The sequence below is a fragment of the Sphingopyxis sp. GW821-FHT12C06 genome (assembly GCF_058807415.1).
Window position 1 is genome coordinate 951,461 of sequence record NZ_JBXAQR010000001.1, and the last position, 57,671, is coordinate 1,009,131.

General features: G+C 63.5%; 47 protein-coding genes and 1 pseudogene. 18 read left to right on the top strand and 30 right to left on the bottom strand.

Annotation, left to right across the window (positions count from 1 at the left end; translation table 11 throughout):
- Positions 1–486, bottom strand: a 486-nt coding sequence (locus tag AC1RRJ_RS04315; protein ID WP_493120475.1) for an isochorismatase family protein, incomplete at its 3' end; no start/stop codon positions are given.
- Between the two features lie 483 nt (positions 487–969).
- On the opposite strand from AC1RRJ_RS04315, the gene ppk2 reads away from it, so the two are divergent.
- The gene (gene ppk2 / locus AC1RRJ_RS04320) at positions 970–1,881 is read left to right on the top strand and encodes a polyphosphate kinase 2 (protein ID WP_493120476.1); all 912 of its coding nucleotides are present in this window, start codon (positions 970–972) and stop codon (positions 1,879–1,881) included.
- On the opposite strand, the gene AC1RRJ_RS04325 is transcribed toward ppk2, so the two are convergent.
- The 7 genes from AC1RRJ_RS04325 to AC1RRJ_RS04355 form a co-directional block, all read right to left on the bottom strand.
- Positions 1,878–2,825 carry a CorA family divalent cation transporter gene (locus AC1RRJ_RS04325; RefSeq protein ID WP_493120708.1) on the bottom strand — a complete coding sequence of 316 codons (948 nt, stop codon included), beginning with the start codon at positions 2,823–2,825 and terminating at the stop codon, positions 1,878–1,880. The two genes, ppk2 and AC1RRJ_RS04325, sit on opposite strands and share 4 nt — an antisense overlap.
- Before the next feature lie 60 nt (positions 2,826–2,885).
- On the bottom strand, positions 2,886–4,505 hold the full coding sequence (locus AC1RRJ_RS04330; RefSeq protein ID WP_493120477.1) for an inorganic phosphate transporter: 1,620 nt from the start codon (positions 4,503–4,505) through the stop codon (positions 2,886–2,888).
- 83 nt (positions 4,506–4,588) lie between these two features.
- The gene (locus AC1RRJ_RS04335; RefSeq protein ID WP_493120478.1) at positions 4,589–6,016 is read right to left on the bottom strand and encodes an esterase-like activity of phytase family protein; all 1,428 of its coding nucleotides are present in this window, start codon (positions 6,014–6,016) and stop codon (positions 4,589–4,591) included.
- A 28-nt stretch (positions 6,017–6,044) separates the two neighbouring features.
- Complete coding sequence (locus AC1RRJ_RS04340) at positions 6,045–8,345, bottom strand: TonB-dependent receptor (RefSeq protein WP_493120479.1); 2,301 nt, start codon at positions 8,343–8,345, stop codon at positions 6,045–6,047.
- A gap of 277 nt (positions 8,346–8,622) precedes the next feature.
- A complete protein-coding gene (locus AC1RRJ_RS04345; RefSeq protein WP_493120480.1) occupies positions 8,623–9,831 on the bottom strand; it encodes a Ca2+-dependent phosphoinositide-specific phospholipase C in 1,209 nt (402 codons plus the stop codon).
- Positions 9,832–9,853: 22 nt separating this feature from the next.
- Complete coding sequence (locus AC1RRJ_RS04350) at positions 9,854–12,139, bottom strand: TonB-dependent receptor (RefSeq protein ID WP_493120481.1); 2,286 nt, start codon at positions 12,137–12,139, stop codon at positions 9,854–9,856.
- Positions 12,140–12,240: 101 nt separating this feature from the next.
- Positions 12,241–13,434: a TetR family transcriptional regulator gene (locus AC1RRJ_RS04355; protein ID WP_493120482.1), complete on the bottom strand. Its 1,194-nt coding sequence runs from the start codon at positions 13,432–13,434 to the stop codon at positions 12,241–12,243.
- A 139-nt stretch (positions 13,435–13,573) separates the two neighbouring features.
- Here AC1RRJ_RS04355 and AC1RRJ_RS04360 point away from each other — a divergent pair.
- Positions 13,574–14,668 (top strand): annotated as a pseudogene (locus AC1RRJ_RS04360) (MFS transporter); the annotation flags it as partial.
- On the opposite strand, the gene AC1RRJ_RS04365 reads toward AC1RRJ_RS04360, so the two are convergent.
- The 3 genes from AC1RRJ_RS04365 to AC1RRJ_RS04375 form a co-directional block, all read right to left on the bottom strand.
- Positions 14,600–14,953, bottom strand: a complete 354-nt coding sequence (locus tag AC1RRJ_RS04365) for a hypothetical protein (RefSeq protein WP_493120709.1) — start codon at positions 14,951–14,953, stop codon at positions 14,600–14,602. The pseudogene AC1RRJ_RS04360 and the gene AC1RRJ_RS04365 sit on opposite strands and share 69 nt — an antisense overlap.
- Before the next feature lie 134 nt (positions 14,954–15,087).
- Entirely contained in the window at positions 15,088–17,355 is a 2,268-nt protein-coding gene (locus AC1RRJ_RS04370) for a TonB-dependent receptor (protein ID WP_493120483.1), read from the bottom strand.
- Between the two features lie 395 nt (positions 17,356–17,750).
- Positions 17,751–18,659, bottom strand: a complete 909-nt coding sequence (locus tag AC1RRJ_RS04375) for a LysR family transcriptional regulator (protein WP_493120484.1) — start codon at positions 18,657–18,659, stop codon at positions 17,751–17,753.
- A gap of 116 nt (positions 18,660–18,775) precedes the next feature.
- Between AC1RRJ_RS04375 and AC1RRJ_RS04380 the strand changes: the two genes are divergently transcribed.
- The 4 genes from AC1RRJ_RS04380 to AC1RRJ_RS04395 are packed head-to-tail and all read left to right on the top strand — an operon-like array spanning position 18,776 to position 21,190.
- Positions 18,776–19,702, top strand: a complete 927-nt coding sequence (locus tag AC1RRJ_RS04380) for an alpha/beta fold hydrolase (protein ID WP_493120485.1) — start codon at positions 18,776–18,778, stop codon at positions 19,700–19,702.
- Positions 19,699–20,175 carry a cupin domain-containing protein gene (locus tag AC1RRJ_RS04385; protein WP_493120486.1) on the top strand — a complete coding sequence of 159 codons (477 nt, stop codon included), beginning with the start codon at positions 19,699–19,701 and terminating at the stop codon, positions 20,173–20,175. Before AC1RRJ_RS04380 ends, AC1RRJ_RS04385 begins: the two co-directional genes overlap by 4 nt.
- Positions 20,176–20,202: 27 nt before the next feature.
- Positions 20,203–20,916 (top strand): SDR family oxidoreductase, encoded by a 714-nt coding sequence (bdcA, locus tag AC1RRJ_RS04390; protein WP_493120487.1) that lies wholly within the window; start codon positions 20,203–20,205, stop codon positions 20,914–20,916.
- A gap of 46 nt (positions 20,917–20,962) precedes the next feature.
- Positions 20,963–21,190, top strand: a complete 228-nt coding sequence (locus AC1RRJ_RS04395; protein ID WP_493120488.1) for an SDR family oxidoreductase — start codon at positions 20,963–20,965, stop codon at positions 21,188–21,190.
- A 55-nt stretch (positions 21,191–21,245) separates the two neighbouring features.
- Here AC1RRJ_RS04395 and AC1RRJ_RS04400 read toward each other — a convergent pair whose 3' ends face one another.
- From AC1RRJ_RS04400 to AC1RRJ_RS04435, 8 genes are all read right to left on the bottom strand, one after another.
- Entirely contained in the window at positions 21,246–22,199 is a 954-nt protein-coding gene (locus AC1RRJ_RS04400) for a zinc-binding dehydrogenase (RefSeq protein ID WP_493120489.1), read from the bottom strand.
- A gap of 25 nt (positions 22,200–22,224) precedes the next feature.
- Positions 22,225–22,728, bottom strand: a complete 504-nt coding sequence (locus tag AC1RRJ_RS04405; protein WP_493120490.1) for an ester cyclase — start codon at positions 22,726–22,728, stop codon at positions 22,225–22,227.
- Positions 22,729–22,741: 13 nt separating this feature from the next.
- Entirely contained in the window at positions 22,742–23,197 is a 456-nt protein-coding gene (locus tag AC1RRJ_RS04410; protein WP_493120491.1) for an ester cyclase, read from the bottom strand.
- Between the two features lie 89 nt (positions 23,198–23,286).
- Complete coding sequence (wrbA, locus tag AC1RRJ_RS04415; RefSeq protein WP_493120492.1) at positions 23,287–23,886, bottom strand: NAD(P)H:quinone oxidoreductase; 600 nt, start codon at positions 23,884–23,886, stop codon at positions 23,287–23,289.
- A gap of 142 nt (positions 23,887–24,028) precedes the next feature.
- On the bottom strand, positions 24,029–24,478 hold the full coding sequence (locus tag AC1RRJ_RS04420) for a CBS domain-containing protein (RefSeq protein WP_493120493.1): 450 nt from the start codon (positions 24,476–24,478) through the stop codon (positions 24,029–24,031).
- Positions 24,479–24,506: 28 nt separating this feature from the next.
- Positions 24,507–25,103, bottom strand: a complete 597-nt coding sequence (locus tag AC1RRJ_RS04425; RefSeq protein ID WP_493120494.1) for an NADPH-dependent F420 reductase — start codon at positions 25,101–25,103, stop codon at positions 24,507–24,509.
- Positions 25,104–25,144: 41 nt separating this feature from the next.
- Positions 25,145–26,050, bottom strand: a complete 906-nt coding sequence (locus AC1RRJ_RS04430) for a pirin family protein (RefSeq protein WP_493120495.1) — start codon at positions 26,048–26,050, stop codon at positions 25,145–25,147.
- Positions 26,051–26,069: 19 nt separating this feature from the next.
- A complete protein-coding gene (locus tag AC1RRJ_RS04435; RefSeq protein WP_493120496.1) occupies positions 26,070–26,378 on the bottom strand; it encodes a hypothetical protein in 309 nt (102 codons plus the stop codon).
- A 100-nt stretch (positions 26,379–26,478) separates the two neighbouring features.
- Here AC1RRJ_RS04435 and AC1RRJ_RS04440 point away from each other — a divergent pair, with 100 nt between their 5' ends.
- Positions 26,479–27,390, top strand: a complete 912-nt coding sequence (locus AC1RRJ_RS04440; RefSeq protein WP_493120711.1) for a LysR family transcriptional regulator — start codon at positions 26,479–26,481, stop codon at positions 27,388–27,390.
- Positions 27,391–27,418: 28 nt separating this feature from the next.
- Here AC1RRJ_RS04440 and AC1RRJ_RS04445 read toward each other — a convergent pair whose 3' ends face one another.
- The 7 genes from AC1RRJ_RS04445 to AC1RRJ_RS04475 all read right to left on the bottom strand — a co-directional run bounded on the left by AC1RRJ_RS04445 (position 27,419) and on the right by AC1RRJ_RS04475 (position 34,678).
- On the bottom strand, positions 27,419–27,574 hold the full coding sequence (locus AC1RRJ_RS04445; protein ID WP_493120497.1) for a hypothetical protein: 156 nt from the start codon (positions 27,572–27,574) through the stop codon (positions 27,419–27,421).
- The gene (locus AC1RRJ_RS04450; protein ID WP_493120498.1) at positions 27,571–27,840 is read right to left on the bottom strand and encodes a hypothetical protein; all 270 of its coding nucleotides are present in this window, start codon (positions 27,838–27,840) and stop codon (positions 27,571–27,573) included. The genes AC1RRJ_RS04445 and AC1RRJ_RS04450 overlap by 4 nt, the downstream gene beginning before the upstream one ends.
- A 78-nt stretch (positions 27,841–27,918) precedes the next feature.
- On the bottom strand, positions 27,919–28,356 hold the full coding sequence (locus tag AC1RRJ_RS04455) for a DoxX family protein (protein ID WP_493120499.1): 438 nt from the start codon (positions 28,354–28,356) through the stop codon (positions 27,919–27,921).
- Between the two features lie 166 nt (positions 28,357–28,522).
- Positions 28,523–30,061: an AMP-binding protein gene (locus AC1RRJ_RS04460; protein ID WP_493120500.1), complete on the bottom strand. Its 1,539-nt coding sequence runs from the start codon at positions 30,059–30,061 to the stop codon at positions 28,523–28,525.
- Positions 30,061–31,182 carry a DUF5938 domain-containing protein gene (locus tag AC1RRJ_RS04465; protein ID WP_493120501.1) on the bottom strand — a complete coding sequence of 374 codons (1,122 nt, stop codon included), beginning with the start codon at positions 31,180–31,182 and terminating at the stop codon, positions 30,061–30,063. The genes AC1RRJ_RS04460 and AC1RRJ_RS04465 overlap by 1 nt, the downstream gene beginning before the upstream one ends.
- Positions 31,183–31,216: 34 nt before the next feature.
- A complete protein-coding gene (locus tag AC1RRJ_RS04470) occupies positions 31,217–31,987 on the bottom strand; it encodes a glucose 1-dehydrogenase (protein ID WP_493120503.1) in 771 nt (256 codons plus the stop codon).
- Positions 31,988–32,074: 87 nt separating this feature from the next.
- Positions 32,075–34,678: a TonB-dependent receptor gene (locus AC1RRJ_RS04475; protein ID WP_493120504.1), complete on the bottom strand. Its 2,604-nt coding sequence runs from the start codon at positions 34,676–34,678 to the stop codon at positions 32,075–32,077.
- A 178-nt stretch (positions 34,679–34,856) separates the two neighbouring features.
- Between AC1RRJ_RS04475 and AC1RRJ_RS04480 the strand changes: the two genes are divergently transcribed.
- The gene (locus AC1RRJ_RS04480; RefSeq protein ID WP_493120505.1) at positions 34,857–37,520 is read left to right on the top strand and encodes a LuxR C-terminal-related transcriptional regulator; all 2,664 of its coding nucleotides are present in this window, start codon (positions 34,857–34,859) and stop codon (positions 37,518–37,520) included.
- 24 nt (positions 37,521–37,544) lie between these two features.
- Here AC1RRJ_RS04480 and AC1RRJ_RS04485 read toward each other — a convergent pair whose 3' ends face one another.
- Positions 37,545–38,522, bottom strand: coding sequence for a winged helix-turn-helix transcriptional regulator (locus AC1RRJ_RS04485; protein WP_493120507.1), 978 nt, complete (start codon positions 38,520–38,522; stop codon positions 37,545–37,547).
- A 102-nt stretch (positions 38,523–38,624) separates the two neighbouring features.
- Complete coding sequence (locus tag AC1RRJ_RS04490) at positions 38,625–40,910, bottom strand: TonB-dependent receptor (protein WP_493120508.1); 2,286 nt, start codon at positions 40,908–40,910, stop codon at positions 38,625–38,627.
- Positions 40,911–41,026: 116 nt separating this feature from the next.
- Here AC1RRJ_RS04490 and AC1RRJ_RS04495 point away from each other — a divergent pair, with 116 nt between their 5' ends.
- From AC1RRJ_RS04495 to AC1RRJ_RS04515, 5 genes are read left to right on the top strand one after another with little or no spacing between them, the layout of a single operon-like run.
- Entirely contained in the window at positions 41,027–41,998 is a 972-nt protein-coding gene (locus AC1RRJ_RS04495) for an NAD(P)H-dependent flavin oxidoreductase (protein WP_493120509.1), read from the top strand.
- Positions 41,995–43,491 (top strand): carotenoid oxygenase family protein, encoded by a 1,497-nt coding sequence (locus tag AC1RRJ_RS04500; RefSeq protein ID WP_493120510.1) that lies wholly within the window; start codon positions 41,995–41,997, stop codon positions 43,489–43,491. Before AC1RRJ_RS04495 ends, AC1RRJ_RS04500 begins: the two co-directional genes overlap by 4 nt.
- A gap of 2 nt (positions 43,492–43,493) precedes the next feature.
- On the top strand, positions 43,494–45,188 hold the full coding sequence (locus tag AC1RRJ_RS04505; RefSeq protein WP_493120511.1) for a class I adenylate-forming enzyme family protein: 1,695 nt from the start codon (positions 43,494–43,496) through the stop codon (positions 45,186–45,188).
- Position 45,189: 1 nt separating this feature from the next.
- Complete coding sequence (locus AC1RRJ_RS04510; RefSeq protein ID WP_493120512.1) at positions 45,190–46,419, top strand: acetyl-CoA acetyltransferase; 1,230 nt, start codon at positions 45,190–45,192, stop codon at positions 46,417–46,419.
- A 4-nt stretch (positions 46,420–46,423) separates the two neighbouring features.
- Positions 46,424–47,680, top strand: a complete 1,257-nt coding sequence (locus AC1RRJ_RS04515) for an acetyl-CoA C-acyltransferase (protein WP_493120513.1) — start codon at positions 46,424–46,426, stop codon at positions 47,678–47,680.
- Between the two features lie 27 nt (positions 47,681–47,707).
- Here the strand turns inward: AC1RRJ_RS04515 and AC1RRJ_RS04520 are convergent, their stop codons facing one another.
- A complete protein-coding gene (locus AC1RRJ_RS04520; RefSeq protein WP_493120514.1) occupies positions 47,708–49,849 on the bottom strand; it encodes a TonB-dependent siderophore receptor in 2,142 nt (713 codons plus the stop codon).
- 194 nt (positions 49,850–50,043) lie between these two features.
- Between AC1RRJ_RS04520 and AC1RRJ_RS04525 the strand changes: the two genes are divergently transcribed.
- The 4 genes from AC1RRJ_RS04525 to AC1RRJ_RS04540 all read left to right on the top strand — a co-directional run bounded on the left by AC1RRJ_RS04525 (position 50,044) and on the right by AC1RRJ_RS04540 (position 55,217).
- A complete protein-coding gene (locus tag AC1RRJ_RS04525; RefSeq protein WP_493120515.1) occupies positions 50,044–50,349 on the top strand; it encodes an iron transporter in 306 nt (101 codons plus the stop codon).
- Entirely contained in the window at positions 50,346–51,872 is a 1,527-nt protein-coding gene (locus AC1RRJ_RS04530) for a PepSY-associated TM helix domain-containing protein (RefSeq protein ID WP_493120517.1), read from the top strand. The genes AC1RRJ_RS04525 and AC1RRJ_RS04530 overlap by 4 nt, the downstream gene beginning before the upstream one ends.
- A complete protein-coding gene (locus AC1RRJ_RS04535) occupies positions 51,869–52,195 on the top strand; it encodes a DUF3325 domain-containing protein (RefSeq protein ID WP_493120518.1) in 327 nt (108 codons plus the stop codon). The genes AC1RRJ_RS04530 and AC1RRJ_RS04535 overlap by 4 nt, the downstream gene beginning before the upstream one ends.
- Before the next feature lie 718 nt (positions 52,196–52,913).
- Complete coding sequence (locus AC1RRJ_RS04540) at positions 52,914–55,217, top strand: serine/threonine-protein kinase (protein ID WP_493120519.1); 2,304 nt, start codon at positions 52,914–52,916, stop codon at positions 55,215–55,217.
- Position 55,218: 1 nt separating this feature from the next.
- Here the strand turns inward: AC1RRJ_RS04540 and AC1RRJ_RS04545 are convergent, their stop codons facing one another.
- A complete protein-coding gene (locus AC1RRJ_RS04545) occupies positions 55,219–55,728 on the bottom strand; it encodes an ECF-type sigma factor (protein ID WP_493120520.1) in 510 nt (169 codons plus the stop codon).
- Between the two features lie 222 nt (positions 55,729–55,950).
- Between AC1RRJ_RS04545 and AC1RRJ_RS04550 the strand changes: the two genes are divergently transcribed.
- Positions 55,951–57,483 (top strand): YadA-like family protein, encoded by a 1,533-nt coding sequence (locus tag AC1RRJ_RS04550; RefSeq protein ID WP_493120521.1) that lies wholly within the window; start codon positions 55,951–55,953, stop codon positions 57,481–57,483.
- Positions 57,484–57,671 lie beyond the last annotated feature (188 nt).

The window sequence follows — 57,671 nt, forward strand, 5'->3', positions numbered from 1 at the left end:
CTGGATCATGCGTTGGACCGCGCGTTCATGCGCTTCGGTCGAAATGTCACCGCTCGCGTCGGTGATGACATAGACTTCATAACCCTGTTCGAGCGCCGAAAGCGCCGGGCCGACGATGCAGACCGAGGTCCAGAGGCCCGCGAAGACCAGGCGTTCCTTGCCGATGCGGTTGACCTCGTCGATCACGGCGGCATCTTCCCATGTGTTCATGCTCGTGCGGTCGAGCAGTGCCTGACCGGGGAAGGCGTCGGTGATCTCGCTGAACATCGGACCCGAAAAACTCTTCTCGGCGACAGTTGTGAGGATGGTCGGGACGTTGAAGCCCGCGGCGCCGTTCGCAATCAGTGCGGCATTGTTGCGCAGCAATTCGGCGGCAATCGACTTGGTCGCAAAGGCCATCTGCGACTGGAAATCGATGAGGATAAGGGCATGATTATTGGGATCAAGCAGGCCCTTGGCGGGCGTAGGTGTGGCTTTGATCGACATGGCTGACGCTCCTTTGGAAAAATCCGTGCTCCCAATCCGTTCGGGATGAGAGAGGTCCAGACCGGAGTTTTTGTGCGAAACAGGATGATAAAATTATCTGTTATGTTCCAAATTGTTGAAAAGTCAGAATGGGGAAACCTGGCTTGGCCTGCCCGTGCAATCTTCGGCTGATGTCAGGGGGCCAGGTTGTGGGATTCTTTGCCGGAGCGCCGAATGGCACACGCGCCTCCTCGTCCGATCGAAAGGAACGCTTCTTTACGCAAATGCCCAGTCTGGTGCACATATTGCTTTCCCGCCAACGATTCCGGGCGGTCGTTTTTGGCCCAAAAGAGACGGAAAAGAGACTGTCAGCTTGTGACCATGTGCCCCCGACTCTCTGGCCTGTGGGCCCCGTGGGACTAGAGCTGCGACTTTGAAGCCGTGTCACAGCTTGGCAATCTTGCGGTCATAGCGATGCATGAAGGCAGCAAGGAGCCCTCTGCAATGGACGACAGCCTTTCCAGTCTCGACCGTATCAAGGAAGAAATCGCGGACAGCTTTGACGAGGAGCTGGAGATGGAGATGGACGAAAGTCGGCTGGAGACGCTCCTTGCCGACATGTCGGACCATCCGGATCGCGAAGCGATCGACCGGCGGATCTACTTTCGCGAATTGTTCCGGTTGCAGCACGAGCTCGTCGTTCTGCAGGAGTGGGTTGTCCAGCAAGGACTAAAGGTCGCCGTGCTGTTCGAGGGGCGCGATTCCGCGGGTAAGGGCGGTGCGATCAAGCGCATAACGCAAAGGCTGAATCCACGCGTTTGCCGCGTTGTCGCGCTGCCCGCGCCGAGCGAGCGCGAGCGCTCGCAATGGTATTTCCAGCGCTATGTGCCACACTTGCCTGCGGCGGGCGAGATCGTGCTGTTCGACCGGAGCTGGTACAACCGCGCCGGGGTCGAGCGGGTGATGGGATTTTGCACCGAGGACGAATGTGAGGAGTTCTTCCGGTCCGTCCCCGAGTTCGAACGGATGCTGGTCCGGTCGGGAATTATCCTCCTCAAATACTGGTTCTCGATCACCGATGACGAACAGCAATTCCGCTTCCAGATGCGAATCCACGACCCGCTCAAGCAATGGAAGCTGTCGCCGATGGACGTCGAATCGCGGCGGCGCTGGGAAGACTATACGCGCGCAAAGGAGGATATGCTGCAGCGCACGCATATCGACGAGGCGCCCTGGTGGCTGGTCGAGGCGGTCGACAAGAAAAAGGCGCGGCTGAACTGCATCAGCCATCTGCTTGAGCAGATACCCTATCGCGAGGTCGAGAAACCGGCGGTCGTCCTGCCCGAACGCCTGCGGCACGACGACTATGCGCGGCACGAAATCCCGTCGGAAATGTATGTGCCCGAGCGATATTAGGGACGGCGTCTGAGCAGCCACCAGGTCGCGGCGGACGCGGCGACCGCGGCCATCGCGGCGACGAAGGTCCCGGCGCCGGTGTGGGCGAAGGGGAGGCCCCCGGTGTTCATCCCGAAAAATCCCGTTACCAGCGTGGCGGGAAGCAGCAGCGCACTGATCACCGACAGGAAATAGAGATTCTGGTTGGTTTTCTGCGCCGCCTGAAGGTCGAGTTCGTCGCGCAGCTGGCGAAGCTGGGCCTGCGTACTGGCGACGTCGGCGTCGAGAGCCTGGAGCCGCTGGACGTGGCGTTCGGCAACAGGAGCGAGGACAGCCGGGAGGTCCGGGTCTTTCTCCAGCCGGTTCATGGTCGCGCGCATTCCCGCGACGAGGCGGTGCAGCCGGGCACCGCGTCGACGCACGGCGACCAGGTCGCGCGTCGCGGGATTCATCCGTTCGTTGAGGAACTCGTCCTCGGCGGTCTGGATGTCGAGTGCGAGGCCGTGGACGTGCTGGCCGAGGCCATCGATCATCGTCCCCACGACCAGATTGAGCGCGGCGGCGCCGTCGTGCACGTCGAAACCGGCGGCGATCCGTTGGCGGATGATGTCTGCCGACCGGATCGGATGATACCGGCCGGTGAGCATCAGGGCGGGCGTGATCACGATATGGAGCGCGCCGATCTGCATCGTCTCCGCAGCATCGAAGTCGCGCTCGAAATCCTGCAGGACGAGGCCGACCGCCCCCTCTTCGACGATCGCCTGCTGGTGCGTCTCGCGCGCCAGCATGAGGTCGTGGATAGGAGCGGGTAGCTTCGTCGTGCGGTCGAGCCAGCGCAAGGTGCGTTCGTCGGCGAGGTTGAGGTGGAGCCAGCGGAAGCTCGCATCTCCGCCGGCGTCGCATTCATCGATCAGCCGCGTGCCCTCGTGCGTGCGAGCGCAGCCCCAGACGAGGCCCGGCTGCATCACGATCGACCCGAAGTCCGGGGCGGGGATCTGGTCTTCGCTAGCCGTGACGACCGTCCTTTAGAAGATCGCGCTCAGCAGCGCGTAGAGCCCGCCTGCCAGCAGGATCGAGACCGGCAGCGTCAGGACCCAGGCCATGAGCAGATTGCGGATTGTCGACATCTGCAGCCCGGACCGGTTCGCAGCCATCGTCCCCGCCACGCCGGAGGACAGGACGTGGGTGGTCGACACGGGCAGGCCGAGCATGTCGGCCGCGCCGATCGTCCCCATCGCGACGAGTTCGGCGGAGGCGCCCTGCGCATAGGTGAGGTGCGACTTGCCGATCTTCTCGCCGACGGTGACGACGATGCGCTTCCAGCCGATCATCGTGCCCAGCCCGAGCGCAAAGGCGACCGCGATCTTTACCCACGTCGGGATGAAGCGCGTCGCACTGTCGAGCGAACCTTTATATTCGGTCAGGGTTTCGCTCTGTGCGTCGGTGAAGGTGACACTCTTTTCCTTGCCGAGGCGTTTGATCGCCTCGGAGGTGAGATACATGTCGTTGCGCATATTCTCGGTCGCGGCAGCCGGGACCTTCGCGAGCGAGCCATAGCCGCTGACCTGCGTTTCGATCTGGTCGACCAGCGAGCCGAGCGCCGGGATGGTTTCGGGTTTGAGCTGCTTGTCGGCGATATAGGCGGTCACCGCTTTGCGTGCATCGGTCGGCGGGGTCGCGCCGCCAGCCTGTGCGGCCAGCACACGCTCTGCGGCGTTGGAATGGACGACGAACTCCTGGACATATTTTTCGGGCACCGCGCGATTGAGCGCATAGGCGGTGGGCACGGTGCCGATCAGGATCAGCATGATCAGGCCCATGCCCTTCTGACCGTCGTTGGAACCGTGTGCGAAGCTGACGCCGGTGCAGGTGAAGATGAGCAGGCCGCGGATCCACAGCGGCGGCGGCGTGTTGCCCTTTGGCGCTTCATAGAGCGTTTTGTTGCGCACCAGCACTTTCATCGCGAGGAACAGCAGCGCCGCAACGGTGAAGCCAAGCAGCGGCGATAGAAGGAGCGCATAGCCGATCTCGGTCGCCTTGCCCCAGTCGACCCCGGCGGTACCGCTCTTGCCGTGGAGCATCGCGTTGGCGATGCCGACGCCGATGATCGAACCGATCAGCGTGTGCGAACTCGACGACGGGATACCGAAATACCAGGTCGCGAGATTCCAGACGATCGCGGCGATGAGCAGCGCGAAGACCATCGCGAAGCCGGCGTTCGATCCGACTTGCAGGATCAGCTCGACGGGAAGCAGAGACACGATGCCGAAGGCGACCGCGCCGGTCGACAGCAGCACGCCGAGAAAGTTGAAGAAACCCGACCAGACCACCGCATAATTGGCGGGCATCGAATTGGTGTAGATTACGGTCGCGACGGCATTCGCCGTGTCGTGAAAGCCGTTCACAAACTCGAACCCGAGCGCGATGAGCAGCGCCAGGAAGAGCAGGGCAAAAGGAAGGAAGGCTGTCGCGTGAACTCCGGCCGCGGCCGCGTCGGCATAGACGCTGTAGCCGACATAGGCGAGCGCGACGATAATCGCGGCGACAAAGCCGAGCTTGCCGGCGGCGCCCAATCCCTTGTCGAGATCGGGGCGTTCGAATTCGGCATTGTCGAGCGGTACGGCGTCGGCGGTCGTGGCGTTCATAAGGGACCTCCCCGGAGTCGGATGCCGTGCCGGGCTATGCCCCGCCGATGACATTGATGTGACGGATGAAGAGAGGTGCCGCGTTACCGCAAGGGTTCCGGAAGGCTCACGCGATAGACCAGAAGCCGATTGTCATTGTCGACGTCGGAGTTGCAGGATTGGCCCGACATCAGGCAATTACGCGCGGCGAAATCATTGTCGTTGCCGACGAGCAGGAAATAATCGGCAGGCCGATCCGGCTCCAGCACGGATATAAGGTCCATCGCTTCCCATTTCTCGGACAGCGCATCGACGCTGAGGCCGAAGCGCGCGAGTTGTCCGGGGTTGAGCATGTTCACCAGCTCGACCCTCTTTGCGGGCGTAATGTCCGGCCGCAATGTCGCGCTGGCCCGATCTTGCAGCAGGGATATGGTGCCGGTCTCATATCCGGTCCCGGCAAGGTTCGTGGCGCCGGTCAGGTCGACCAGCAGAATACTTTTGTAAATAATAGGCTTTTTGCCCGACGCCCCCTGGCCTGCGCCATCGCGCGCGAGCATCAGGAACCGGTGATCGTCGAGCGCGAGTATCTCGCTTTGCGCGGCGGTTCGATCGGGTGCGCCGCCTTGGCCATCGGCGCTATAGGCTGGCAACTGGACGACATGATGCGCCTTCGGCTGCGCCGGGGTCGGGGTGCGGCTCACATCATAGACCAGCACACGGGTGTTGATGCGCCCCGCGGCGTTGCCGCTGGCGCTGTCCTGCATCAACGCGCTTTGCATCATGACGAAGAGAGTACGACCATCGGGCGACAGCGACATGCCTTCGGCGCCCTGGTTGTTGCGGCGGCCGGTCTCCGGGGATTGCAGCGAACCGAAATGCGGTCGTCCGTCGTGGTTCGGCACGATGGCTGCCGGTGGCCGTATGACCCCGCGCAACCGGCCGCGGCGATCGAAGTAATAGATGTTCGCGGTATATTCGTCGCCGACATAGAAGCTGCCGTTGCGGGCGAACTGCAGCGACTCCGCATCGAGCGAGACTTTGCCGCTGCCGACGCCGCTGGCGGGTGCTGGCAATATAATATCCCGATGAGTCAGCGTGCCCGCGCCGGGATCTGCGCCGGTGAAGGGGCGGCCACGAAAGTCGCTGAGCTTTATTCCGCCGTCGGGAATGAGGGCGACCCGGCCATCGGCCGGGGTGAAGCGGATGCGGAAGCGATGCAGCCGCGCCGGATAGTCGAAGAAGAGGTTCGCATCGGGATCGTTGCGGCCGCGGTCGGGTAGCGTCCACAGGACGCCCTCATAGCCCGCGCCGACACGCTTCCAGCTTCCAGGCGCAATCTTCAGCGAGGAAAAGGAGCCCAGTGTGTCGCCAAGAAAATCCACCGTGCCTGCGGGAAGCGCACCAGTGCCGACCAGCCCTTCGCTCACATAGGTCCGGCCACGCAGCGCGACGCTGCGCGCATCAACCGACCTTTCGAGGTTCGGTCGGGTGACGGGCTCCTCCCCGGGGGTCATGCCGGGGAGGAGGGCCATCAGGATGAGCGCGGTAGCGCGTGCCCGCCTAGAAGCCAAAGCTGAGCGACCCGAAGACCTGGCGCGGCGCCGAGGCGTGGAATACCACCAGATTGCCCGGCGCATCGTCCGGCGCGAACACACTGCTGTCGAAGTTCGCAGCATAGCGCTTGTTGGTCAGGTTGGTGATGTTCAGCGCCAGCTTCGCTCCCTTGACCGGGCCCATATCGCCGAACTTGTAGCCGAAGCCCAGATCGAACGTCGCATAGCCCTTGAAACTCTGGTCGTTGGTGTAGGTGTAATAGCGCCGACCGGTATATTTGCCCATCAGCGACGCCGAAAAACCGCCTTCGGTCAGGGTCAGCACGCTGGCGAACATCTCCTTCGGCGTATCCACCTGCTGCTTGCCCTTCGTCGGCTTCACGACGCAGGTCGCACCCGTGCACCAGTCGAGGTTTTCGTCATAGGTCGACTTGTTGTACGACGCCGAATTATACCAGTTCAGCCACGGCGCCGGCTTCCATAGCACGCCGAGCTCCAAGCCGCGGCTGGTGATGCCGCCGGCATTGTGAAAGCTGTTGCCGCAACCGGGGTTCTGCTGCTGGTTGGTCGGGCAGGGATTATATTGCAGCAGCCGCTCGTCGAAGTTTGTATTATAGGCGGCCAGCGAGACCTGCAGCGGACCACTGACATAGCGGTATCCGCCTTCGAAGCTCTTCGACGTTTCGGGTTTCAGATATTTGCCCTGCAGATCCCAGACGGCTTGCGACACCGACTGCGGCCCCAGTTTGAAGCCGCCCTGGAACATCGCCATATTCTCGGCATAGCTTGCATAGAGTTCGTGTCCGGGCGCGATGTCCCAGTGAACGCCGACTTCCGGCAGGAAATTATCCTTGGCGACCAGCGTGCCGCTCGCGAACTGGGTGGAGGCCGGCGGTGCGACCTTGGCTATGCCGGGGATCGCGCGGGCGTCGGACTTGGAATAAGTGCTCTTGAAACCGAAATCGATCGTCAGCGCGTCGTCGAGCAATTTCATCGTGTCCTGGACGTAGAATTGCCACGTCTTCCAGTGCGTTTCCTGCACCCATTGTGCGGTGTCCGGTTGGCCTTTCAGATATTGTGCGAGGCTGAAGGGGCCTTTGACGTTGGTCCAGATGTAGCGCGCGGCGCTGCTCGTGTTGTCCTCGAACCACATGCCGGCCTGCAGGTGGTTGAAGCCGGCCTCCCAATTCAGGCTCGCCAGCACGCCGCTGCGATCGATCGTATAGCGCGTGTCGCGGATCTGGACGGGCACATCGTCCGACGTGTCTGCGGTGCCCTGCTTCGACCAGCCCATGATCCAGTTGTTGCCGGCGCCCTTGTTCTTGTGATGATAGCCTTGGACGCGCAGGCCGAGCGACCGGGTGATGTCGAACTCACCTGTGAGATAATAGAGATTGTCGTTGCGCAGGATCTGGCCGTTGGTGAAGGTCACGTCCGAACGCTTTTCGGGCGAGACGGAATCTTTGCATTTGGTCGGCGCCGTGGGGCCGGTGACGGCACAAAAAGCGCGGTCGAGATAGGCCTGCCAGTTGGGAGCATAGCCGCCCTGATCCCAGCCGAGGCGGTTCAGCATGTCCTTCGAAATATAGGCGTCGCTGGCCTGATTGGTGCGCGAGATATCGGCAAAGGCCGTGATCTTTCCGCCATCGAATTCATAGACCAGCTTGCCGTTGAACTGCCGGCCGGTCGACTTGTTGTAAGCGGCCTGATCGACGAACAGGTCATATTCATGGATCTGGCCTGAGACATAGGCCGAAAAACCGCCATGCTCGCCGGTGTCGAAGCGCAGGAAGCCACGCTTGGCGCGTTCGCTGCCGACGCTTCCGTTGAATGTGATACCCATATCCTTGCGCGGATCGCTGGAGAAATAAGTCACCGCGCCGCCGAGGTTGCTGGTCGAAGGGATGGCGAGGCCGGCGATACCTGTTGCAAGTTCGGCGCGGCCGAGATTTTCGGAAATCAGCGCGCGGCTGATGCTGAGGCCGTTGTAATTGTTATACGCACCGTCGCCCAGCGGCATCCCGTCGAGCGAATAGCCGAGGTGGGTGGTGTTGAAACCGCGCACCTGAAGCGTCATCGACTTTTCATTGACCCCCAGCGCATCGATTGACTGCGCGCTGACGCCGGGCAGAAAATTCAGCGCTTTTTGTGCGCTGGCGCCCGGCGGCAGTACTTCAAGGTTGGACGGCAGCAGGGTCGAAACCGAACGGGTCTGGCCGCTGCCGATAACAACGATTTCCCCGACGTCGGCGCCTTCCGCGTCGACCGGCGCGGCCTCCTGCGCGTTCGCGTGCGTTGCGCAGCTCAAACAGGCAATCGCCAACGCGAAAACGGACACAGACTTCTGTAACATTCATACCCCCGAAATTAACAAAACGCCGCGAGATCATGTGTTCGCGACGCCGACTGTCGTCAGGGGCGGGCCTATTTCATGCGTTGATGACGCTTTCGCTACTGGAGGTAACCTTGGCGAAAAATGATATCGCGACGTAACAGGACGGCGTTTTGGGCGTAAGCGTGTGGTCAGCCGCCCGGGCAGCTTCCGGACACGCATCGTCAGTCGAGCCACGGGGTTTCGAGCGAGGTTACCGGGGTGGTAGGCAGCGGGCCGCCAGCGGATTGCACCGCCACCCTTCGGGAAAGGGCGCCAGGTGATACGCATTTGCATAGACATTGGGGGTGGTCAGATAGTCGGTCGAGATGATCTGGGCTCCGCTTGCCAGCGCAGCATCCCTGCGGCTGCCGTCATTCTTGCGGGCATCGGCCGTGTCGATGTCGGCGCGCGTCCGGACCAGATAGCCCTTCTGGACGGCACTGCGGATTTCTGCGTTGCGTGTCAGCGCATTGTCGAACAGCATGAAGGCCGTGTGGGCCATGCCGGGTTTGCCTTGCACGAACGCCATCCGCCCCTGCAGCGACGGACGCCCGTCGAGATAGGGGGCAAAGGCGGGAAGGTTCATACCCGGTACAAGATACAGAAACAGGAACTTGCCCCGCGCCTGTGCCACCGTTGGCCAATGCTTCGCGAGGGCCGCCGCCTCCAGCGTCGGCATGTTGCCGCGAAGATCGTCGGGGGTGAAGACCTTGTCGCGGCCCAATATGCTGCGGATGCTGTCGTCAATCTCGTCGAACGCGTCCTTGTCGAAGGGCGGGACGGCGGTCGCGCCGGGGATAGCCCGCTCGAGGCCGGACATTTTGGGCTCCAGCAATATGAAGACCGGGCTGTGGCCGGGCGCTGAATCCGACCATTGTCTGAGCAAGGTCAGGCACGATCGCAGGGTCGGGCACTGGCTGCGGAAATCGAGGTCGGCGACATGGAAGACCTTCATGCCGGGCCTCGTCAGTTCGTCGCGGTAGATCGGCGCGAGGTCGGCGGCCCCTTGTTCGCGCAGCTGGCGATAGGGCAGCGGATCGGCGTAGATGCCGCCTTTGGGGTCGGGCTGCAGGTCGATTTCCAGACTGCGCACGCCACTGCGGAGCTGCGCCTGAAGCGGCATTTGCACATAGTCCAGCGTCTGGGCCATGTCGGTCAGCCCGCCCGGATGTTCGTCCTGCATGGCCGCGGCCTGTTCGGGCGACATCATCTTGACCATGGACTGCATCAATGCGGCCAGCCGTGGCGCCATCAGCGCCATGACGCGGGGGTCGGCCGGCAGCGCATAGCTGTTGTGGGTGCCGACCACCTGGATCTGGTTGATCTGCAGCGAGTCTGCGGCCGGGGCCGGTTCCCGCGCGGTTGCCGCGCCCGCGATCAATGCGGCCGCCGCCAGACCGCCGATGAGGTGATTTCTCATGTCGCTATCTCCAGTCCGGCAATCAGAAGTTGACGTTGACGAAGGCGCCAACGGTGCGCCGCGCGTTGGGTGACGTGTAGTGAAGCAGACCGAGCGCCCCGTAGACCTGCCAGCCGGTCGAGAAATATTTGTCGAACAGGTTGCGGCCATAGACGCCGAACTCGACCTTCTTGTTCGGAAGCGAGAAGGTCAGGCGGCCATTGACGAGGCCGTAGCCCGGGACGTTGGAATAGTCGGGCTGCCCCACGACGGTCCAATATTCGCTGCGATAGGCATAGTCGGCATGGGCGCGCACGCCAAAGCCCGACCCGAACTCGGTTTCATAGTCGATCGCTGCGGTGCCCGCCCATTCGGGTGAGTTGGTCAGGCGCGTGTCGGTATAATCGGTGGTGGCGTTATAGACATAATCGGTGAATTTGGCGTCAGTGTAGGTGAGCGCACCCGACAGGGTGAGCCCGCGCACCGGCTGCACCGCGACATTGCCCTCGACACCTTGGGTACGCAGGCCGCCGGCATTGCCGATGACGGTAGCATTGAGGAAGCCGCCCGCACCGTCGGGGATTTTGGTCAGGATGGTCGCCTGAAAATCCTTGAAGTCCGAGCGGAAAATATCGACGTTCACGCGCAGGCGGCGGTCGAACCATTCGGACTTGATGCCCGCTTCCCAGGCCTTCACCGTCTCGTCGCGATAGGGCGCATATTTGTTGCCGACGAAGGCGATGCCCGCCGGTTTGTAGCCGGTCGAATAGCTCGCATAGAGCATCACATTGTTGGTGACCTGATATTGCGGGGCGATGCGGTACGAGAAATTGTCGCCCGAGACCTTGCCATAGTTGATTGCCGGCGCGGCGCTCGACCCGACGAAGGTCGGCGTATAGCCTGCGACGCGCACCGGATCGACGGTGACGAAGTCCAGCCGCTGCGAAACATTGTCATGCGTATAGCGGCCGCCCAGCGTCAGGCTGAGCTGCGGGGTGAAGTTGAACTTGATCTGGCCGAATGCCGCCATCGTCTCGTTCCGTGCGTCGAAGAGCGACGCATTAGCGTTGACGCCGATCGCACCGGTCAGCGCAACGAGCGTCGGGCGCGGTACGCCATTCGCATCATAGAGCGGCGCGCCCAGCGTCGCCCATTGCAGCTGCGTCTGCCGCGCGTTCAGATTGTTGTAAAAACCGCCGATCAGCCATTCGACGAAGCTGCCGGTCGGCGAAGCGAGGTGAATTTCCTGGCTGACCTTGTCGGTGTCGAGATAGCCGAGGTTGAAGGGGATATACGCATATTGGTCGACCGGCGTCAGGTTGGCGGGGGTCGAATTGTCGTAACGTGTGCGGCGATAGGCGCTGATCGACGTCAGGTCGAGCTCACCGAGCTTCGCATTGATGCGTAGCGATGCCCCCCATTCTTCGGTGGTGATTTCGCCGAACGAGGAGTCGGCGGTGTCGGCGCTCTTCGGGCCGGGGAAGACGCCGAGTTTGTTGAGGATCGCGGTGACGTTGGCGGGCTGGCCCGACACCGGGGTGCGGACGCTGCTGTCCCAATGATAGGCATAATCGCCCGACAGGCTCAAGTTGAAGCTGTCCGACGGTTCCAGATAAAGCTTGGCCCGCCCGCCATATTCATGCTGCGATCCGACCTTGCGGTTCAGCGTCACATTGCGGCCGAACCCGTCGAACGCCTGATCGAAACCCGACACGCGCAGCGCAGCGATCGGGCCAAGCGGAATATTGACCGTGGCGTTGAGAATGCGTTCGTCATGATCGCCGAAGCTGGCGCTGGCGCGCACCGACGTGTCGCCGATCCGGGGCTTGCCCGTCGTCACTGCGATCACGCCCGATGTCGCATTCTTGCCGAACAATGTGCCTTGCGGCCCCATCAGCACGTCGACACGCTCGATGTCGACCAGACCGGTCAGGCCGTTGGCGCGCTGGCCGTCCATGACGACATCGTCGACGACGACGCTGACTGACTTGGCGTTGGAAAAATCGAAAGAGGTGCTGCCGACGCCGCGGATCTGGAATGCCGCGCCCTGGGTCGGGTCATATTGCACCCCGGGCATGGTATATTGGAGGTCGGTGATCGAGGTATAGCCGGTCTTCGCCAGTGTTTCGCCGCTGATCGACTGGATTGCGAGCGGTACTTTCTGGCTGCTTTCGGCGCGTCTTTCCGCAGTGACGACAATTTCTGACAGCCCATCCGCTTCGGCCGCTGCTTCCTGCGCATGGACGGCACTTGCGAACAAGGGGGCGACCCCGGACATCAGCATCGCCGAAACCAGGCGGATACCGTGCTTTCCTTTAAAAACTGACATGGTGATTGCTCCGTCCCGTTGAACCATGGGGAGGCGCACTAGTCGTCATCGATGACGGATTTAAGACGATGGTTCGGTAAATTTATGCTGCAATATTTACATTACAAAACATATGTACGGCTACTGGTTAGCATCTCGATGGCGTCCGGAGCAGGCGGAGGCGTCTCTCTTGCGGCCAGCATGCGCAGGCCGTTGCCCATCAGGGCCATGACGATGGCCTGAACGCGCGGGCGATCGGAATTGGGGGGTATGCCCAGTCTTTCCGCGATCTGGATGTGGACATTTTCGGCCCTGCGCCGCCGCATATCGATCGCAAAGGGAAGGAAGGCCGGATTCCAGATGGCCGTGAGCGCGCTTTCATGCGTGAGGCGGATGACTTCGCCGCCGCCGGGCGCCGTCCCGCCCGACGCCTGTATGTTCGCGCGCATTCGCCGATAGATCGCCTCCACCCCGGCAAACAGGATATCGCGCTGGGTGGGATAGTGATGCGCGACGCTGGATGCCGCCATTGTGGAGGCTTCGGCAACGACGCGGTGCGAAAGGGCGCCGACGCCCTCTGCAATGATGACGTCGGCGATATGTTCGGCGATCATGGCCTTGGCCCCCTCGGGTATGCTCGCGGCCTTGTCGAGCGCGGCGGCGGCCGGGGCGGCCAGCCTCTCCACCAGCAACATGTGCCAGTTGCTCCAATCCTTGTTGGCCAATCCGCTATCGTCGCGAAGCAGGCCGCGCACGGTCGATTGCCGCAAGAGCCGGTAATCGGCGTTGGTCGACAGCAGCAGGGAAAAGGGTTGTTCGTCGATGCAGTAGCTGGCGATTCGCCTGGCCAGGATTGCACCGCCCGGCGTGGCGCCGAGCAGGTCGCGCCAGAAGGTCTCGCCGGCGTCGAACAGCGTTGCCACTTTGGGCAGCGCTTGCGGATCCCGGCTTGCCAGAAGGGCGAGTTCGCACCCGACGATCGCCGAGGTCCGGCGTTCGCCAAGATCCAGCCATTCGCAGATCAGATCGGGCAGGATGCCTGCCGTGACCGGCGCGATCCCGCCCAAGCGAGCAAACCAGTCCTGTGCGAATGCGGCCATGATCTCGATTTCCCGATCCACGATCGCCATGACCAGCGCGGCGCGATCGCCGATCCGATAGCTGATCGATCCGACCGAGATGCCGGCATGCTCCGCGACGGTGCGCAGACTCATCCCGGCGAGGCCGCGCTGCGCGATGACGGCGCGGGCGGCGTCCAGAATGGCTGCATTGCCTTCCGCTGTTCGCGCGGCATTTCGATCGGCTTGGCTGGTCATGGCCTCCTGCATATCGTCCGGTGCCGAACAGTCCAGCGGGGTTGGGCGGTTTGACGCGCTATTGTCGCAGGCTTGTCATTCGCGCACACTAGGGGCCCGGACCGTGACCCCGAACCGGCTTCTCCCCATCGCCTTTGGCATGACGCATGCCGGCAAAAGCCTGTTGTGGGCGGGCACTGATGCTTTCAGCCTCTTCATTCTCATCAAGATCGTGCAGATTCCGCCCGTCGCGGCCGGGACCCTCTTCGTCCTGTCCTCATTCTGGAATGCCATGATCGACGCGCTCTGGGGAAATGGCATCGAACGCGTCAGAGCAATCCGGACGGCGCTGCCGGGTCTGTGCGGCCTTGCCGGCATGCTCGCCTGTTTTTCTTTCGCGCTTTTGCCGTGGTTGCCGACGGGGTCCATGCTTCCGGCGGTTGTTGCACTCTTTCTGTTCAGAACGGCGTTTTCGCTGTTGGATGTTCCGCACAACGCCACCGCAGCGGCGCTCGCCAATGTCCATGGTCACCTGGTCGTCGCACGTTGGCGGTCGATCCTGAGCGCGATGACGGCGCTTGCGATCGCGACTGCCGCTCTGCCCGTGGTCGGCGCAGTGTCCGCGTCGCCGCGTACAGCGCAGATCATGTTCATGACGGTCGCAGTCGTCGCCTGCCTGTTGCTGGTACCGCTTCCCTGGCTGGTGGGCACGACCCGCCTTATGGTCGCTTCCCGGCAGGATGTTCGCGAAACCGCTCCCGCCGTGTTTTCGCCCGGCGGCCTTGCACTCTTCTGCTTTGCGCAGATGCTGGGGTTTGCGGCACTGGCGTCGGTGGGCAAGGCGATTCTGCACGCGGACGTCCTGAATGAGCGGCTGTTCGGCTATGCCTTGCTGCTTGTCACATTGGCGCGCCTCGCTGCGATCGGCCTTTGGTCCCCCCTCGCGGCGAAGATCGGCTCGGCAAGGGCGCTGGGCTTTGCCTATGCAGCAAGCGCGGCCGCCGCTCTTTGCCTTCCGGCGGCGATTGGCCAAGGTCCGTTCAGCATGATGATTGGTCTCGCCTTGCTGGGCCTGTCCTTTGGTGGAGTTGGTCTTCTTGCTTGGTGCTCCTTTTCTGAACTCCTGGCCCGAATGCCGATGGGGGAAGGTCCGGCGATCACTGCCCGTGCTTACGGGTGGTTTACGTCAACGTCGAAGATCGGCCTTGGTTTTTCCGGCCTGCTTACCGGCGTATGGTTGAGCCGGGCCGGCGACTTGGTCACACAGTCGCTTTGGTCCCTCGTCGTTCCCGTTGCGACCCTGTGCCTTGCAAGCGCACTTATGATGTGGCCCGGTCTGGTCACCAGGCGCGGCCTGCGCGCCGATTGCCTTCTCGACCTCATCAAGGTTGCCGAGGATGCGCCGCGCCGCGCGATAACAGGCCTCGCCCTTCAGGGTCATCGCCAGCGCGCGCGTCGTGCGGACGACCGGGCGGACGCCGAAGCGCGCCTCGATCGACGAAATGGGACTGCTGACCGCTGAAGGCGACAGCCAGAGCAGGCACGCGGCAACGCAAAATCGTCATCGCGTTATTCGGGAACACGGAGCGCTAGACCCGGCGGCCCCCGGGGCAGCAATATGGGGTAAGCATGGCGAGCCCTCCCAGTCGCTGAACGACAGGGAGGGCAGTCCGGTCAGAATTTGAACCCGGCCTCGACGCCCCAGACGCGGGGTTCGTTGACATAGCTGGTCAGGTTGTTGAAATCGATGCCGCCGGTTGGCGATTCATCGTTTGTGACGTTGCGGACAAAAGCCGCGACATCGAAGCGATCGGTGCGATAGCCGACGCGCACGCCGCCCTCGAGCAGCTTGTCGTCCGAAAATTCGACCGAGCGGTAGAGGAAGAACTGGATCTTCGAGCGATAATACCAGTCGGTGAAGGCATAGATCGCGCCATTGCCGACGGGGACTTCATAACCCGCGGTCCAGTTGACCGTCCATTTGGGCGATTGCGGCAGCTGGTTGCCGTCGATCGAGAAGATGTTCGGGCTGCCGGGCCGCGCCGGGTCGAGCACCGTGCATCGCGGCAACGCGCCGCAGCCTGCGACGAAGGCATTGGCATCGTCAATCTTCGCGACGTTCCATGCGCCGCCGATCGAGAAGGTCAGGCCCTTTGCCGGTGCCGCCTGCAGTTCGGCTTCGACGCCATGCCCCTTCGCGTCGACGTTGAGCAGGCTCGCGGCGTTGGACGTGCCGCCCACCGCGGTAAGTTGCAGATCCTTGGTATCGAAATAATAGCCGGTCAGGTTGAAGCGGACGCGGTTGTCGAGGAAGGCGGTCTTGATCCCGGCTTCATATGACATTGTCTCTTCCTGATCGGCGGTTGAGATCGTCCGCGAGAAGGTCAGGCGGCCCTGCACAGACGGCGCGCGATAGCCGCGCGCGACGCGGGCATAAAAGGTCAGCGCGTCCGACGCCTCATAGGTCGCGCTGGCGTCCCACGTTAGCAGCTTGCCCTTGACTGTGGCGCTTTGCGGCGGGACCGGCGTGTTCGGATCGACGATGAAGCTCGGACGGGTTTCGAGCGGGCGCGAGGCAACGAAATCGCGCGTGTCGTGGTTGTAGCGCGCGCCGGCCTGGAACTTCAGGCCATTGTCGAAGGCATAGTTGACCGATCCGAAGATGCCATAGGCCTCGCTGTCCTGCCGCTGGATCGCGATCGCAGAGGGGGCCGCATCGGTCGGGTTGCCGAATTCGAAGCTCGAAATGTCGAGCTTCTCGTCGAAATAGAAGGCGCCGAACTGGTAGCCGAGTCCGCCGCTGTTGTTCGATGCAATGCGGATTTCCTGCGTGAACTGGTCGAGGCTGGGCACATTGTCCTGGCTCTGCGCCGAGAATTGAATGAAGCCCGGCCCGCTGACGGGCGCGAACTGGTTGCCGAAGGCGCCGTCGATGTCGCCGCGGCTGCGGAAATTGCCGTTCCAGTATGAGGTGATCGAGTAAGCGGTTACCGGCCCGAAATCATATTCGAGGTTCAGCCCGACATTATAGGTGTTGAGCTTCTGGAAGTTCAGCCCGTCCTGCCAAACCTTGTCGCGTTCGAACTCGGTGCCCGCGCCGCCGAGGCCGACCAGCTTGTTGCTGCCCGGAACCTGCGTGTTGGCGCGGAAGATGATTGCCGATCCGTCATAGATGCGCACCTGACCGGTCACGCGGCCGGTGAAGGGGCCGCTCTCATATTGCAGCTGGAGGCGCGCGGCGATGTCGTCATAGCCGCCGAGATCCTTGCTCTTGGTCGTCGCGATATTGTCGACCCAGTCGTCGCGGTGCTGGAGCAGGGTCGAGAGGCGGACCGAGAAGCCGCTGTCATCGGCGGCGCCCGCCGCCACCTCGACCTGGCTGGTGCCGTAGCGGCCATAGCTGATGCGCGCATATCCGCCGGTCTTGCCGGGCTTGACGGTGTCGAACTTGACGATGCCCGCAGGGGTGTTGCGGCCGAACAAGGTGCCCTGCGGTCCGCGCAGCACTTCGATGCGGTCGAGGTCGAAGATCGGGAAGCCCTTGAGGATCGGGTTTTCGAGGACGACATCGTCATAGACGAGGCTGACCGGCTGCGAGGCGTTGAGGTCGAAGTCGGTGTTGCCGAGACCGCGGATGTAGAAGCGCGGGAAGGTGCGGCCGAACGAGCTTTCGATGTTGAGGCTGGGGACGCGGCCCGCGAGCACACGCACGTCGGAACCGGTCGAAGTGATCGCATCGAGCGTGCCTCCCGACAGCACGCTGACCGCGACCGGCACGTCTTGCAGGCTTTCCTCGCGGCGCTGCGCGGTGACGACGATGTCGCCGAGGCCGCTGTCTTCGGCGGCGGGGGCTGCAGACGCGTCTTGCGCGGCGGCGGGGGCTGCACCGGGCAGGGCAGTGAGGACGAAGGCTATAGCGGTAGCGGAAGGAAAATGGCGCATGGGCAAGCTTCCTGAACCAGAGTTGACGATCGGTGAGACGGAAAACCTACCGCTCTTTGGCTTTCCACACGCGCGCGATCAATCGCGGAAGCGGGCACCGCTGACTTTCGTGTCAGCAGTGTTGCGTAATTGCTGCACTTTTGGGGCGTGTCCCGCGGAGAAGGCGAGAAGTGGATCATGTGAAGCGCCGTATGGTCGGCGGCCTCGTCCCTGGAATGGGACGGGGGGTCTGCCCAACAGGCTCTCGGTTGCCTGCAGCCACAACGGCCTCGATCTCGATCAGCGTGCCGAAGGGGAGGGGCGGCAGGGAAGAATGGACGTTCGCGGTGGTGGGCGTAAACAAGGTGCTGCGTTAAGGAGCAGATTCACAGCGCCGGTTCCCGATCGACCAGCCTTTATTCCGAAATGTCCCGATCCCAATAGGGCGGGTCGCCGAAGCTTTGGCGGAGGCTTTCGGTCAGCGCGGCAATCTTTGCCGACGCACCATGATTACGGGTATAGGTGACGAACAATTCGGCGCCCTCAGCTTTGGCGCCGACCTCGATCGTCTCCAGCGTTCCGTTCGCGATGCTGTCGTGGATGAAGAAGGTCGGCAGCAGCGCGATCCCGAGTCCTGCGGCTGCGGCCTCCTTCATCACTACACCGTTGTTGACCCTCAGTCCGGCTTTTGGTCGGACGACCGACCAGCCATCCTCGGTCGCAAAGCGCCAGTCGCCTTCGCGGTTCGCATAGAGTATGCCGCGATGCTGGATCAGCTCCCCGAGCGAGCGGGGACGTCCATATTCTGCCAGATAGGCAGGCGAAGCGACGAGCAGCCGCCGACTGCTCGCCAAGCGTTTGGCGATCAGTCGGGTATCATTGATCGCGCCATGCCGGAGCACCGCGTCGAACCCGTCCGCAGCGGCATCGACAAAGCGGTCGTCGAGCTCGAGCGAGACTTCGATCTCGCGATGCTCGCGGAGAAATGTGCAGAGGGCGGGGCCCAGATGGAGAGTGCCGAAGCCTACTGGTGCCGACAATCTCAGCGGGCCCGCCAGCGTTCCGCTTCGCGCGGCCAACTCGGCCGCGGCCTCGTCGACTTCGCGCAGGATGCGTTGCGCGCGCGGCAGGAAGCTGTGCCCATTCTCGGTCAGCGAAAGCTTGCGGGTCGTCCGCTGGATGAGCCGTGCGTCCAGATTGCGCTCCAGCTCGGCCAACCGCTCGCTCACCACCGATTTGGCGAGGCCGAGCCGCCGTGATGCGGCGCTGATCGACCCCGCTTCCACCGTGGCGATAAAGGCAGTGATTCCGTCCAGCTTCATCATTGTTCGGTAATTCCGGCGACGAGTTTCGTATTTATCTGGCTAGTCCGGACAATGCATCAGGCGCACCTGTCTGTCCAGAAGGCGCAGCCAGGGCGACGCCAAATAGCTGGAGACATATGATGCTTCGTCAATTGACGGCCGTCGGCGCCGCTCTTCTTCTCGCCGCAACGTCTGCGCAGGCCCAGATTACGCCTTTCCCGAGCAGCTTTCGCACCGAAAATGTCCGGGCCAAAGACGCGACCATCCATGTCCGCGTCGGCGGCAAGGGGCCAGCGGTCGTCCTGCTCCACGGCTATGGCGAAACCGGCGACATGTGGTCGCCGATGGCGGCCGACCTGATGCACGATCACACCGTGATCGTGCCTGATCTTCGCGGCCTTGGCCTCTCGTCCAAGCCAGCGGGCGGATATGACAAGAAAACCCAGGCCGAGGATGTCGCGGCGGTTCTCGAGCGGCTGAATGTGAAACAGGCCGATCTCGTCACCCATGATATCGGCAATATGGTGGGCTATGCCTTTGCCGCCCGGTATCCCGGGCGCGTCCGCCGCTTTGTACTGATCGACGCCCCGCTCCCCGGTGTGGGACCGTGGGATGAGATATTGAAGAACCCGCTTCTCTGGCACTTCCGTTTCGGTGGGCCGGACATGGAGCGCCTGGTCGCCGGGCGGGAGCGCATCTATCTCGATCGCTTCTGGAATGAATTTTCCGCCACGCCGGCGCGCTTCAGCGAGGCGTCGCGCGAACATTATGCCAGCCTTTATGCACTTCCGGGCGCGATGCATGCCGGCTTCGCTCAGTTTGCGGCGTTCGATCAGGATGCGAAGGACAATCAGGCCTTCATCGCGAGGGGCGGCAAGCTCAAGATGCCGGTTCTGGCTGTCGGCGGTGAAAAGAGTTTCGGGCCGATGATGGCGACCGTCATGCGCTTTGCTGCCGACGATGTGCGCGAAGGGATCGTCCCAGATTCGGGCCACTGGATCATGGAAGAAAATCCCGCCGCGACGATCAAGCTGGTTCGTGACTTTCTGGAGTCCGCGAAATGATCGCCCGGGGTGCATTCCTGTTCGCGATGGCGGCTTCACCGGCAGCGCTCTCGCCGAGCGCCGCCCTGCAGCCGCTACGGCTGACCCATGCCGAAGTCCTGGCTCTGCCCTCGACGGGGGCCGGGGCCGGAACATCGGGGATCGCTGGAATCCGGACGCGCGTCCTGGCCGGCAACCCCGCTGCCTCCGGCCCCTATACGATCCTGCTCAGCGTGCCCGCGAACACAATAATCGCCGCGCATCGCCATCGCGATGAACGGGTCGCAACCATCGTCTCGGGTACCTGGCATTTTGGCTATGGAACTGTGGTTGACGGCGACACCAAGGCGCTCGGTCCGGGCGGCTTCTACACAGAACCCGCAAGGATGAACCATTTCGCGCGGACCGGCAGTGAACCGGTGACGCTCACCATCCACGGTTTTGGCCCGACCGACACCAAATATGAAAACCCCTCTGCCGATCCGCGACGCTGATCGGTCCGCTTGACCAAGGAGATTGTCATGAGTGATTTTGCCGGAAAGAATATCCTCGTCCTCGGCGGAAGCCGCGGGATCGGAGCCGCGATCGTGCGGCGCTTCGCGACAGGTGGCGGCAAGGTGACCTTTACCTATGCGGGCTCGAAGGATGCAGCCGATGCGCTCGCCGCCGAAACGGGGGCCGCGGCAGTTCAAGCCGACAGCGCCGACCGTGACGCGCTGATTGCCGTCGTGGCGGATCAGGGCGCCCTCGACGCGGTCGTCATCAACGCTGGCACGGCGGTCATGGGCGATCCGCTGACTATCGACGCCGACATTGTCGACCGGATGATCGATATCAACGTCCGCGCGCCCTATCATGCATCGGTAGAGGCTGCGCGGCGCATGAACGATAATGGACGCATCATTGTCATCGGATCGGTCAATGGCGATCGCATGCCCTTCGCGGGCGCCGCCGCTTACGCGCTGACCAAGTCGGCCGTGCAGGGTATGGTGCGTGGTCTGGCGCGTGATTTTGGCGAACGCGGCATCACCGTCAACAGCATTCAGCCCGGACCGACCGACAGTGACATGAACCCGGCCGACGGGCCGATGGCGGCAACCATGCACAGCTTCATGGCGATCAAGCGCCACGCCCGCGCCGACGAAGTTGCCGAACTCGCCGCCTATATCGCGGGCCCGCACGGGGCAATGATCACGGGTTCGATGCAGACCATCGATGGCGGTTTTGGCGCCTGACGCAAAGCAGGCTTGTCTATTTTTGGCCGAAGGCGGGCGCCCCGCGATGCAGAACGGCTCGGGGGCGATGGTCAATACCGCATCCTGCGCGTCCTATTTCGCCTTCCTCGGCATCGCGGCCGATACCGCGCCGAAGGGCGCGCTAGCGCAGATGACGCAGACGCAGGCGCTCGAGATCGCCGAGATCGTGGCGTTTCTCGCCTCCGACCGGGCGAGCTTCATCCTCGGCTCGGTCGTCATGGCCGATGGCGGCATGAGCGTCCCGATCGGATGATCCACCCACCGCGGCGGTCCCGGAGGTTACGGGGCCGCCTGTCGGCTTTGGATTGTCAGGGAATGAGAACGGGATTTGGGCCAATCCGGCGCGCGGCGATGTCGTCGTGCGCCCTCGCCGCATCGGTCACCGGATAGCGGTGGAGCTCGATGTCGCCGAATACACCCTGCTGCCAGAGGCCAAACACTTCGGCGGCCGCCTGCTGCAGCATCGCGCCCTTGACCGTCGCGGCAGCGCTTGCCTGTGTGACTTTGACGCCGCGCGCGGCGAGCTTCGCCTGATCGATGTCGGGCGCGCCCGATGCGGCGCCGATGGTGAAGATCGAGCCGCCATCCTTGATCGCCGCCGCCGACGCCGCGAAGGTCGCCTTGCCGACGAATTCATAGACCACATCGACCCCGTTCGGGGCGACCGCGCCGATGCGGTCCGCCAGATCGGGAGCGCCGGAGGCGAGAGCGTGGTCGGCTTCGCTCGCGATGCGCGCCAGCTTGGCCGCTGAACCGACAGCGATCACCGTTGCACCGAGCGATTTCGCCCAGCGTGTCACCAGCGTCCCGACGCCGCCAGTCGCGCCTTGCACCAGCACGGTGTCGCCTGGCTTGACGGGATATAGTTCGCGGACGGCGAGCCAGGCGGTGACGCCCTTGGTGAGCAGGCCTGCCGCGATTTCGCCTGGAACATGGTCGGGCAGGCGCACCAGCGGCGCGGTATCGACGATGCGCTCCCCGGCATAGGCGCCGGGCGCGAAGAAATAGGCGACGCGGTCGCCGACGGCATAGTCTGTAACATCGGGGCCGACCGCAACGATCTCGCCCGCGCCCTCGACCCCGCCGACGAAGGGCACGGGCATCGGATAGACGCCGGCGCGGAACATCGTGTCGACGAAGTTCACGCCGATCGCATCGTGGCGCAGGCGAACCTGCCCCGCGCCGGGGGCGCCGATGCTGTCGTCTTCGGGAACAAGAACGGAAGGGGTGCCGGTCTGGCGGACGCGGATAACGGTGGTCATTGTCTGTCTCCTGTCTTGAATGATGTCAGCGTGGCTGGTGGCCGAGTTCACGCAGGCCGGTCATCCAGTCTTCGGTGTGCCACGTGCGCTGAACCTGCCCGCCCTCGAACTCGTGGATATCGACGGCCTGAATGCGCATCGCGCGTCCAGTCGCCGCGAGACCGAGCCACTCACCCTTCTGGGTGCCGGTGATTGTCGAGCGTACGACGATCTTGTTACCGTCGCGGATCACGTCTTCGACCTTGATGTCGAAGTCGGGAAAGGCGGCGCGCAGCTTGGTGAGCGTCTGCTTTGCGGCTTCGGGTCCGGGCGGCACCGATGGCGGCGTCGGGATGTCCTTCCACTCGGGAGCGAGCAGCAGGTCGAGAAGCTCCGGCCGGTTCTGCGCGAACGCATCGTACCAGAGCAGTACCGCCTGCTTCGGGTCAGCAGAGGCCGCAGCGGGCGCTTCGATGGTCTGCGCCGAGGCCGGAGCCGGGAGTGTGCTCATCAGCGCCGCGGCGGCTATCAGGAAGAGGGGAGTCTTCATCGCAGCTATCCTTTCAATTTTCCGGTAGCGGCGCGATGGCGCCGAGTTGCTGGAGGACCGAATAGAGATTGGCGACGCCCCAATGTTCGGTGATCTTGCCATCGACGACGCGCATGGCATCGACCGTCTCGAAGCTGACCTTGGTGCCGGTGCCGGCAATGCCAAGGAAATTGCCCTGATGCGTTCCGTGATAGGTTTTGTACGTCGTCACCACGTCGCCGTCGGCGCGCTGCCAGTGGATTTCGGGGGTGAAGTCGGGAAAGGCTTCGCGCAGCCTTTTGTAAAGGACGAGCACGCCCGCCTTGTCGCGGGTGCCGCCCGGTTGCGGCGTGTGGTCGAAGAAGTCGTCGGCGAACAGCTCGTCGAACAAATTCCAGTCACCGCCGCCCTGCACCTCCTCCGTGTTGCGGCGGGTGACGGCCTTGGCGATTTCACTGATGTCCCGGGTCATCTCATATTTTCTAGACATGACTTTCCTCCTGGCGAAAACGGGAAGCCCGTCCGCTCGATGTGTTCGATTATGGGGAGGCGGCCAGCCGGAGCCGGCCGCCTTGGGGGTCAGGCGAAAAGCTTGGCGGCGGTCTTCGCGACCAGCTCGCCCTGATGCCGCGCACCTTCGAGTTCGATTTCCGAAGGCTGGCGCGATCCGTCGCCGCCGGCGACCGTCGTCGCGCCATAGGGTGCGCCGCCGGTGATCTCGTCGACCGTCATCTGGCCGGCGTGGCTATAGGGCAGGCCGACAATCGTCATGCCGAAGTGCAGCAGGTTGGTGATGATCGAGAACAGCGTCGTCTCGTTGCCGCCATGCTGCGTTGCCGACGAGGTGAAGGCCGCGCCGACCTTGCCGTTCAGCGCGCCGCGCGCCCACAGTCCGCCGGCCTGATCGAGGAACGCCGCCATCTGGCTCGACATGCGGCCGAAGCGCGTGCCGGTGCCGACGATGATCGCGTCATAATTCTCAAGATCGGCGATGGTCGCGACCGGGGCGGCCTGGTCGAGCTTGAAATAGGCGTTCTTGGCGACCTCTTCGGGCACCGTCTCGGGTACGCGCTTGATGTCGACCGTCGCACCGGCTGCGCGGGCGCCCTCGGCGATCGCGTTGGCCATGGTTTCGATATGGCCGTAGGACGAATAATAGAGAACGAGAACTTTGGTCATTTCATTTTCCTTCGTTGGTCCTGCGGCCAGGTCCGCAGCGGTGGAGCTAAACTGGCGCGTGCATGGTGTTTTGAGTATCCGAATAATATCGACTAATAGGTTCGATGATTTCGATATGTTGCGACGCTCTTGGGGGTTGATGTCAGGCGGCCGCGGCCAGGCGGAACTTCGCCATGTCCTGCAGGACGCTGTTTTCCTCGGTCTTCTCGGCGAGGCGATATTTGGTGATGTCGCCGATGCTGACGAGGCCGACGACGATTCCGTCCTCAATCACCGGCAGGTGACGCGCGCGGCGATCGGTCATCACCTTCATCGTTTCCGCAATACTGTCGGAAGGGGAGGCGGTGGGTACGGCGAGCGTCATCACATCGTCGACCGACATGGCGAGCAGCGCCGGGCCGTAGATGTCGAGGCCGAGCACCACGTCGCGTTCGGACAGGACGCCGAGCAGGCGGCCATGTCCCGAGCGGACGATGAGCGCGCCGACCTGTTCGGTGTGCATCCGCGATACGGCCTCGCCGATCGGGGCGCTGCCCGCGACGGTGACGAGCCGGTGGTTCTTGTCCTTCAGGATATCCGAAATACGCATCATGCTTCTCCTTCTGAGGGGTGGTGGGCGTTCAGCCCTGCTTGATCAGGCTGTGGATCATCAGCGCGCCGCCGAACTGCTGGAGCCGGCCGCCTTCGTCGATCCGCCCGAGCGCGAGCGGCGCGAAGCCGAGGGCGTCGATCAGGTTCATCGTGGCAGCGGTTGCTTCGGCGTCGTTGCTAGACACGAAAATCGTACGGCGACCGCCGTCGACTTCGGGCTCGGCAGCGAGGACCGCGGCCGGAAGGGTGTTGAAGCCCTTGACCAATCGGGCGCCGGGAAGCTGTGCCGCGACGATATCGCTGGAAAGCTTTCCGCCCAGATTGGCGGGCGAGAAATCGGTGAAGTCGATCGCGTTGGTCGCGTCGATCACCACGCGGCCCTGCCAGTCGATGATGGCGGCAACGGTGTCGGCGACGGCCGTGAAGGGCACCGCGAGGATGACGATATCGGCTGCGAGCGCCTCGTCGAGTTCGACGGGCTCGATAACCGCGCCGAGTTCAGCGACAAGCGATGCGATCGAGGCGGGGCCGCGGCTGTTTGCGATGCGGACGGGAATGTTCTTGCGCGCAAACTGCCGAGCGAGGGCGGTGCCGATCGCACCGGATCCGATGATCGAATAGGTCATGATAATATCCTTCTTTCTTTGGGGTTGGTTGGAGGGGGCATTCACGCCGCGCGGCGCAGGGTTTCGGGAAGCGGGATGAACTCGGTCTCGCCGGGGACGCCGGGGAAACGGCGCTCGCGCCAGTCCTCGGCCGCCTGTTCGATCCGCTCCTTGCGGCTCGACACGAAGTTCCAGAAAATGTGGCGCTGGCCGTCGAGCGGCTCGCCGCCGAGCAGCATCAACCGGCTCGGCCCATGGCTGCGCAGGACGATCTCGGCGCCGGGCTTGAAGACGATGAGCTGATCCTTGAGGAAATGCCCGTTCAGGCCCTCGACTTCGATCTCGCCGTCGACGACGTAGATGGCGCGCTCGATATGATCGCTGTCGACCCGGAAGCGGGCACCGGTTTTGAGTGTGACGTCGGCGTAGAGCGTGTCGGAGAAAATCCGCGTCGGCGAACGGCTGCCGCCAAGGTCGCCGGCGAGCAGGCGGACGCGGGTGCCGGTGTCGCTAAGTTCGGGGATCGCCCCCGCGCCGACATGCTGGAAGCCGGGGTCTGTTTCCTCGAGCGCTTGCGGCAGCGCCAGCCAGGCCTGAAAACCGAACATCGTGCCGCCGTTGGCGCGGAAGTCGGGGCCGCTGCGTTCGGAGTGGACGATGCCGCGGCCCGCGGTCATCAGATTGACCTCGCCCGGATTGATCGTCTGGACATAGGCCTCGCTGTCGCGGTGAACCATTTCGCCATCGATCAGATAGGTGAGCGTTGCGAGGCCGATATGCGGGTGCGGCCGGGTATCGACGCCCATGCCGGGGCGGAAAACCACCGGGCCGAAGCTGTCGAGAAAGATGAAGGGGCCAACCATCCGGCGCTGCGCCGAGGGGAGCGCGCGGCGGACGTCGAAATCGCCGAGATCGCGCACCGAAGGCAGGATCAACTGGTCGACGGGGCTTGCGGTGTTGAGGGTCATGATCTTGTTTCCTTGAAAATCAGTGGATCGACAGGAGCGCGAGCGCCGCGACCTGATCGGAGGAGAAACCGTTGGCGAGCAGCGCCGCCGCGCGATCCTCGGCGAGGCGTTGCTCGCGGCGCGTTGCGACGACAAATTCGCGGATCGCCTTGACCTTGGGATCGACGGCCGGATGCGGGGTCTCGACACCGGTCAGAGCCAGCTTCACCCGTTCGCCAAGCCTTCCGAACAGTGAGCTGTCGCGGGTCTCCCCGATGGCGATGGCGTCGGCCACGACGCGCCAGTCGGCGTTGGAAAGCTGGGGTATGGCGGTTTGGTTCACTCTCATCTCAGCCTCCTGGTCTGGTTCGATGAGAAGAAAATATGCGTGGGATGTGACCGAGAAAACCGGTATAAGATCGGTAGAAACGTTCGAGGAAATCGATATGATATCAGAACCGGGTACGCCGACACTCGACCAGCTCAAGGTGCTGTTGACCGTCGTCGATGTTGGCAGTTTCGCGGGGGCAGCGCGCAAATTGAACCGGGCAACCTCGGTGATCAGTTACTCGATCGCCAATCTTGAGGCCCAGCTCGGCATGCTGCTCTTCGACCGCGAAACGACGCGCAAGCCGCAGCTGACCGAGGCGGGCCGGATGGTGCTCGCCGAGGCGCGTACCGTCGCGAACGGGATCGACGGCCTCAGGGCCAAGGTCAGGGGGATGCTGCAGGGGATCGAGGCCGAGCTGCACCTCGTCCTTGACGTCCTGCTGCCCGAGGAGCGCGTCGTCGATGCGCTGACCAGCTTTCGCGAGGAATTTCCGACGGTGTCGATGCACTTGCATGTGGAGACGCTTGGCGCGGTGACCAAGCTCGTCCTCGACAAGGTCGCGTCGATCGGCGTGACAGGGCCGCTCGACGGGCCGATCGCGGGGGTCGAGCGGATTTCGATCGGGCATGTACCGATGATTCCGGTTGCGGCGCCGCAGCATCCACTCGCGCTTGCGGGGCGCAATGCGCCGGGCGCCGGGCGCGAGCATATTCAGCTCGTGCTGACGGATCGTTCGCCGCTGACTGAAGGGCGCGATTTCGCGGTGGTGAGCAGCCGGACGTGGCGCCTCGCCGACTTGGGGTCGAAGCATATGCTGCTGAAGGCGGGGATTGGCTGGGGCAACATGCCGGTGCCGATGATCGAGGAGGATCTGAAGGCAGGGCGGCTGGTGGCGCTGGATCTCCCCGATAGCATCGGCGGCGATTATGCGCTCGCCGCGATCTATCGCGCCGACACGCCGCCTGGGCCAGCGGCGTCGTGGCTCATCCAGCGGTTCGAGGAACAGGCCAGGGCGGAAGCGGTAGCGTGAGGGGAAACGCGGCCGGTGAATGGCGCGTCTATGGTTTTATGGCGCGCCGGAAAGGTGTCAGGATCAGCGCAGAGACCGGAGAGCCCGATGTTCCGATCCAGATCGACTCGATGGCGGCTGCGAGCTGTGTCGCCTGACCCGGGTTGAACCCTCCAAGCATCAGCAGGACCGACAGCCATTTCATGAGGCGCGATCCTCGCCGGGCCCGAGGAAGGGCAGGAGGGTGATGGCGATCATCGACGTCAGCAGCCCTGCCATCGGCGGATCGCCGAACTCGGCTGCGAGCCGGAGGTAGACGAAGGCCGCGCCGCCGAGTGCTGCACCTGTGTAAAGCAGCATTGCAACGACTGCGGAGAGGCCAGGTTTCGGCGTGGCAGGCGTGCGCGAGGACGCGCGCGATCCCGGGGCGGTAGACCGGAACGCACCATCGGTTTTGCGGGCATGGAACATATTACTCTCCTTTCCGGTCATTCCGGATGGCTTAAGATTGGTGGAAGGGGGCGCCTCGGCGAGACGCCCCTCCTTCGGTCACCGGCGACGGGCGTCGAGGCTGAAGCGGCCGGCGCCGAAGGCGACGATCTGCAACAGGCCACCGGCCATCGCGATATTCTTGAAGAAGTGGACGAACTGGTTCTGGTCGACGAGGTCCGCGTGGAAAGCGAGCGCGGCGACGACCGAGAAGATCGCCATGGCGGCGGCAACGAGGCGGACGCGATAGCCAGCGATCAGCGCGATACTGCCAACGACTTCGACGAGAATCGCGAGTGCGAAGCCGAGCGTGGCGAACGGTAGGCCGGTCGAGGCGATCATGTCGATCGTCGGTCCCGGCGCGGTCAGTTTGGTGACGCCCGAGAGGAGGAAGAGCGGAGCAATCAGGACGCGGCCGGCGAGGGACGCATAATCGGCGAGTGCGGTGGTGTTGTCGGCCTGGTCGAGCGAGGCGACGACGGTAGCGGTCTGCGACATTGGGATATTCCTTCTGAAGCGGCACGCCACCATGGAGCGCCGCGACTGAAGAAATGGCACCACGGCTATTGCTTAAATAGCCGAATAAGATCGACACTTAGGTTCGATAAATTCGAACGCGAACGAGCGGTCGACTATTATGGCTGCCCGCCCGCCAGTCGCTCCGTCAATCGGTGCGATCGATCATATGCGATCGTATATCCCTTTTCAGCACCTTGCCGATTTTTGAGCGTGGCAGGTCGCCCCAGATTTCGAGATCCTTTGGCGCTTTGACGCTGCCGATCGCCGCTTTGACGCTGGCGATGATCTCCCCGGCCGTGGCGCTGTGGCCGGCGCGAAGCTGGACGACGGCGCAGACGCGCTCACCCCATTTGTCGTCGGGCAGGCCAAAGACCGCGCCGTCCTGCACCGCGGGGTGCGCGAGCAGCGCCGCCTCGACCTCCGCCGAATAGACGTTGAAGCCACCGGTGATGATCATGTCTTTGGCGCGGTCGACGATGAACAGGAAATTGTCGGGGTCAAGATAGCCGATGTCGCCGGTGCGGTGCCAGCCGTTCACCGTCGCTTCGGCGGTGGCTGCCGGGTTCTTGTAATAGCCGTCCATGACGAGCGAGCCCTTGACGACGATCTCACCGCGTTCACCCTGCGGTACGGTATGATTGTTGCCATCGAGGATCGCGACCTGAACCAGCGGTCCCGGCTTGCCTGCGGAGGCGAGGCGTTCGCGGGCCAGCGATCCGTCGGCGTGGAAATGATCCCTGGGTGCCATCATCGAAATCATCATCGGCGCTTCTGTCTGCCCGAACAACTGCGCCATGACCGGCCCCAACTTGTCGATTGCCTCCTCCAGCCGTGCGGGCGAGATTGGCGCGGCGCCATACCAGAAGCATTGCAGCGATGAGAGATCGGTCGCGGGCAGCGCGGGGTGATCGAGCAGCATGTAGATCAAGGTCGGCGGCAGGAAGCTGTGCGTTGCGCGGTGCCGCGATGCGAGCGTCAGAAACTCGCCGATATCGGGAGTGGGCATGATCACGATCTCGCCGCCATGCGCCATGATCGGGAAGGCGAGCACCCCCGCCGCATGGGTGAGCGGTGCCATTGCGAGATAGACGGGCCGCCCTTCGAACGGATAGCCCATCAGGGTCAGCGCGGTCATAGCTTCGAGGTTGCGGTTGGTCAGCATCACGCCCTTGGGATGGCCGGTCGTGCCGCCGGTGCCCGGGAGCATCGCAAGATCGCTGACGGGCGCCGCCGCAAATGGGGCATCGGGGGCGCCCGTCAGCCACTGATCGAGCGAAGGCGCGAAAGGTTGCGGCGCATCGAGGCAGACAAGCAGCTCGAGCTTCGGCAAATCCTTTCGCAACGCATCGACCAGTTCGGCGAATTTGCTGTGGAAGAAGAGTGCGGCGCAGTCGAAATTGTCGAGGACAAAAGCATTTTCGGCGGCTTCGTTGCGCGGGTTTATCGGGCACCACACCGCAGCGGCGCGCGATATGGCGAAGACGCAGGCAAAGGCGACCGGATCATTGCCCGACAGGATCGCGACATGCTTTCCGGGCGTGATGCGCGACGCGTTGAGGCGGTGCGCGACGCGGTGGGTCAACGCCTGCACCGCGCCATAGGACAGGCTCTTTCCGTCCATTGTCAGGCAGGGGGCACCGGCGCCAAGCGACGCCCCCTTGTCGAGCCAGTCGACCAGACGCATCAGTCGTGAACCGTGACGACCGGCTTCAGCACGAGCCCGAACTGGCGCAACGCGCCGAGAATCTCGCGGTAACCGAACGCCTGACACGCCGAGGCAAAACCGACCCGGCGCGGCGGTTGCTGGAGCAGGTTCATCGCGGCCCACGCCTGCATCAGCCCGGTCTGCTTGTAATTGCAATTGCCGTGGATCAGCACATGCGCACGGCCGAGCGGGCCGGAGGCGTAAACCGAATCGATGCTGGTGTTGAGCCGCGGATTTTCGCGCGGCGGCATGTCGCCCTGAACCGATTCCGCCATTTGCGCGAGCGCCGCTTCCTGCTCCTTGAACGGCAACGGCTTGATGTCAGTGTCGATCATCTTGGTCATATTGACGACATTGTCCATCACCTCGCGCGCGAACACACCGCCATAGACCTTGACCGTCGAAACGCGCGGATCAGCCTTGAACCAGATCGGGTGCGATGTGCCGCCCCACGGCAGGGTGAGGGCGGTCGCGTGCTGACCGGGAACCTGGCATTCGGTCGTCGTCAGCGTCGGCCACTGAACATATTGATTATTTTCAAGGTAATACCAGTCGGCCTTCAGGATGGTGAAGATCGTCTGGACCGAGGCATAGGTTGGGAAGCCTTTCCACAGCACCAGCATGTCGAGCGTGTCGAGCCCGGGCATCATCTCCAGCGCGATGTTCGCCGCGATTTCGCCGGTCGTGTACATTTGCGCGACACAGGGAGAGAGGAGCAGGCCCTTCTTTGCAAAGGCGTCGCCCCATTTTTCCTGGGCCGACAGCATCCAGTCCTGCTCGCCCGTGGTGTCGAGATAATGAACACCGGCGGCAAGGCACGCCTCGACGGTCTCGGGGCCATATTTGATGAACGGGCCGACCATGTTGCACACGACCTTGGCGCCTTTGAACAGCTTGGTCAGCGCTTCGACCTCATGTTCGACCTCGGCGACCTCATAATCTGCTGTTTCGATGCCGGGGACCTTGTCCATCACCTCCTGCACACGCTTCGCATCGCGGCCGGCGGCGATGAAGGGGATGCCGAGTTCGCGCAGATATTCGCAGACGAGGCGGCCGGTGTAGCCCGAAGCGCCATAGACGATGACAGGTTTCTTGTTCATGGGATTATTCCTGTTTTCTCAGATGTTTGGTAGGTCAAATTGCGGTGTAGCCGCCGTCCACGATGAGCTCGCTGCCGCACATGTAGGCGGCGTCGTCACTCGCGAGGAACAGCAGCGGGCGGGCGATCTCGCGCGGGGTCGCCATGCGGCCGAGCGGGATGGCGCCGACCGTTGCGGCCGCAAAATCGGCCGCTGCTTCACCAAGGCTGCCCACGGCGTCGGCAACCAGCTTGGTCTCGCAATAGCCGGGATGGAGCGAGTTGACCCGCACCGGCCAACCCTTGCGCGCGCAATCGACCGCGACCGCTTTGGTCAGCATTGCGACCCCCGCCTTGCTGGCGTTGTAGGCAGGAAAAAGTGGCTCGGCGACGTTCGCGGCGATCGAGGCGACGTTGACGATCACGCCGCCCTTGTCCTTCATCGCCTCGATGCCGGCCCGAACACCCAGAAAAACACTTTCCAGATTGACCGCCATCAAGCGCTGCCATTCGGCGAGGCTTGTATCGGCAACCGATTTCAGAAAGCCCATCCCGGCATTGTTGACGAGGATGTCGAGCTTGCCTTCGCGGGATACGACGTCGGCGATCAGTGCCGTCCATCCCTCCTCGTCGGCGACATCTTGCTGCCGCGCCTCGGCTTTGTGCCCTTGTTCGCGAATGGCGGCGGCGGCGGCCTCGGCCTCATCGGCATCGATGTCGGTGATCGTGACCGACGCGCCTTCGCGTGCAAACTCCTGGGCGGCGGCGAGCCCGATGCCGCGCGCGGCGCCGGTGATCAGCACAGCCTTGCCCGTAAAACGCATCATAACATGCTCCTCAAACAAAGGTCAGCAACAGGTCGGGGACGGCGGGCTCAGGGAGGGGGTTCCCGCCGGTCCCCGTGGCGTGAGCGATCAGAATTTGAAGGTCGCTTCGACGCCGTAGGTGCGCGGTGTCCCGCGGTTCAGATAATCGAGGCCAAAGACATCGATGTTGAGACCGTAGGTGTAGTAATATTTGTTGGTCAGATTCTTGACCCACGCGCTCACCGACAAATTCTCATCGGCCTTGTAGGTCAGGCGGCTGTTGAAGAGCCAATATCCGGGATTGCCGCAGGTGAAAGCCACTCCGGCGGGGCGCACGTTGCCGGGCGTGCCCGCACGATCGCAGGGATCTTGCCCATAATCGCCAAAGGCGTCGAAATAATATTTGCCCATATAGTTCGCATCGCCGCGCAGCGTCAGCTTGCTCTCGCCCTTTTCGAAAATGTCCCAGTCGAACCCGGCGTTAAAGGTGATTTCGGGCGCATTGGGGAATGGATTGCCGTTCACGTTGCGCGTGAACTGGGTCGCCGGATCATTCGGATCGACCACATTGCCCTTATATTTGCTGTTGAGATAACCGAGCGCCGCGTTGAGCTGCACGCCGTCGACCGGCGCGATGGTCAGCTCGGCTTCGCCGCCCCAGACCCGGCCGTCGGCGCTGCGGGTGAAGGTGGTGGCGCCGACGACCTGCGTGGTCTGCTGGTTGGAATAGTCATAATAGAAGCCGGCGAGATTGAGCTGCACTCGCCGGTCGAGGAACTGCATTTTCAGGCCGCCTTCATAGGCGTTTACCTTTTCCGGCTGGATGTAATAGACTTGGTTGGTGCCCTGATAGGCGAGGCCGTTATAGCTGCCGCTGCGATAGCCGCGGCTATACTGGAGATAGCCCATGATATCGTCGGCGAACTCATAGCTGATATTGGCGCGTCCGGTCAGCCGGTTCGCCTTTTCCTGCAGGTTCATCTTCGGCAGGTTGGGATTATAGGGAAAGGCATAGGGGATCAGGTTGACCGCCGGCGTCGTCCCGTCGAGGCTATAGATGATCGTGCTGCCGTTCAGGAATTTCACCTTGTCCATCGTGTAGCGCAGGCCCACCGCGACGGTCAGCCGTTCGGTCGCCTTCCACGTCAGATCGCCATAGATCGCCTTTGAGGGGCGCTGGATGTCGAATTGCTGCTTGCCCAATATGGGGCCAAAGGGCCCCGCACCCGCGCCGAGGCACCCTTGATAATAGGCGCCGCCGGCGGGGAAGTTGCCGGTGTTGTTGATCGAGATATCGGTCTGATAGGCGACGAGCGTCCGTGCATCGAAAAATCCGTTCGGATTGACGACAACCGGCGCGCAGAAGCCGGGCGTGCTTGGCGTGAGCGTGGGATCGAGCGCGAAGGCGGGAAGCACCCGGATCGAATCCGGGGTTCCAATCGCGGCATTATTATAGCTTCCGGGAACGCCGAGGCCGAGCAGCATCGGCCGCAACGCTCCGAAAAAGTCGGGCTCGTTGCGGGTCTTGATCGTGTCCTTGCCATAATAGAGGCCGCCCACGAAATCGATGCTGTCGTCGGAATAGCCCAGGCGCAGGTCCTGGTTGAAATTCTTGCTGCTGCTGTTGAAACGGATCGAACAGAGATCGACCGGCGAACCGTCGCAATCATTGGGCGACGTGCTGTATTTTCCGGTGTCATAACCGGTGATCGAGGTGATCGTGAAATTGTCGTTCAGCTCCCATGCGATATTCAGCGCAAGCCCCCGGGACGAGGAGAGGCGCTTGCCGCCCTGATCGGCGGACACTTCATTCTTGCCGAGCGCGCGGCCGCCATTGAACGGCGACGGATCGAAGCGCGAATAGCCGACGACATCCTGCCCGCCGCCCAATTGCCCGATACCATAGGCATTGGCGCCCCACGGATTATCCTTGGCAGCATAGGCTTTCAGGTTGATGTCGAGCGTTTCGACGGGTTTCCAGCGCAGCGAAATGCGGCCGGCTATGGAGTCTGTCGTGCCGACCTTGCGGTCCTGAAACGGATTATATTGCCAGCCGCCGCCCCGGGCGACGGTTCCGGCAACGCGGATGCCCAGCACATCGGGGACGATCGTCTTGTCAAAGCCGCCCTCGACCGTCTTGGTACTGTAATTACCATAGCCGAGCGTGAAATAGCCCTCATCTTCTCCCAGCCCCGGCCTTTTGGTGAAGAAGCTGATCGCACCGCCCGTGGTGTTGCGGCCGTAAAGCGTTCCTTGCGGACCGCGCAGCACCTCGACCCGGTCTATATCGTAAAGCTGCCCGCCGTGGCTGGCGCGAAAGCTTTGATAGACTTCGTCGACATAGACACCGACCGGCGACGCGGTGGACGCCGAAAATTCATTGGCGACCGAAATCCCGCGCAGCGAGAAATTCGGCTGGGTCTTGCCATAGGGGGTCGAGATTTGCAGACTCGGCACCGCGCCCATCAGGTCGGATGTTTCGTTGATACCGCGTGCCTCAAGCGCATCGCCGCCAATTGCGGAGACCGCCGCGGGAACATCCTGCAGCCGCTGTTCGCGCTTTTGTGCGGTGACGATGATTTCGGCGATGCCGCCGCTTGTTTCGGGGGCCGCAGAGGCCGCCGCGTCGGCCCCTTGCGCAAAAGCGGCGCCGGGCCAGCCGATCAGCATGGTGGTGGACAGGCAGCCTGCCAGAAATGCCTTGTTGTTCACATCGTCTCTCCCGTCAGCCGGCCCGTCTTGGTGGGGCCTTCGTTCGCATTGGAAGCTATGGCGCGGCGCGGCGTTGCGACAGGCAAGGCGGCGGGGGGAGCGATGGGGGGGTGATGTCGCGCCGCTTGCTCCGGCCGGGGCAAGGCGATAGCCTTTGATCCAGATGGAGGGCAGCCGAATGAGCGTCCAGCCGGGATCGAGGATCGAAACCAAACCGCACCTGCGCGCCGTGCCGAACCGTGGCGCGCCGGCGGCGGGCTCACGGAAATTCGCACCGCCGCGTTTTCCGCCCGATCTGGTTGGTCTGGGCGCCCATTCGCTTTGGCTCGATGCGCTGGAGCAGCACGAAGTCGCTATGGTGCGGGCACCTGCGGGCTATGGCAAGACAGCTTGGTGCGCAGCGCTGTTCGCCGAGGCGCAGGCAAAAGGCTGGCGCGCGGGCTGGCTTGCGATCGACGACGAGGACGAGGGCGCCGATACGGAGGGGCTGTTGTTCGACGCCCTGGCGTTTGCCCGCGCCGCTGCGGGCACCTCCGCTCCGGCAGCCGCTGTCATGCTCGCTGACCACATAAACGGTGCGGACGTGCCCTTTCTGCTCGTTCTCGACGATATCGACCGCCTGACCGATCGGCATATGCTCGACATCCTCGAGCGGCTGATGCGCTATCCGCCCGCGCAGCTGCGGTTGCTGCTTTCGGCGCGCGCGCAGCCGGGGCTGGCAGTCGGCGATGCCGAGGCGCGGGCCATGATGTTGCATATTGGTCGCGCCGATCTCGGGCTTGGTGACGAGGATGCACGGCTGTTTCTGGAAAGGGCCGGAGCTTCGCTCGATACCGATCAGGTCGCTGCACTGAACCGCCTGTTGCTGGGCTGGCCCGCCGGGCTGCGGCTAGCGGCGCGGCATCCCGGCCGACTGGGTGCTATGGTGGCAACGGGCGAGTGGAGCGTGCTCGTCGACGGGATCTCAACACTCATCGCGCCGTGGGTCGATGCTCTGCCGGGTCCGGTCCGCTTGTGCCTCCTGCGCTGTGCTGTCGCGCCTTGGGTCGATACAGCTTTGTGCGGTCTGCTTTGCGGGAACAAGGACAGCGGGGCGATGTTGCGCGACCTGTCGGCGCGGGGCTTTTTCCTCGACCCGCCGGACGATGCCGGCCGCCATCACCTGCATCCTGCGGTTCGCGCGGCGCTGGCGCGTCGCTTCGATGTAGAGGAGCCGGGCACGGCGATGCAGTTGCACCGTGTCGCGGCGCGCTATTATGCGGGGCAGGGCTGTGTAGCCGACGCCATCGATCAGGCATTGGCGTGCGGCGAGCTCGACGAAGCGGCTGTGCTGGTTGCCGGGGTCGCGATGCCGATGGTCGAGCGTGGCATGCTCGATCGCCTTGCGCAATGGATCGGCCGCATGCCGGGTGCGTCGATCGCGGCATCACCAGAGCTTGGCCGCGCGCGCGCCTGGCTTTCGGTGTTGCAAGCCGATCCCGGTGTGTCGGTTGATGCAGGCGAGGCGGATCTGCCGCGCGGGCTCGATCTGCTGCGCCGCGCCTATGCCGAAGATCGTCCCGACGAGACCGTAGAAGCCTGCGACCAGCTTCTTGCGGCGCAGGGCGATCTGTCGGGCTTTGCCGTGGACATGGTTCGCGCGACGCTAGCTCATGGCGCCGTCCGGCGCGGCCTGTTCGGGTTGGTGCACGATGCCGTCCGACCGGTGATGATCCGGGGCGCCGGGCGGCCGCTCGATCTGGCGGGGGCGTTGGCGATCTGCGCGAAGGCGGCGGTATCGCGCGCGCAGGGGCAGCTTGGCGAGGCCGAACGCCTGCTGCGCGAGGGGCGTGGGCGCCAGCCCGAACCGGGACTGGCGTCGGCGCTGATCGACGCGGCGCTCGCGCGTGCCTGTTATGAACGTGATGCGCTGGACAGCGCCGCCATGCTGGCGACCGGGGCGCTGGTGCATCTGGAGCGCAGTGTCTTTCAGGACGCGTTGGTTCAGGCCTTCCTTGTCGCCATTCGCGTCGCGGCCGGGGCTGGGCAGACGAACAAAGCCGCGTCGCTGATCGATCGTGCCGAACTGATCGCCTTCGCGCGCGGCTGGTCGCCGCTCAAGGCGCTTTGCATTGTCGAGCGCGCCCGATTGCGGTTGCCGCAGACGATCGATGCCGAAGCCGTGGTGGCTATCGCCGATGAGGAAGCCGCGGTACTCGACCCGCTCTCCGCGCAGGGTCGCGCCTTCGCAATCCTGTCGGAAATGCGCGCCTATGAAGCCATCGCCGAGGGGGACCGTCCGCGGCTGACGACCGTGGCGGAACGCCTGCTGCGCCTTGCATCGAACGGTGATGACGCCGAACTGCGCGCGGCGGCGACGCTGCTCAACATCTTGCCGCAGCTCAGCGGGCGATGCGACAAGATGGTCGAGCTCCAGACCGTGCGATTCCTGAACCATGCGGCCAGCGTCGGTTTCCGGCGCACGATCGTCGATGTGCTTGACGTGACCGGTGTGCGTGCGGTCCAGAATTTTTGCAGCGAGGCCTATGCCTCCGATTGCTTCCTCGCGCTGTTGAAGCTGGCCGAACCGTCGCGCCGTAACCCGGCGCTCGAAGGCACATATTCGGCGGCTCCGGGCGAGGCCTTTTCCTTTCTGACCGACCGCGAGGTCGAGATACTGAGCGCGCTCAAGGTCGGTGAATCGAACAAGGAAATCGCCCGCACGCTGCACCTCGCGCCCGAAACGGTGAAATGGCACCTTAAGAATATCATGCGCAAGTTGCGCGCCGGCAGTCGTGAAGAGGCCGTCGCCAATGCCGCCACGCTCGGCTTGAAACTGATCGAGGTGCGTGCCGACTTGTAGCGCCCTCGCGGTTCGTCCCGAGGCTTAACCGATTGACGGTGGCATCGCCTGATTTTCCACGCCGGCGTGATTTTCGGTTGCCTGAATTTCGAATGCGCTGTTGCTCAACTCCAACGCGTCGCCGCAATGGCTGCATGCAACGATCATCTTGAGATCATTGCCGCACGGACTGTGGGTCAAGAGGACCGGCGGCCCACGCTCGTCGGAGAACCAGCGATCGCCCCATTGCAGCAGCGCGAGGATCACCGGATAAAGGTCGCGGCCCTTATCGGTGAGCCGGTATTCATAGCGATCAGCGTGCGTGGAATAGGGAACGGCGCGCAAGATCCCTTGCTTGACGAGGCGATCGAGGCGGCCGGTCAAAATGTTGGTGGCCATCAGCGTGTCGCGCTGGATGTCGTCGAAGCGGTGGATGCGGGTGAACATCGCGCGGACGACGAGGGTTGCCCAGCGATCGCCGAACAGTTCGATCATCGTGTCGACCAGCGGCCGTCCGCCGGGCCGCCGCGCGCCGACATCGCCGCAGAAGCGGCGGCGTTCATAGGCGGGGGTGACCTGCACCAGCCCCGGTCCCTCGCGCCATGTCACGTCGCGTGGGTCGATTTCGGCGCGGCAACAGCTGCACACCGGGACCGGCTCGGTCGCGCTGCCGCAGCTGGCATGAAAGAGGCGAACCTGAAAGTCGCGGCTCGCGGCTTCCCATTTATGCTGCCACCGCAGCATCATCAGTGCGTTGGGAAACTGGTCGCGCCCCTTTGGGGTCAGCACATAGTGAAAGCCGCGCCCGGTCTTTTTGGGCCGCTTGGCGAGACAGTCTTCCTCGACCAGTTTTTTGAGGCGGCCGTTGACCACCGAGCGGGCGAGCCCGGTACGCGCGACGAATTCGTCGAAGCCGTGCACGCCCAGAAACGCCTGTTCCATGATCAGCAGAACGGGAACGTCGCCGACCACTTCCAGCGCGCGCCAGATCGAACAGGCCCTGATCGTGAGGTCGTGTTTCAAGCCCAAGCCATTCCTTGCGTCACCACGCCCCTAAACCAAGGCCAGTGCATCGACAAGGCGAGCCCGGAAGGGGAGGGCGGCGATCCGCCCTCCCGTCCGTCATCAAAAGCGCCCGGTCAGTTGCACCGCGATCGTGCGCGGCCGGTCGACGATGCCGTTATAGGCATTGCCGGCGTTCCGCGTGATCGTCGTCGCCAGCGGCATCGAGCTGGCGGTTTGCAGGATGCGCTGGTTGGTCAGGTTGCGCCCGATCAGCGCGATTTCCCAGCGGCCGTCGATCTGCCCCAATGCCAGACGCGCGCCCAGCTTGGCATAAGCGTCCTGATGGGTGCGGGGGTCGAGGTTTGCCGAGGCGATATAGGCCGACGAGAAGTCGGCATTGATATTGAACGCGACTTTCAGATCGTCGTTGATTGGCGTGGTGTAATCGACATTGAAATTGCCCGACCATTTGGGGGTCAGCGCGTTGCGCTTGCCGGTATAGTCGCAGAAACCGCCCGGTCCCGGCACCTGCAGATAATAGCATTGCCCGGCGGTGAAGTTGGTGAATTCAAAGTCGAGATAGGCGGCCGAGCCGCTGATCGTCAGTCCGTCCGCGACCGCGGCGCGGAAATCGGCCTCGATCCCCTGGGTGCGCGCACCGGCGGCGTTGCGGACGTTGAAGTTCAGGGTGCCGTCGAAAATGTTGACCTGAAGATCCTTGTAGGTGGTGCGGTAGGCCGACAGGTTGAAGGCGAAATTGCGCCCCTTATACTTCAGCCCGGCTTCGAAGTTTTCGGCGCTTTCATCCTCGAACATGAAGGCGCCGGGCTTGGCCACGGTGGTCGAAGTCGGCAGCGAGTTCGAACGGATATCGAACCCGCCCGCCTTCGTGCCCTTGGCGAAGGAGGCGTAGAGCATCAGATCGTCGGTGGCATCAAACTGGACGTTGACCATCGGGTTGAAGCTGTCTTCGCTCAATTTGCCCGAAATGCTGTGCGCCTCGATATTGAGCGCGCGGAATGTTGCGGCGACGATCAGCGGATTGAAGGTGTTGAGCGGTCCCTGAACGATTGCGAGGGTACGGCGACCGCTTTTCTTTTCATGGTTGAAGCGCGCGCCCGCGGTGATGCGGAAGCGGTCGCTGAGTGCCAGTTCGCCCTGTGCGAAGGCCGAGATCAGATCCGATTTCTGTTCATAGTCGCGGTCGTTGCGCGTGTCGCCGAGTGCATTGAACGGTGCGCCGAGCGCGAGGAAGGTCGAATTGAACCGGGTGAAATCCTGAACGTCGAGCTTGGCATGCTGATAATAGACGCCGCCGATATAGTTGAAGGTCTCACCCCCCGGCGAGGCCAGCCGCAATTCCTGCGAATATTGGCGATAATCTTCGAGAAGATTGGTGCCATCGAGGAAGCTGACGCCTGAAAAATCGACATCGACGGTTTCGCGGGTCTTATAATCCAACAGCGACGTGATCGAGGTCAGCGTATGCTCGCCGATTTCGAGGTCGGCGTTGAGTGTCGCACCGAACACCTTGTTGCGGCTTTCATAGCCATTGTCCTCGCGGACATAGTCGGGCTTCGTGCTGACGAAGAAGGGCCCCTGAAAGACCGTGTTGTAATTGCCAACCGCGCCGAACACGTCGCGCGGCTGCCCCTTGGTCTGGAAGTCGGCATATTCGAGCTTGAGTTCGGCGGCGAACGGACCGCCGCGGTCGAACTCCAGCTTGCCGCGGAAATATTTCTCGTCGACATTGGGTTCGTTGCGATCGAGCTTCTGGTTGTAGAAATAGCCGTCCATCGTCCGGTAATAACCGACGACGCGCGCCTCGACGCCTTCGCTCAGCGGACCCGACAGGACGCCGGTCAGCTGGAATTCCTTGTGGTTGAATTCATAAAGGCCACTGACCGACCCTTCGAATTCGTCGGTTGGCGCGCGTGTGGTGATGTTGACCGCGCCGGCAATCGCATTTTTGCCAAACAGGGTGGGCTGCGGCCCGCGCAGAACCTCGACGCGCTCCATGTCGATCAGCGGCAAGCGCGAAAGCTGGTCGCGGCCGTAATAGACGCCATCGACGAACATCGCGACCGACTGTTCGAACCCCTTGTTGTCGCCCGAGGCGATGCCGCGGATCGCGATGCGGTTGGCGATCGCGGTCTGGGTGATCTTCAGGTTCGGGACCGACGAGCTGATCTGTTCGAGGTTGGTCTGGCCGTAAGCTTCGACCTGCTTGCCGCTGACCGCCGAGATCGAGATTGGCACGTCCGACAGGCCTTCGGCGCGTTTTTGCGCGGTGACGATGATGTCTTCGAGCCCGCCCTGTTCCTGCGGCGCGGCGTCCTGTGCGGCGGCGATTCCGGGCGTGGCGAGCGCGGTGGCGGCGAGCAGCATGGCAAAGCGATAGTTCATTTGGTCCTCCCTCGATCCATCGTCCCGGCGACCGCCGCCTGCGATGTTTTTATTGCATTGCGACTCATAACGACTTTAAGTATCGTTATGCAAGTCACATTTGGGAGAGTGGATTTATGACCGCAAAAAGCGGCCTTCCGGCAGCGCTGACGCGCAATTTGCGCCTGCCGGCGATCGCGGCGCCGATGTTCCTCGTGTCGGGGCCGGAGATGGTGATCGCCGCGTCGCGTTCGGGGATGATCGGCAGTTTTCCGGCGCCCAACGCGCGCACCTCGGCGGATCTTGAGGATTGGGTGAGCCGGATCGACGCCGCGCTGTCGAATGATCCCGACGCCGCTGCGTGGGCGGTCAATCTGGTCGTCCATCCGTCGAACAGCCGGCTTCCCGAAGACCTCGCCTGCGTCGTGCGCCACAAGGTGCCGCTGGTGATCACCGCGCTGGGCAGCCCTGCCCGGGTGGTCGAGGAAATCCACGCCTATGGCGGGCTGGTGTTCGCCGACGTCAATTCGGTGGGCTTCGCGCGCAAGGCCGCCGCCGCCGGGGTCGATGGTCTCGTGCTGGTTGCGGCCGGAGCGGGCGGGCACACCGGAGCAACCGCAGGCTTCGCTTTCGTCGAGGAGGTGCGGCAATTCTGGGACGGGCCGCTGGTGCTTGGCGGTGCAATTTCGACCGGCCATGCGGTGCGCGCGGCCGAGATATTGGGCGCCGATCTCGCTTATCTCGGCACCTCGCTGATCGCCTGCGCCGAAAGCATGGCGGTGCCGGGGTATAAGGATATGGTCGTCGCCGCAGGCGCCGAAGATATCGTGCCGTCGAAGGGCATCACCGGCGTCACCGCCAATTGGCTGCGGTCCAGCCTGATCGCCGCGGGTTACGACCCCGCTAACATGCCCGAGGACAAGCGGCCGAATTTTTCCGACGCGCAGGACGACGCCAAGGCGTGGAAAAATGTCTGGTCGGCGGGGCAGGGGGTCGGCGCGGTGCGCGGCGTCGAACCCGTTGCGGCCATCGTCGATCGCCTCGTTTCCGAATATGATGCGGCCGCCGCCCGGCCGCGCTTTGTAGCCGCCGAAGGAGTCATCGCATGACCGCCGAGCTTGTCGAGACGATCCAGTCCACCATCCAGCCGAACGACCATCCCTATATGAAGGGTGCCTGGCGGCCGACGTTCAACGAATGGAACGCGATCTTCGCCAATGGCGATGCCGAGGTGATCGGGACGATCCCCGACGACATCGACGGCGTCTATGTGCGCACCGGCGAAAATCAGGTCCACGAACCGATCGGGCGCTATCACCCCTTTGACGGCGACGGGTTCATCCACAGCATTTCGTTCAAGGACGGCCGCGCGAGCTATCGCAGCCGCTTCGTCCGCACCAAAGGCTTTGCGGCCGAGAAGGAGGCAGGACGTTCGCTGTGGGCAGGGCTGATGGAGCCGCCGCACAAGTCGACGCGCCACGGCTGGGGCGCGCAGGAGTGGCTGAAGGATTCAAGCTCGACAGACGTTGCGATCCATGCGGGCAAGATCATCTCGACCTTCTATCAGTGCGGCGAAGCGTACCGGCTCGATCCGTTCACGCTCGAGCAGTTCGGTACCGAAGGCTGGGTGCCGCTCGACGGAATTTCGGCACATTGCAAGGTCGATCTCGACACCGGCGAACTGCTGTTCTTCAATTACTCGAAGCACGCGCCCTTCATGCATTATGGCGTCGTCGGCGCGGACAATAGGATCAAACATTATACGCCGATCCCGCTGGCGGGACCGCGCCTGCCGCACGACGTGGCCTTCACCAAAAACTACACGATCCTCAACGACATGCCGCTCTACTGGAACGAGGAGCTGCTGAAGAAAAACCTCCATGTCGTGCAGTTCCACCCCGACGAGAAAACGCGCTTCGCGATCATTCCGCGTTTCGGTGGCCCCGACGATATCCGCTGGTTCGAGGCCGAACCGACCTACACGCTCCACTGGCTGAACGCGTGGGAGGAGGGCGACGAGATCATCCTCGACGGCTATTATCAGGAAGAGCCGATGCCCAAATCCTATCCGAACGCGCCCGATGGGCTCGAACGGATGATGGCCTATCTCGATCAGGGGCTGCTCAAGCCGCGGCTCCATCGCTGGCGCTTCAATCTGACGACCGGTGCGACGACCGAAGAGCGGCTCGACGAGCGCGATCTGGAGTTCGGGATGTTCAACCACCGCTATGCCGGCAAGCCCTATCGCTATGCCTATAGCGCGATCCCCGAGCCGGGCTGGTTCCTGTTCCGCGGGCTGGTCAAGCACGACCTCAATGCCCGGACAAGCGAATCTTACGAATTCGGTCCCGGCCGTTTCGGCAGCGAAGCGCCCTTCGCGCCGCGCATCAATGCCAAGGATGAGGATGACGGCTATCTCGTCTCCTTCATCGCCGACCTCGAGACCGACACGTCCGAATGTGTGCTGATCGATGCCAAGAATATCGCGGCGGGGCCGGTGTGCCGGATCATCCTGCCCGAGCGCATTTGTTCGGGAACGCACACAGTGTGGGCGAGCGGCGACGATATCGGCATGGGCCCCAACAGCATATTGGGCGCCTGACGATGATCGCCGCGGGAGAGGATAAGCGACGGCGACATCGGGAAAGCGGCTGGTGGGGCGACAAGAGTTTCGCCGACCTGTTTTTCGCCAATGCGATGGAGCACCCCGACCGGCTCGCGCTGGTCGATGCCCCCAATCGCGGGGATTTCGCCTTCGGTGCGCCGCAACGGCTGAGCTATGTCGCGCTCGAGGCCGAGATCGACCGGATTTCGGGCGCGCTCGTTGCAGCGGGGATCGGCAAGGACGACGTATTGCTCGTCCAGCTCCCCAACATCAGCGAGTTTATCGCGCTCTATTTCGCCGCCGCACAGATTGGTGCGATCGTCAGCCCGGCGGCTGTGCAATATCGCAGCCACGAGCTGAAAGGCATGATCGGCATCGTCGAACCCAAAGCCTTTGTCTGCGCGACGATGGTCAAGGGTTGTGACCATGTTGGCGTCGTTCAACCTTTGCTCGGCGATACGATCCCGCTGATGACTTTCGGGCCCAATCCGCCTGCGGGAACGCTCGACCTCTCGGTTGCCGAGGGCGACGAAGCCGCGCTCGCGGCGCATGTCGCGGCGAACCCGGTCGATGCCGACGATATATTCACCATCTGCTGGACGTCGGGCACCACCGGCGTACCGAAGGGCGTGCCGCGCAGCCACAATCACTGGATCGCGGTTGCGGGTGCGGGCTATGAGGCAATGAAGGTCGAGCCGGGCGATGTGCTGCTCAACCCGTTCCCGCTCATCAACATGGCGAGCATCGGCGGGATCACCATGTGCTGGCTGACCAGCGCGGGGACGATGGTGCTGCATCACCCCTTCGATCCCGGCGTCTATCTCCGGCAGATCGCGACCGAGCGGCCGAGCCTGACGATCGCGCCGCCTGCGGTGCTCAACATGCTGCTTCAGAATGAGGCGCTGCTGGCTTCGGTTGATCTGTCGAGCCTGCGTGTCATCGCGTCGGGTTCGGCTCCGCTGGCTCCCGCGATGGTGCGCGGCTTTCAGGAAAAACTCGGGATCACTATCGTCAATGTCTTCGGGTCGAACGAGGGGATGAGCTTCATCACCGGCGAGCGCGAGATGGCCGACCCCGACAAGCGCGCGAGCCTGTTCCCGCGGCGCGGCCGATACGCCCCGCCCTATGGCGAGGGGCGGGCGCATAATATCGAGAGCCGGCTGGTGCCGCCGAATGGGGGCCAGCCGATCGAGGCCGACGGCGTTTCAGGTGAACTGCAAATCCGCGGGCCGACCCTGTTCGAGGGCTATCACAATGCCCCCGAACAGACCGCCGCCGCCTTCACCGACGACGGCTGGTTTCGCACCGGCGACCTGTTCGAGATTGCCGAGGGCGGCGATTTCTATCGCTTCGTCGGGCGGTGCAAGGATCTGATCATCCGCGGCGGGGTGAATATCTCGCCCGAGGAGATCGACCAGCTGCTTGGTGGCCATCCTTTGCTCGCCGAAGCCTGCGTCTTTTCGCTGCCCGACGCGACGATGGGTGAGCGGATCGGGCTCGCCTATGTGCCGCGCGGGCCCGACGATGTCGGGATCGGCGAGGTCGCCGACTATCTGCGCGACAAGGACCTCGCAGTGTTCAAATTGCCCGAGCGATTGTTCCGCTTCGATGCCTTGCCGCGCAACGTCACCAACAAGGTCATGCGCAGCGACGTGCGCGAAATGGTGCTCGCAACTCTCGAAAAGGAAGCCTGATATGGCGAAAGACGTCTTCATTCTCGGCGGCGCGCAGAGCGACTTTGCCCGCAATATCGAACGCGAGGGCGGCGGGCTGTTCGAACTGTTTCGCGACGTCGCCGAAGCGGCCTTCGCCGCGACCGGAATCGAACCCAAAGAGGTCGAAACCGCGCATGTCGGCAATTTCGTCGGCGAGCTGTTCGCGGGGCAGGGCCAGCTTGGTGGCTTCTTCGGCCATGTCCATCCCGGCCTTGCCGGCGTGCCGGCGTCACGCCACGAAGCCGCCTGCGCCTCGGGCAGCATCGCAATCCTCGCGGCCGCGGCGGAGATCGAGGCCGAACGCTACGGCCTCGCGCTGGTGCTAGGCATCGAGCTGATGCGCAACGTTCCCGGCCAGCGCGCCGCCGAATATCTCGGCGCTGCGGCGTGGGCGGGGCGCGAGGCGCAGGAGGCGCGCTATTTGTGGCCGTGGATGTTCGCGCGCGTCGCCGAGGAATATGACGAGCGCTTCGGGCTCGATCGCGCGCATCTGCGTGCGATTTCGGCGAATAATTTCGCCAATGCCAGGAAGAACCCGAACTCGCAGACGCGCGGCTGGGCGGTGACCGACGATCATCTCGGCGAGAATGATGAGGTCAATCCGCTGATCGAGGGGAGCCTGCGCAAGTCGGATTGCGGACAGGTCACCGATGGCGCGGCGGCGATCTTCCTCGCCTCGCGCGAAGTCGCCGAAACCTGGGCCAAGCGACGCGGCATTTCGATCGATTCCATCCCGCGCATCAAGGGCTGGGGTCACTCGACCGCACCTTTGCTTTATTCGACCAAGGTCGCGGGTAGCCGCGGCGAACCTTACGTCTTCCCCAGCGTCCGCAAGGCGATGATGGACGCACTGCGCCGTGCCGAGATGTCCGACGTCTATGCGTGCGACGGGGTTGAGGTGCATGATTGCTTCTCGATCACCGAATATATGGCGATCGACCATTTCGGCATCACTCCGCCGGGCGAAAGCTGGCGTGCGGTCGAGGATGGCACGATTGCGCTCGGCGGAAAGCTGCCGGTCAATCCGTCGGGCGGCTTGATCGGCCTCGGCCATCCGGTGGGCGCGACGGGGGTGCGGATGCTGCTCGACAGCTGGCGGCAGGTGACGGGGCAGGCGGGCGACTATCAGGTCGAGGGCGCGAAGAATTTCGCGACCTTCAACGTCGGTGGCAGCGCGACCACCGCGGTTAGTTTCGTCGTCGGGGTCTGATGCGTTGAATTCTGTCTATTTGTATGACGCGGTACGGACGCCGCGCGGCAAGGCGCGGCCAGATGGAGGGCTCGCCGCGCTGACGCCGCAGGAGTTGGTGCGCCAGCAAGTGGCGGCGCTGTCGGCGCGTTGCGGCGATGTCGTGGCAACACCCGATGCGCTGCTCCTCGGCTGTGTGACGCAAAGCGGCGCGCAGGGCGGGCATATTGCGCTGGTGTCGAAACTCCACGCCGGGCTGTCCGATGCGACTGCGGCGCACAGCATCAACAATTATTGCGCCTCGGGGCTGTCGGCGATCGGGCAGGCGGTCGCAAAAATCGCCAGCGGCGAGGCGATATGCATCCTCGCTGGCGGCGTGGAGTCGATGAGCCGCGCTCCGTTCCTCGGCGACCGCGCTGCCTATTATGGCGACGACAGCTTGCCGCCGCGCGCGCGTTTCGTGCCGCCGGTGCTCGCCGCCGATCGGCTCGCCGCGACCGAGGGCATCTCACGCGCCGAACTTGACGCTGTGGCGCTCATGTCTCAGGCAAAGGCCGCCGCCGCCGAGGGCGACGCGGCGCTGCAATCCTCGCGCATCGCGACCGGGACACTGACCGGCGAGCAATGCATCCGGCCGCAAACGACGGCGGAATCGCTCGCTGCCGCGCCCTCCGCCTTTGGAGAGCTGCAGGCCGAATATGCCAGTGCGCTGGAGGGCGCGACCTTCGAGCCGCTGCACAGCATCGCGCACGCCCCACCGATCTGTGACGGTGCCGGGCTGGCGCTTGTGGGCGGCGAAGGCCTTGGCCTCACGCCGCGTGCCCGGGTGATCGCCTTTGCCGAGAGCGGCGGCGATCCCGCGGCCTCGCTGACCGCCGGCTTCACCGCTATGGACAAGCTGCTTGCGCGCGCGCGCCTGACGCTCGCCGACATGGACCGCATCGAGTTTATGGAAGCCTTCGCCGTCACCATCGCCAAATTCCTGCGCGACCGCGATGCCGACCCGGCGCGCGTCAATATCGGCGGCGGGCATTTGGCGAAAGGCCATCCGATGGGCGCGAGCGGCGCGATCCTGACCTCGACGCTGCTCGACGCCCTCGATGCCTGCAACGGGCGCTACGGCTTGGTCGTCCTGACGGGGGCGATGGGAGTGGGGGCCGCGATGATCGTGGAACGCACCGGCGACGACCGGGGCCACGAAAACAGCTTCCGTTCCGGTGGCAGCGCGACCTCGATGCGCGGCCACGAGAAGGCGACGCCCCCGCCAGCGGCGCTACGCTGACCACCGGACCTCGGCAATGCCACTTGATCAGAACGCATATTTCAATGTTACCCGGCCATTTCGGGGTTCGCCGTAGACGAAGCCCGGGAACCACACATTGCCGCTGTAGAAACGCTTGTCGAAGAGATTGTCGACGTTGACCTGCAAAGACACTTGCTCGTTCAGCACATAGCGCGCCATGATATTGGCAATGGCATAGGCGGGCTGGCCGATCGGCGTTTTGTCAACGGCCACCGTGCCAGGATTGTCTGCCGTGACCGGCGGCCGGCTTTCCCATTTGAACGCGCCGCCGAGGCTGAGCCCGTCGAGCGCGCCGGCAAAGTCATATTTGGTCGCGAAGTTGAACACGCGGCGCGGTTGATGGGCGAGGACATGCGCGCCGTCCGCGTCTTTCGCGCTATAATCGCTCCAGCCGGCGCTGACGTCCCATTGGGGGGTGATCTTGCCGACGACTTCCAGCTCGTAGCCCTTGGCGACGGTTCCCTTTGCGCCGCGATACGCCTGAAAAGTAGTGCCGGGGATCAGGCCGTCGGCAACCGCCAGATTGTCCTGTTCGATCCGGTAGACCGAGATCGTCGCAAGCAACTTTCCATCGAGCAGCAGCGCTTTCAGGCCGGCTTCATAATTCGTGCCTTCGAGCGGATCGAGCAGATTGTTGTTGCGGTCGCGCAGATTGCCCTGCGGCTTGAAGATATTGGTATAGCTTGCATAGGCGGACAGATTGTCCGTGAGGTTATAGACCAGCCCGACATAGGGTGTGATCTGGCCCTTGTAAGACAGGTTGAAGGGGGAACTATATCTGCTCTGGTGCTCGTCGCGCTTGTAATAGCTCAGGCGTCCACCGCCGATGAGCTTCAATCCCCCGATCAGGCTGATCCGCGTCGAGGCAAAAACCGCCGCCTGCGTCGTGTTGCCCAGCCCGGACATCACATAACGATCGCCCCATTCGGGCTCTGCGAGCTGGCCGTCGAAGCTGTTGAAGTCATCGATCGGATCGATCGCGACCGGATCGCGGTTGGTCCAGCCGCCATTGACGCGGCTTGCCATCGCGCCGATCGCGAGGTCGTGCTGGCCGCCCAGCAAAGTGAAGCTGCCATTGGCCTGGATGCTGCCGTGCCATTGTTCGGGGTTGGCCTTGTACCAGTAAGCTGACGTGCCCAGGCCCGCGCCGGTAACCCGATCGGGCAGGCCGTCGAGCCACAGCAGCTTCGAATTTTCGAGACCCTTGTGATAGCCGATATCGCCGCGGATTTGCCAGTCGCCGCCCAGCTTGCGTGTGAGTGTGGCAAAGGCCGAAATCTCCGTGGTATTCCACAGTCCCCAGTCGGTCCCCGTGGTCTTGGAACGCGGCCAATCGGTGCGCGTGCCGTCGGCGTACCAATAAGGCAACTGCGCCCACATGATCCCGTCGCGCTCGTCGCGCTGATAGCTTGCGCCGATGGACAGGGCCGTACGGTCGCCAAGGTCGGCGTCGATCACGCCATAGAGGAGGAGGCCCTTCTTCTTTTCCAGATCGACAAAACTGTCCTGTGTATAGGCTTGAGCGACCGCGCGAGCGCGCACCGTTCCCGCGGCGTTGAGCGGCGATTGAATGTCCAGAGTCGCCGCGAAGCGGTCCCACGAACCAGCCTCGAGGCTGATATTACCTGCAAACTCGCTCTCTGTGGCATGTTTGCGGATCAGGTTGACGACCGCCGACGGATCTCCGGCGCCCTGCATCAGGCCCGCGGCGCCGCGCACCAGTTCGACGCGTTCATATTGCGCAGTGCTGGTCTCGCCAAAGCCCACATTGCCATTTTCGAACGGCGCGCCGTCGAGCTGGAAATTCTGAACCTCAAAACCGCGTGCGGTGATCGCACTGCGGCCACGGTCGACGTCCTTTTTGGAAATGCCAACGGTAAAGTCGAGTGCGTCGTTGATCGTATTAAAACCCTGGTCCTGCATCTGCTGCTGCGTGATGACGCTGATCGTCTGCGGCGTTTCGAGCGGGGAGAGGGGAAGCCCGGTTGCAGCGGTGGGCTGGTCGGTGCGGCCATAACCGGTCACGACGATGCCGTCTTCCGCGCCGTCATCCGAGGATAGCGGTCGCTCGGCCTGCTGCGCATGGAGCAGGGCCGGAGCGCACAACCAGGCTGATCCGGTCAGCAGCAAACGAAATGAACGGCGCATCTTTTTCCCCTTTTTGTGGATCGTCCCGGATCAGGTGAGGGGCCATTAATGCGACTAACTCGCATTTGCAAGGTGTGCGGAGACCTGGTCCGGCTTTTTGTTCCCGATGCGATGCACGGCCTGTCGCTGTAACAAAAGCACTGCTGCAGGGCATTTATTATTGCAAATAAGTCGCAATAGGTAATAGGAGGCCGATGCCGATCATCTGGCCGCGGCCGTTTCCGCGTACATTCCCGATCCTTCGCATAACGGCCCGTTTGCTGTTGGCGTCGGTCGGCGGCTATGCCTTGGCCGTCGCGCTGGCCTTTGTCCTTGCGCGCGGATTGCCGATGCCGCGAGCCGAGGCGACGGTCACTGCCTCGCTTGCCGCCATTCTTGCGATGCCCGCCGCGGCCATCTGGGCTTATGCCGTACCGCGGCTTTGGCAGGCGGCGGCAGGCATATTGGGGCTTGCCGCGCTGTTCGCCGGCGTCGCCGCGCTGATCGGGCAGCCGGGATGAGGCAGGGGTTCCGCCAATCGATGGCCGGGCTGCACAGCTGGTCCGGGCTGATCCTGGGATGGTTGATGTTCGCGATCGTGCTTAGCGGTACGGCGACCGTATTCCGGTCCGAAATCAGCGGCTGGATGCGGCCGGAAATTGCCGGCGCGGCGCCCCCCGATGCCGCGATCGAGGCCGCCGTCGGCTGGCTTGGCACGCATCATCCCAAAGCGGCTGGCTGGTATCTGACGGCTCCCGACGACCGGATCCTGACGACGCAGGCGGTGTTCGACGATCCGGCGGCGCCGCTCGGCTATCGCGACATCGCGCTTGATCCGGTCAGCGGCCGCCCCGATGTGGCGCGCGAGACGCTGGGCGGCGAATTCCTCTATCGCTTTCACTTCGATCTGCAGCTGCCCTATCCTTGGGGCCGCCTCCTCGCTTCGGCCGCAGCGATGCTGATGTTGATCGCGATCATCAGCGGCATTCTGACGCACAAGCGGATTTTCAAGGATTATTTCACCTTCCGGGCGGGGAAGGGCAAACGCAGCTGGCTCGACGCCCACAATGTTCTGGGCGTACTGGCCTTGCCCTTCCATCTGATGATCACCGTCACCGGTATCGTCACGGTGCTGACGCTCGTCATGCCGTGGGGCACCGTCGCGAGCTACGGCGACGATCTGAAGACGGCCTTTGCCGAAGCGTCCCCGGGTCTGGTGAGCCGCGATGCGGCGGGCCGCCCGGCGCCGATGGCCCCGATCGGGCCGATGCTGGCCGCGGCGCAGCGGCAATTTGGCGAGGGGCGCGTCGGGCGGGTCAGCATCGCCAATCCGGGCGACGCGCATGCGATCGTGACCATCGGCAATCAGGACGGCGATCAACTGGCTTATGCGGCGAAGACGGTGACGTTCGATGGTTCGACCGGCCACCTCATCAGTCGCTACACAGAAGCGCGGCCGGCGCGGCAAACCTATGATGTGCTCTATGGCCTCCATATGGGACGTTTCGCGCCGCAGGTGAGCCGCTGGCTATATTTCCTGTGCGGGCTCGCGCTCGCCGCGACGATCGCAACGGGGCTTGTCCTCTGGGTCCGGTCGCGGCCGCAGGCGCGAGGAGTGGGCCCGTGGCTGGCCGCACGATTGAATGTCGGCGTCTTGACGGGGGTACCGATCGCGATCCTGTCCCTCCTCTATGCCAACCGCTTGCTGCCGGCGCAAATGCCCGGCCGCGCCGAAGCCGAGGTGAGCGCCTTTTTCTGGGCGTGGAGCGCGACGCTGCTCTTTGCCACATTGCGTCCGCCGCAGCGGGCGTGGCGCGAAGCCTTTGCGTTCATGGCGCTGAGCGCCGCCGCGTTGCCGTTCCTGTCGTTCGGGCTGACCGGACGCGGGTTGTGGGCCGCCGTCGCCGCGCAAGACTGGCTCTTCACCGGCTTTGATCTGGTGCTGTTCGCCTTGGCGGCGTTCGCGCTGACAATCGCGCGAAAGGCGCGTGCTACGTCGGCGGGCAGCTTGCCGCAGCGCCGTCGCCGATCGATTCAGCCATGAATGCCTTCGCGGAACTGCCGTTGGCCTTTGGCGGCTTGTCGCTGATCAGCCTGTCGATGCAGCGACATGCGCGCGATGCCGGCTTTACAAGCAAGCCGCGCTGGCTGCGCGGTCTGGGCTGGGCCGTGATGTCGCTGTCGCTGGTCGTGGCGCTCGCAGCACCCAATTGGCGATTTGCACTCGTCGAATGGATCGGCCTTGCCGCTTTCGCGGCCGCGCTCGTCGTTGTGGTTCTTCACTTTGTTCCACACGCTTTGCCGCGTTTGGCAATCGGCGGCAGCGTAATCGGAGGCTTCGCCGGCTTCTTGCACCTGTTGCAATAGCGGTTTGGCATATGGCTCAGGCGTTCGGTCATTCCGCCAAATCCACGGGGGATGGCCATCGTCCGCAAAGCGTCGGAAACCGCACACCTTGTGCTTGATTTGTCTGCAGTTGCGCAGTTCGACACCGACAAGGCGTCCCGGAAAGACCCGGACAAAAAAGCGCACATACCCGGAATTGCGCGCCGCCTGTGCCGCGGGGATGCGCTCAATTAACGTGCGATGGCGGCGAAAGCTGGCGCCTGCGCGAACCGAAGGTCACGACTAACCCTTTGGAAATGAACGACCAGGTGCCGGGATGAGCCCGGCATGGCGATCCTTCGCCTACCCCCCGGAAAGGACTTGCTGTGCTTGGGTCTTCTTCGTGCTGTCCACCGTGGCGGTCGTCCCGAGGGACCGGGGAGAACGGGTTTCGCCACGCTGTCCAGACACGTTCGCTATCTGTGATCCATCGCCGGAAACTGTCCGGCCGGTAAGCGGCCAAATCAGGAATTCCCGGGTTTGAAAGAGTAGTGAGCCAAAACTTCTTGCATATGGCGCGTTTCCCGGCCCTGTTCCGGGCAAGGATATTGGGGGCGAAGCAATGGACCGTCTTGAACATGGCGACTGGCGGTTGGTTCAGGAGCTATTCGAGCAGTTGATAGACGTCCCGCCTGGTATCCAGGCGAAGCGGCTGGCCCGGTCAGGGCAGTCCCCGGCCATCATTGCTGCCGCAAGAAATTTGCTCCTGTCTTCGCGAAGCGAAGGGATATTGGATGGCGAGCCGCCGCTTCTGGGCCTCGAGAGGGCGTCTCCCGACTTTACGTCCTTGAGCGAGGGGCAGCATGTCGGCGGGTTTGTTGTTGAACGGCTGATCGGGCGGGGCGGTCTGGGCGAGGTTTATTTGGCGCAGCGGGCGAGTAGCGATTTCACGCAGAGGGTCGCCCTGAAACTGTTGCGTATCGATGCCGCCGAACGGGCGGAGAGCTTCACGCGCGAGCGCCGGCTGTTGGCACGGCTCGATCATCCCGGGATCGCCAGGCTGATCGACGCTGGGGTCGCGCCCGATGGTCGGCCCTATATTGCGATGGATTTCGTCGATGGTGAGCCGATCGATGGCTGGTGCGCCAGGCATGGCGTCGACCTTGATGCGCGGCTCAATCTGTTTCGCGAGGTGTGCGAGGCAGTCGGTTATGCCCACGCCAATCTGGTCGTTCACCGCGACATCAAGCCGTCGAATATCCTGATCGACGCGGGCGGCAAGCCGCGTCTGCTTGACTTCGGGATCGGCAAGTTACTCGATGACAGCGCGGCCCTGCCGGCCACGACGCAGGCGATGCTGACGCCCGACTATGCCGCTCCCGAGCAACTCGACGGCGACGAGGCGACCGCTGCGACCGACATCTATGCGCTCGGTGTCGTGCTTTATGAACTGGTCAGCGGCAAAAGCCCCTGGCGCAGCGGGAAGGCTTCGGTCCCGGCGATGATCCGCCGCGTACTCTATGAAGATGCGATACTGCCGAGCCGGGCCGCGGCGCAGGACGATGCGCCGGTCCCTCCCGCCAGGATCAGCGGCGATCTCGATGCGATCGTGATGAAAGCGATGCGGCGCAACCCCGCCGAGCGCTATCTCAGTGTCAGCGCGCTTGCCGAGGATATCGGGCGCCATCAGCAATATCTGCCGGTCCATGCCCGCGACGGATCGACACGTTATATGATCGGGCGTTTCATCCGCCGCTATCGCTGGGGTGTCGCGGCAACCGCGGCTGTGCTCGCGGCCCTGCTGGTTGGCGCAGCCGGCATAGCGTGGCAAGCAAGGCAGACGGCTATCGAACGCGACGTCGCCCTCGCCGAGGCACGGCGTTCCGAAGCGATCAATCGCATGCTGACGGTCATGATGCGCGACACGGTGCAATCCGATGGCGGCGAGAATCTCACCGTCAAACAGATGCTCGACCAGACCTCGACCCGCCTTGCCAATTCGCTCGACACAGGCACGAAATCGGCCGACCTGATCGTCACGCTGTTCGATCTGTATGTGAATCTGGAAGATAGCGCAGGAGCCGATGCCCTGATCCGGAAAGCGCTCGCCCGGGGTATCGGTCGGGGAAATCCGGTCGCCACCGCGCAACTCAAAATGCGCGCGGCCTCATCGGCGGCGGCACTCGGGCGGACTGACGAAATGGCGCCGCTGCTCGATGCCGCCGAGCCGGTTTTTCAGGCCGATCCCGCCCGCTTTCGGCACGAGCTGGTCGAACTCAACCTCAATCGCGCCCAGCTCTGGCGTCGTACGGGGCGGCTTGACGATGCGATCGCATTGCTCGTCCGGACTTTGCCCGACGCCGATGTCGTCTTCGCCGAGAGCCACCGCGATCTGCTGACCGCCTATAATAATCTGCTTGTCTATATGGCGGAGGCGAACCAGCTTGACGCCATGCTCCCCATTTTCGACCGCGCGAACGCCGTGATCCGTCGCACCGGCCAGGAAGCGAGCATGCAGGGTCTGGCGATCACTCAGCTCAAAGGGGTGCGTTTGTTGAAGCTCGGCCAGCCGGCTGCGGCAGAGAAGATTGTCGAGCGCGTCGCCGAACGCCGCCGCGCCGTGTTCGGTCGCTCGGCGGGCCTTGCCGTCGACCTGTTGCAACTCGGGCGGGCGAAGCTCGCGCTCGGGAAATTCGCGGAGGCGAAGGTCATTTTGTCCGAGGCTTTGCCGATGGCTGCCGATAATCTCAGCCCCTCTGCGCCGCCAACGTTGTTCATCGCATCGGGCCTGATCGAGGCGGAGGCAGAGGCGGGGGATGTCGCGGGCGCGCGCCGCACGATGGCCGCCACCGAACCACTGGTCGCGGCTTTACCCAAACCGGGCCTGCCGCAGGCGATCTTCGCGCGGGCCAAGGCGCTGCTCCTGCTGAACGAAGGGAAGGTCGCCGAAGCGCGGCGCGAGGCCGATCGGTCCGAAGCGCTGTTCCGGGCCGAGGGCGCGGCGGGATCATCCTACCTTAAATCCTTCCCGGCGCTCCGCACGCGGCTGAACGAAGCGAGCTAGATCAGTTCGTCGCCATTTCATGGTGGATCCAGGCGCGCGCCTGTACCCACCAGCGCCTTACGGTGCGATCGGTGACGCCCAGCACGTCGGCGGTCTCCTTTTCGTCCATGCCGGCGAAGAAGCGGCAGTCGACAACCTGCGCCAGATTGGGGTCCTGCCGCTTCAACCCCTCCAATGCATCGCCCAGTCGGATTACCTGCTCATCCTCGGGCACGGCCGCAGCGGGTGAATCGAGACTCTCGACGAAGCTGAATGTCGGGGCGTTACGTTTTGACGCCAGCCGCGAACGCGCCGCGTCGATCAGGATATGGCGCATCGCGGTCGCCGCACAGGCCAGGAAATGCGATCGGTTTTCCCAGCCGTCGCTTTTACGCAGCTTCACATAGGCTTCGTTGATCAGCGCCGTCGTCTGCAAGGTCTGTCCGCCCCCGGCCCGATAATGCTCGCGGCGGGCGATGACGTGAAGCTCTTCGTAGAGGCTGGCGACGAGGGCGTCGGCCTGGCCCGGCATCTTTTTTTCGGGCGGCCTGTCCGCTTCCTCGGAAATAACCCGTCTCCACTTTCTGCCTGATGCCTCGGTCGATCTTCGCAGGTCGGCGGGGGCAAGGCAAGCGCGGTCGCCGTCGGCGTACGCGTGTGAGGGGGAGGGGCGCGGCGACAGCGCTCACCCGGCGGGTCCAAACGCTCAACCATGCGCGCAGCCTACGCTGCTGCGCTAATAAGGGAAGATATCATGCGGAAATTGAGCCTGCTTGCCGCCGCCGCACCATTGGCACTCACCGCCGCCCTGATGCTGCCCGGCGTGGCCCATGCTGATCCCGATCAGGTGATCTGTGTCGATACGGATGGCAATCCCACCGGAACCGTTTCGGGTTCCGACACCACAAGCTGTGGCCCGGGCGCGATAGCGCTCGGTTCCAATGCGACAGCGATCGGATCGGGTGCCCGGGCAGGATCCGGTTTGCTAGGCGATTTTGGTTCGACGGCCGTTGGGAAAGAAGCGCAGGCTTATGGCCCCGGTTCTGTGGCCATCGGTTTGCTGACGGCGACAAACGGTCGCGGAGAAAATATCGCAATCGGGGGACCGGCACTCGGGTTCGTAACGACAAACACGATTGCCAATGGGCGCGGGAATGTTGTCATCGGAAATGGCGCCCAGGCAGGCATGAGCCCCAATTTCAACAAATCCGAGGGTGCGATCGCGCTCGGCTATCGGGCCATGTCTGACCGGGACGGCGGCATCGCGATCGGGTCGGACAGCTATAGCAATGGTCTGGGCGCCGTAGCGGTCGGATTGGGCAGCCGTACTGCGGGGCAGGGCGCGATTGCCATCGGGCAGGGGGCCTATGCATTCGACAACAGTATTGTGCTGGGCAAGGATTCGAACAATGCGGTGGGCGCCGGAGCGAGCCGATACGAACGCGACAACGTCGTCTCGGTCGGAAGCGGAAGTACCGATTTTGGCGGATCGATCTTTCAGCGGCAGATCATTAACGTCGCGGCGGGGACCGACGCGACCGATGCGGTCAACAAGGCGCAACTCGATGTGGTGGACGCAAAGGCGACTGCCGCGCAGGTGACCGCCAATTCAGCGCTAGCAGTAGCAAATGCGGCGACGGGAAGCGCCACCGGGGCCCAGGCGACCGCCGACGCCGCCGTTGCCAACGCCGCCGCGGCACAGACCACCGCTGACGCAGCGCGAACCGAGGCAGCGGTCGCACAGGGCACGGCCAGCGCCGCGCTTGCCAATGCTGCAACGGCTCAGGCGACAGCGACGGGCGCGGCGGCCGATGCGAGTACGGCGCTCGCCCGGACCGTTGTGCAGGACGGGCGGATCACCGCCGTGGAAGACGTCAACACGGCGCAGGTGGCACAAATTTCGGCGGTGCAGACGGTAAACGCCGCGCAGAATGGCCGGCTGGCCTCGCTTGAGACGATGACCTCGGCCGCCATCCCGGCGTTGCAGGCGCTGACCGCTTCGCACAGCGCCCGGATCGGCGAGCTTTATGCCATCACCGATCACGATCGTCGCGAAGCGCAGCGCGGCACGGCAGCGGCGGTGGCCCTGACCGCTGCCCCGATGCCCTCGGAACCTGGCAGGACAAGCTATACCTTCAATCTCGCGACCTTCCGTGGCGAGCAGGCAATGGGGGCGTCGTTCGCCCATCGCTTTGATACGGGCGCGCCATTGGCTTTCACCGCCGGCGTCTCCTACGCGGGCAGCAGCAATACCGCGGTGCGGGTCGGCGTCGCCGGGGAGTTTTAAGCGCCCACCGGTGTGCAATGTCCCCGCTACGGCGGCGTGGCCGGATTGGTTGCCACGCCACCGGATTGCCGGATTTTTGCGCGGCTTTTCCTCCGGGTAGTTGGGGGGCGGGAAAGTTGCGGGGCCCATGTCCGCTTTTCAGCCATTTTCTCGTTTTGCACTGGAAGTCCGTTGCCGGGCGAGATGAA

Coding starts and splice junctions, on each gene's coding strand:
- ppk2 (WP_493120476.1), top strand. CDS start 970: ATGGACGACAGCCTTTCCAGTCTCGACCGTATCAAGGAAGAAATCGCG.
- AC1RRJ_RS04325 (WP_493120708.1), bottom strand. CDS start 2,825: ATGCAGCCGGGCCTCGTCTGGGGCTGCGCTCGCACGCACGAGGGCACG.
- AC1RRJ_RS04330 (WP_493120477.1), bottom strand. CDS start 4,505: ATGAACGCCACGACCGCCGACGCCGTACCGCTCGACAATGCCGAATTC.
- AC1RRJ_RS04335 (WP_493120478.1), bottom strand. CDS start 6,016: ATGGCCCTCCTCCCCGGCATGACCCCCGGGGAGGAGCCCGTCACCCGA.
- AC1RRJ_RS04345 (WP_493120480.1), bottom strand. CDS start 9,831: ATGAGAAATCACCTCATCGGCGGTCTGGCGGCGGCCGCATTGATCGCG.
- AC1RRJ_RS04350 (WP_493120481.1), bottom strand. CDS start 12,139: ATGTCAGTTTTTAAAGGAAAGCACGGTATCCGCCTGGTTTCGGCGATG.
- AC1RRJ_RS04355 (WP_493120482.1), bottom strand. CDS start 13,434: ATGACCAGCCAAGCCGATCGAAATGCCGCGCGAACAGCGGAAGGCAAT.
- AC1RRJ_RS04370 (WP_493120483.1), bottom strand. CDS start 17,355: ATGCGCCATTTTCCTTCCGCTACCGCTATAGCCTTCGTCCTCACTGCC.
- AC1RRJ_RS04375 (WP_493120484.1), bottom strand. CDS start 18,659: ATGATGAAGCTGGACGGAATCACTGCCTTTATCGCCACGGTGGAAGCG.
- AC1RRJ_RS04380 (WP_493120485.1), top strand. CDS start 18,776: ATGATGCTTCGTCAATTGACGGCCGTCGGCGCCGCTCTTCTTCTCGCC.
- AC1RRJ_RS04385 (WP_493120486.1), top strand. CDS start 19,699: ATGATCGCCCGGGGTGCATTCCTGTTCGCGATGGCGGCTTCACCGGCA.
- bdcA (WP_493120487.1), top strand. CDS start 20,203: ATGAGTGATTTTGCCGGAAAGAATATCCTCGTCCTCGGCGGAAGCCGC.
- AC1RRJ_RS04395 (WP_493120488.1), top strand. CDS start 20,963: ATGCAGAACGGCTCGGGGGCGATGGTCAATACCGCATCCTGCGCGTCC.
- AC1RRJ_RS04400 (WP_493120489.1), bottom strand. CDS start 22,199: ATGACCACCGTTATCCGCGTCCGCCAGACCGGCACCCCTTCCGTTCTT.
- AC1RRJ_RS04405 (WP_493120490.1), bottom strand. CDS start 22,728: ATGAAGACTCCCCTCTTCCTGATAGCCGCCGCGGCGCTGATGAGCACA.
- AC1RRJ_RS04410 (WP_493120491.1), bottom strand. CDS start 23,197: ATGTCTAGAAAATATGAGATGACCCGGGACATCAGTGAAATCGCCAAG.
- wrbA (WP_493120492.1), bottom strand. CDS start 23,886: ATGACCAAAGTTCTCGTTCTCTATTATTCGTCCTACGGCCATATCGAA.
- AC1RRJ_RS04420 (WP_493120493.1), bottom strand. CDS start 24,478: ATGATGCGTATTTCGGATATCCTGAAGGACAAGAACCACCGGCTCGTC.
- AC1RRJ_RS04425 (WP_493120494.1), bottom strand. CDS start 25,103: ATGACCTATTCGATCATCGGATCCGGTGCGATCGGCACCGCCCTCGCT.
- AC1RRJ_RS04430 (WP_493120495.1), bottom strand. CDS start 26,050: ATGACCCTCAACACCGCAAGCCCCGTCGACCAGTTGATCCTGCCTTCG.
- AC1RRJ_RS04435 (WP_493120496.1), bottom strand. CDS start 26,378: ATGAGAGTGAACCAAACCGCCATACCCCAGCTTTCCAACGCCGACTGG.
- AC1RRJ_RS04445 (WP_493120497.1), bottom strand. CDS start 27,574: ATGAAATGGCTGTCGGTCCTGCTGATGCTTGGAGGGTTCAACCCGGGT.
- AC1RRJ_RS04450 (WP_493120498.1), bottom strand. CDS start 27,840: ATGTTCCATGCCCGCAAAACCGATGGTGCGTTCCGGTCTACCGCCCCG.
- AC1RRJ_RS04455 (WP_493120499.1), bottom strand. CDS start 28,356: ATGTCGCAGACCGCTACCGTCGTCGCCTCGCTCGACCAGGCCGACAAC.
- AC1RRJ_RS04460 (WP_493120500.1), bottom strand. CDS start 30,061: ATGCGTCTGGTCGACTGGCTCGACAAGGGGGCGTCGCTTGGCGCCGGT.
- AC1RRJ_RS04465 (WP_493120501.1), bottom strand. CDS start 31,182: ATGAACAAGAAACCTGTCATCGTCTATGGCGCTTCGGGCTACACCGGC.
- AC1RRJ_RS04470 (WP_493120503.1), bottom strand. CDS start 31,987: ATGATGCGTTTTACGGGCAAGGCTGTGCTGATCACCGGCGCCGCGCGC.
- AC1RRJ_RS04480 (WP_493120505.1), top strand. CDS start 34,857: ATGAGCGTCCAGCCGGGATCGAGGATCGAAACCAAACCGCACCTGCGC.
- AC1RRJ_RS04490 (WP_493120508.1), bottom strand. CDS start 40,910: ATGAACTATCGCTTTGCCATGCTGCTCGCCGCCACCGCGCTCGCCACG.
- AC1RRJ_RS04495 (WP_493120509.1), top strand. CDS start 41,027: ATGACCGCAAAAAGCGGCCTTCCGGCAGCGCTGACGCGCAATTTGCGC.
- AC1RRJ_RS04500 (WP_493120510.1), top strand. CDS start 41,995: ATGACCGCCGAGCTTGTCGAGACGATCCAGTCCACCATCCAGCCGAAC.
- AC1RRJ_RS04505 (WP_493120511.1), top strand. CDS start 43,494: ATGATCGCCGCGGGAGAGGATAAGCGACGGCGACATCGGGAAAGCGGC.
- AC1RRJ_RS04510 (WP_493120512.1), top strand. CDS start 45,190: ATGGCGAAAGACGTCTTCATTCTCGGCGGCGCGCAGAGCGACTTTGCC.
- AC1RRJ_RS04520 (WP_493120514.1), bottom strand. CDS start 49,849: ATGCGCCGTTCATTTCGTTTGCTGCTGACCGGATCAGCCTGGTTGTGC.
- AC1RRJ_RS04525 (WP_493120515.1), top strand. CDS start 50,044: ATGCCGATCATCTGGCCGCGGCCGTTTCCGCGTACATTCCCGATCCTT.
- AC1RRJ_RS04530 (WP_493120517.1), top strand. CDS start 50,346: ATGAGGCAGGGGTTCCGCCAATCGATGGCCGGGCTGCACAGCTGGTCC.
- AC1RRJ_RS04535 (WP_493120518.1), top strand. CDS start 51,869: ATGAATGCCTTCGCGGAACTGCCGTTGGCCTTTGGCGGCTTGTCGCTG.
- AC1RRJ_RS04545 (WP_493120520.1), bottom strand. CDS start 55,728: ATGCCGGGCCAGGCCGACGCCCTCGTCGCCAGCCTCTACGAAGAGCTT.
- AC1RRJ_RS04550 (WP_493120521.1), top strand. CDS start 55,951: ATGCGGAAATTGAGCCTGCTTGCCGCCGCCGCACCATTGGCACTCACC.